Source organism: Psychroserpens mesophilus, assembly GCF_000826645.1.
Taxonomy (GTDB): domain Bacteria; phylum Bacteroidota; class Bacteroidia; order Flavobacteriales; family Flavobacteriaceae; genus Psychroserpens; species Psychroserpens mesophilus.
Map to the genome: position 1 here is coordinate 1 of NZ_JXJP01000001.1, position 57,671 is coordinate 57,671.

44 protein-coding genes (1 of these 44 running past the window's edge) are annotated in these 57,671 nt (G+C 34.3%); 15 read left to right on the forward strand and 29 right to left on the reverse strand.

Features of this window, described 5'->3' with window-relative positions; translation table 11 throughout:
- Positions 1 to 3,455: choice-of-anchor L domain-containing protein (locus TD18_RS16500; protein ID WP_152611274.1), on the forward strand; the 3,455-nt coding region annotated here is incomplete at its 5' end.
- 48 nt (positions 3,456 to 3,503) lie between these two features.
- Here TD18_RS16500 and TD18_RS00010 read toward each other — a convergent pair.
- From TD18_RS00010 to TD18_RS00020, 3 genes are all read right to left on the reverse strand, one after another.
- Positions 3,504 to 3,878, reverse strand: coding sequence for a hypothetical protein (locus tag TD18_RS00010; RefSeq protein ID WP_040246853.1), 375 nt, complete (start codon positions 3,876 to 3,878; stop codon positions 3,504 to 3,506).
- Positions 3,879 to 3,951: 73 nt separating this feature from the next.
- Complete coding sequence (locus tag TD18_RS00015) at positions 3,952 to 5,313, reverse strand: DUF5689 domain-containing protein (RefSeq protein ID WP_040246855.1); 1,362 nt, start codon at positions 5,311 to 5,313, stop codon at positions 3,952 to 3,954.
- 64 nt (positions 5,314 to 5,377) lie between these two features.
- Positions 5,378 to 8,230 (reverse strand): TonB-dependent receptor, encoded by a 2,853-nt coding sequence (locus TD18_RS00020; RefSeq protein ID WP_040246858.1) that lies wholly within the window; start codon positions 8,228 to 8,230, stop codon positions 5,378 to 5,380.
- A 126-nt stretch (positions 8,231 to 8,356) separates the two neighbouring features.
- Here TD18_RS00020 and TD18_RS00025 point away from each other — a divergent pair, with 126 nt between their 5' ends.
- Complete coding sequence (locus TD18_RS00025) at positions 8,357 to 9,436, forward strand: endonuclease/exonuclease/phosphatase family protein (RefSeq protein ID WP_040246860.1); 1,080 nt, start codon at positions 8,357 to 8,359, stop codon at positions 9,434 to 9,436.
- A 73-nt stretch (positions 9,437 to 9,509) separates the two neighbouring features.
- Here TD18_RS00025 and TD18_RS00030 read toward each other — a convergent pair whose 3' ends face one another.
- Entirely contained in the window at positions 9,510 to 9,944 is a 435-nt protein-coding gene (locus TD18_RS00030; RefSeq protein ID WP_040247859.1) for a hypothetical protein, read from the reverse strand.
- A 204-nt stretch (positions 9,945 to 10,148) separates the two neighbouring features.
- On the opposite strand from TD18_RS00030, the gene TD18_RS00035 reads away from it, so the two are divergent.
- A complete protein-coding gene (locus tag TD18_RS00035; RefSeq protein WP_040247860.1) occupies positions 10,149 to 12,734 on the forward strand; it encodes a phosphoenolpyruvate carboxylase in 2,586 nt (861 codons plus the stop codon).
- 23 nt (positions 12,735 to 12,757) lie between these two features.
- Here TD18_RS00035 and TD18_RS17335 read toward each other — a convergent pair whose 3' ends face one another.
- The 7 genes from TD18_RS17335 to metG all read right to left on the reverse strand — a co-directional run bounded on the left by TD18_RS17335 (position 12,758) and on the right by metG (position 20,135).
- The gene (locus tag TD18_RS17335) at positions 12,758 to 12,934 is read right to left on the reverse strand and encodes a hypothetical protein (protein WP_162835781.1); all 177 of its coding nucleotides are present in this window, start codon (positions 12,932 to 12,934) and stop codon (positions 12,758 to 12,760) included.
- A 65-nt stretch (positions 12,935 to 12,999) separates the two neighbouring features.
- Positions 13,000 to 13,518, reverse strand: coding sequence for a ferritin (locus tag TD18_RS00040; protein ID WP_040246862.1), 519 nt, complete (start codon positions 13,516 to 13,518; stop codon positions 13,000 to 13,002).
- A 74-nt stretch (positions 13,519 to 13,592) separates the two neighbouring features.
- Positions 13,593 to 14,495, reverse strand: a complete 903-nt coding sequence (locus TD18_RS00045; protein ID WP_040246864.1) for a histone deacetylase family protein — start codon at positions 14,493 to 14,495, stop codon at positions 13,593 to 13,595.
- 93 nt (positions 14,496 to 14,588) lie between these two features.
- Positions 14,589 to 15,296: an OmpA family protein gene (locus TD18_RS00050; RefSeq protein ID WP_040246867.1), complete on the reverse strand. Its 708-nt coding sequence runs from the start codon at positions 15,294 to 15,296 to the stop codon at positions 14,589 to 14,591.
- A 4-nt stretch (positions 15,297 to 15,300) separates the two neighbouring features.
- Complete coding sequence (locus tag TD18_RS00055; protein WP_040246870.1) at positions 15,301 to 15,771, reverse strand: lipocalin family protein; 471 nt, start codon at positions 15,769 to 15,771, stop codon at positions 15,301 to 15,303.
- 93 nt (positions 15,772 to 15,864) lie between these two features.
- Positions 15,865 to 17,985, reverse strand: coding sequence for a Tex family protein (locus TD18_RS00060; protein ID WP_040246871.1), 2,121 nt, complete (start codon positions 17,983 to 17,985; stop codon positions 15,865 to 15,867).
- 86 nt (positions 17,986 to 18,071) lie between these two features.
- Positions 18,072 to 20,135 carry a methionine--tRNA ligase gene (gene metG / locus TD18_RS00065; protein ID WP_040246873.1) on the reverse strand — a complete coding sequence of 688 codons (2,064 nt, stop codon included), beginning with the start codon at positions 20,133 to 20,135 and terminating at the stop codon, positions 18,072 to 18,074.
- 151 nt (positions 20,136 to 20,286) lie between these two features.
- Here metG and TD18_RS00070 point away from each other — a divergent pair, with 151 nt between their 5' ends.
- A complete protein-coding gene (locus TD18_RS00070) occupies positions 20,287 to 21,297 on the forward strand; it encodes a S66 peptidase family protein (RefSeq protein WP_084205819.1) in 1,011 nt (336 codons plus the stop codon).
- Positions 21,298 to 21,408: 111 nt separating this feature from the next.
- Positions 21,409 to 22,248, forward strand: a complete 840-nt coding sequence (locus TD18_RS00075) for a winged helix-turn-helix domain-containing protein (RefSeq protein WP_040246876.1) — start codon at positions 21,409 to 21,411, stop codon at positions 22,246 to 22,248.
- A gap of 4 nt (positions 22,249 to 22,252) precedes the next feature.
- Here TD18_RS00075 and TD18_RS16505 read toward each other — a convergent pair whose 3' ends face one another.
- Positions 22,253 to 23,236, reverse strand: a complete 984-nt coding sequence (locus tag TD18_RS16505) for a T9SS type A sorting domain-containing protein (protein ID WP_052460974.1) — start codon at positions 23,234 to 23,236, stop codon at positions 22,253 to 22,255.
- Between the two features lie 72 nt (positions 23,237 to 23,308).
- On the opposite strand from TD18_RS16505, the gene TD18_RS00085 reads away from it, so the two are divergent.
- The gene (locus tag TD18_RS00085; protein WP_040246879.1) at positions 23,309 to 23,668 is read left to right on the forward strand and encodes a YraN family protein; all 360 of its coding nucleotides are present in this window, start codon (positions 23,309 to 23,311) and stop codon (positions 23,666 to 23,668) included.
- Between the two features lie 2 nt (positions 23,669 to 23,670).
- On the opposite strand, the gene TD18_RS00090 is transcribed toward TD18_RS00085, so the two are convergent.
- The 4 genes from TD18_RS00090 to TD18_RS00105 are packed head-to-tail and all read right to left on the reverse strand — an operon-like array spanning position 23,671 to position 27,607.
- Positions 23,671 to 25,518, reverse strand: coding sequence for a PLP-dependent aminotransferase family protein (locus TD18_RS00090; protein ID WP_040246881.1), 1,848 nt, complete (start codon positions 25,516 to 25,518; stop codon positions 23,671 to 23,673).
- An 18-nt stretch (positions 25,519 to 25,536) separates the two neighbouring features.
- On the reverse strand, positions 25,537 to 26,115 hold the full coding sequence (gene nadD / locus TD18_RS00095) for a nicotinate (nicotinamide) nucleotide adenylyltransferase (protein WP_040246884.1): 579 nt from the start codon (positions 26,113 to 26,115) through the stop codon (positions 25,537 to 25,539).
- 3 nt (positions 26,116 to 26,118) lie between these two features.
- Positions 26,119 to 26,709: a guanylate kinase gene (gene gmk, locus TD18_RS00100; protein ID WP_052460975.1), complete on the reverse strand. Its 591-nt coding sequence runs from the start codon at positions 26,707 to 26,709 to the stop codon at positions 26,119 to 26,121.
- Positions 26,710 to 26,749: 40 nt separating this feature from the next.
- Positions 26,750 to 27,607 (reverse strand): YicC/YloC family endoribonuclease, encoded by an 858-nt coding sequence (locus TD18_RS00105; protein WP_040246887.1) that lies wholly within the window; start codon positions 27,605 to 27,607, stop codon positions 26,750 to 26,752.
- Positions 27,608 to 27,713: 106 nt separating this feature from the next.
- On the opposite strand from TD18_RS00105, the gene TD18_RS00110 reads away from it, so the two are divergent.
- Positions 27,714 to 28,190 (forward strand): acyl-CoA thioesterase, encoded by a 477-nt coding sequence (locus TD18_RS00110; protein WP_040246889.1) that lies wholly within the window; start codon positions 27,714 to 27,716, stop codon positions 28,188 to 28,190.
- Here TD18_RS00110 and TD18_RS00115 read toward each other — a convergent pair.
- A complete protein-coding gene (locus tag TD18_RS00115; RefSeq protein WP_040246891.1) occupies positions 28,182 to 29,075 on the reverse strand; it encodes a DMT family transporter in 894 nt (297 codons plus the stop codon). The two genes, TD18_RS00110 and TD18_RS00115, sit on opposite strands and share 9 nt — an antisense overlap.
- Positions 29,068 to 29,427, reverse strand: a complete 360-nt coding sequence (locus TD18_RS00120; protein WP_040246893.1) for an arsenate reductase family protein — start codon at positions 29,425 to 29,427, stop codon at positions 29,068 to 29,070. The genes TD18_RS00115 and TD18_RS00120 overlap by 8 nt, the downstream gene beginning before the upstream one ends.
- 94 nt (positions 29,428 to 29,521) lie before the next feature.
- Between TD18_RS00120 and TD18_RS00125 the strand changes: the two genes are divergently transcribed.
- The gene (locus TD18_RS00125) at positions 29,522 to 30,769 is read left to right on the forward strand and encodes a cation:proton antiporter (protein WP_040246895.1); all 1,248 of its coding nucleotides are present in this window, start codon (positions 29,522 to 29,524) and stop codon (positions 30,767 to 30,769) included.
- Here TD18_RS00125 and TD18_RS00130 read toward each other — a convergent pair.
- Entirely contained in the window at positions 30,766 to 31,425 is a 660-nt protein-coding gene (locus TD18_RS00130; protein ID WP_160289438.1) for a DUF3298 and DUF4163 domain-containing protein, read from the reverse strand. The genes TD18_RS00125 and TD18_RS00130 overlap by 4 nt on opposite strands.
- 195 nt (positions 31,426 to 31,620) lie before the next feature.
- On the opposite strand from TD18_RS00130, the gene TD18_RS00135 reads away from it, so the two are divergent.
- Together TD18_RS00135 and TD18_RS17145 are read left to right on the forward strand one after the other, a co-directional pair.
- Positions 31,621 to 32,760 (forward strand): cystathionine gamma-synthase, encoded by a 1,140-nt coding sequence (locus tag TD18_RS00135; protein ID WP_040246900.1) that lies wholly within the window; start codon positions 31,621 to 31,623, stop codon positions 32,758 to 32,760.
- Between the two features lie 36 nt (positions 32,761 to 32,796).
- Complete coding sequence (locus TD18_RS17145; protein ID WP_160289439.1) at positions 32,797 to 34,032, forward strand: GNAT family N-acetyltransferase; 1,236 nt, start codon at positions 32,797 to 32,799, stop codon at positions 34,030 to 34,032.
- A gap of 36 nt (positions 34,033 to 34,068) precedes the next feature.
- Here the strand turns inward: TD18_RS17145 and TD18_RS00145 are convergent, their stop codons facing one another.
- Positions 34,069 to 34,884 (reverse strand): THC0290_0291 family protein, encoded by an 816-nt coding sequence (locus tag TD18_RS00145; RefSeq protein ID WP_040246902.1) that lies wholly within the window; start codon positions 34,882 to 34,884, stop codon positions 34,069 to 34,071.
- A 213-nt stretch (positions 34,885 to 35,097) separates the two neighbouring features.
- On the opposite strand from TD18_RS00145, the gene gdhA reads away from it, so the two are divergent.
- The 4 genes from gdhA to TD18_RS00165 all read left to right on the forward strand — a co-directional run bounded on the left by gdhA (position 35,098) and on the right by TD18_RS00165 (position 42,120).
- Positions 35,098 to 36,441, forward strand: a complete 1,344-nt coding sequence (gene gdhA, locus TD18_RS00150; RefSeq protein ID WP_040246906.1) for an NADP-specific glutamate dehydrogenase — start codon at positions 35,098 to 35,100, stop codon at positions 36,439 to 36,441.
- Positions 36,442 to 36,558: 117 nt separating this feature from the next.
- Complete coding sequence (gene porZ, locus TD18_RS00155; RefSeq protein ID WP_040246910.1) at positions 36,559 to 38,949, forward strand: type IX secretion system anionic LPS delivery protein PorZ; 2,391 nt, start codon at positions 36,559 to 36,561, stop codon at positions 38,947 to 38,949.
- An 18-nt stretch (positions 38,950 to 38,967) separates the two neighbouring features.
- Positions 38,968 to 39,687, forward strand: coding sequence for a DNA repair protein RecO (gene recO, locus TD18_RS00160; protein WP_040246913.1), 720 nt, complete (start codon positions 38,968 to 38,970; stop codon positions 39,685 to 39,687).
- A gap of 18 nt (positions 39,688 to 39,705) precedes the next feature.
- A complete protein-coding gene (locus tag TD18_RS00165) occupies positions 39,706 to 42,120 on the forward strand; it encodes a TonB-dependent receptor (protein WP_040246916.1) in 2,415 nt (804 codons plus the stop codon).
- Between the two features lie 58 nt (positions 42,121 to 42,178).
- Here the strand turns inward: TD18_RS00165 and TD18_RS16510 are convergent, their stop codons facing one another.
- Positions 42,179 to 46,987: a lamin tail domain-containing protein gene (locus tag TD18_RS16510; RefSeq protein WP_160289440.1), complete on the reverse strand. Its 4,809-nt coding sequence runs from the start codon at positions 46,985 to 46,987 to the stop codon at positions 42,179 to 42,181.
- 95 nt (positions 46,988 to 47,082) lie between these two features.
- Here TD18_RS16510 and TD18_RS00175 point away from each other — a divergent pair, with 95 nt between their 5' ends.
- Positions 47,083 to 47,574 (forward strand): regulatory protein RecX, encoded by a 492-nt coding sequence (locus tag TD18_RS00175; protein WP_040246920.1) that lies wholly within the window; start codon positions 47,083 to 47,085, stop codon positions 47,572 to 47,574.
- A 50-nt stretch (positions 47,575 to 47,624) separates the two neighbouring features.
- Here the strand turns inward: TD18_RS00175 and TD18_RS00180 are convergent, their stop codons facing one another.
- The 8 genes from TD18_RS00180 to TD18_RS00215 all read right to left on the reverse strand — a co-directional run.
- Positions 47,625 to 48,116 carry a DUF6646 family protein gene (locus TD18_RS00180; protein ID WP_040246923.1) on the reverse strand — a complete coding sequence of 164 codons (492 nt, stop codon included), beginning with the start codon at positions 48,114 to 48,116 and terminating at the stop codon, positions 47,625 to 47,627.
- Positions 48,117 to 48,179: 63 nt separating this feature from the next.
- The gene (locus TD18_RS00185) at positions 48,180 to 49,043 is read right to left on the reverse strand and encodes a cupin-like domain-containing protein (protein ID WP_040246925.1); all 864 of its coding nucleotides are present in this window, start codon (positions 49,041 to 49,043) and stop codon (positions 48,180 to 48,182) included.
- Between the two features lie 102 nt (positions 49,044 to 49,145).
- Positions 49,146 to 49,463, reverse strand: coding sequence for a DUF3784 domain-containing protein (locus tag TD18_RS00190; protein ID WP_241480618.1), 318 nt, complete (start codon positions 49,461 to 49,463; stop codon positions 49,146 to 49,148).
- Between the two features lie 80 nt (positions 49,464 to 49,543).
- Positions 49,544 to 51,331 carry a TonB-dependent receptor plug domain-containing protein gene (locus TD18_RS00195; RefSeq protein ID WP_052461010.1) on the reverse strand — a complete coding sequence of 596 codons (1,788 nt, stop codon included), beginning with the start codon at positions 51,329 to 51,331 and terminating at the stop codon, positions 49,544 to 49,546.
- A gap of 241 nt (positions 51,332 to 51,572) precedes the next feature.
- Positions 51,573 to 51,848, reverse strand: a complete 276-nt coding sequence (locus TD18_RS00200) for a F0F1 ATP synthase subunit epsilon (RefSeq protein ID WP_040246930.1) — start codon at positions 51,846 to 51,848, stop codon at positions 51,573 to 51,575.
- 75 nt (positions 51,849 to 51,923) lie between these two features.
- Positions 51,924 to 53,432, reverse strand: a complete 1,509-nt coding sequence (atpD, locus tag TD18_RS00205) for a F0F1 ATP synthase subunit beta (protein ID WP_040246933.1) — start codon at positions 53,430 to 53,432, stop codon at positions 51,924 to 51,926.
- Positions 53,433 to 53,623: 191 nt separating this feature from the next.
- Positions 53,624 to 55,297: a hypothetical protein gene (locus TD18_RS00210; RefSeq protein WP_040246935.1), complete on the reverse strand. Its 1,674-nt coding sequence runs from the start codon at positions 55,295 to 55,297 to the stop codon at positions 53,624 to 53,626.
- A gap of 21 nt (positions 55,298 to 55,318) precedes the next feature.
- Positions 55,319 to 57,671, reverse strand: partial view of a TonB-dependent receptor gene (locus TD18_RS00215; RefSeq protein WP_040246938.1) — the 3' portion only. The gene runs 473 nt beyond the window's last position; 2,353 of the gene's 2,826 nt are visible here — the last part of the coding sequence; the start codon falls outside the window, past its right edge — the gene reads right to left on this strand; it ends in the stop codon at positions 55,319 to 55,321.

The window sequence follows — 57,671 nt, forward strand, 5'->3', positions numbered from 1 at the left end:
ATTCGATGTATTTTGAGATTGATGCAGATGGTTCAGTGAGTTGTGCGTCGGGAAGTGGCTGTTGTACAGCAGAATGGGATTTCACAGTAGCATGTGCGACTTGTGTGAATCCATCAGCGAGTTATAGTGTTGTCTCCAACTGTGTTGTAGGACCAGAGTTTTTTGTTGATGTAGATTTAACCGATTTAGGATCAGCAACGTCGATAACGATAAGTGATAATCAAGGAAGTGCAGATCAAACAGTAAGTGCAACAGGAGTTGTACAGTTTGGACCATATCCAAATTTAACACCAGTGGTAATCACTGTAGCTAACGACGATGATCCGAATTGTGAGATATCAAGTACAACGTTAACACAAGAACTTTGTTTAGATACCGTTGTTGATTGTACAGGAGGACCAATTGCAGGATTCTTATGTTATGATAATAATGATTCTGTAATTTTAACTTATACAAGTTCAGATGGTAACCCATTGAATTTGAATTTTCTTGATGGCGAGATAGAAGGCGCACCATTTGACTTTTTATTGGTCACAGATGGCAATGGAACAGTGTTATACAATGATGAGGGTAACGATGGGGATTTAGCAGGATTATCCTTTCAATCGATAACGGATACGATAACGATTCAAATTTTATCAGATGGCTCTGTAAGTTGTACTTCTGGCGCTTTTCCAGATGGTATAGATTTTACTGTAGCTTGTGCTACATGTATCAATCCAGCAGCGACCTATCAGGTTGTTGATGATTGTGCAAATGGAAATCAGTTTTTAGTTAATGTGAATGTATCTACTTTAGGTGATGCAGCATCTTTAACAATTTCAAATAATATTGATACAGATACAGTATCGGCAAGTGCTGCAGGGGTTTACCAAGTTGGGCCTTTCCCTTTTGGTGTAGATGTAGTTATCACCTTGAGTAACGATCAAGATCCTAACTGTGTTATAAATAGCTCAGCAATTCAATTATTAGCCTGTCCACCAGCAAATGATAATCCTTGTGGAGCTACAGTTGCTCAGGTTAATGCTGACGACAGCTGTACTTTAATAACTCCAGGAACTTTATTAGAGGCTACCGATTCAGGAGTTCCTAACGGAACTTGTACTGGAGATGCTGATGATGATGTATGGTTTGAATTTACAGCCTTAAGTGACATTCAAATTATTTCAATTTTAAATATCAACGGAGGAGGTTTCTTCCAAGATATAGATCATGCCGTTTATGAAGGAACTTGTGCTGCACCAGTAGAATTATATTGTTCAGATGCTGAAGCCAGTGTAACACCTGTGCTAACCGTGGGGAACACCTATTACGTTAGAGTGTTTTCAGCAAATAGCGATTCAGTAGATTACACGTTTGATCTTTGTATTAGACCTGGTTCTGGAAATGTATTAGTAGATCAAACAACATATTCTGTTGAGGAGTTAGTCATAGATGTTTTAATAGATAGCCCTTGTGCTCAAATTTCTAATGTTACTTTCTCTACAGGTACTAATTTTGGAGAAGACAATGGAATTGGTTATTTCTCTAATCCTGATGGAGGATTCCCTTTTGAAGACGGAATTTTATTAACCTCAGGTGATGCTTCTGAGGCTGCAGGACCAAATATAAATGCTATGGGAGCAGGATCTACCAATTGGCCTGGTGATCCGGATCTTACTGCGATTGTTACACAAGCAGGTGTAAATAATAACACAAATAATGCAACAATTATTCAATTTGATTTTGTGCCACTTAATGATGAATTAAGCTTTGATTTTATTATGGCTTCGGAAGAATATGATATGGGAACTTTTGAATGTACCTTTTCTGATGTCTTTGCGTTTTTATTAACAGATTCAAGTGGAAACACAACAAACTTAGCTGTGGTTCCTGGAACAACAGATCCGATATTAGTAACGAACATTCACCCAGATAATGGTGCATGTCCTGCTGTTAATGAACAATATTTTGGAGAATATATTCCAGATAACTTACCTCCAATCTCTTTTGATGGAAGAACTACTGTATTTACTGCGTTCTCACCTGTAAATATTGGAGAGACTTACACTATAAAATTAGCCATTGCAGATGCAGGAGATTCTAATTTTGATTCAGGAGTATTTTTAAAAGCAGGTAGTTTTGATATTGGTGAAGTAGACTTAGGAGGTGATATTACTATAGCAGGTGGTAATGCTGTTTGTGAAGATGAACCAATTATTTTAGATACTTCAGCTCCAAATGTTAACCACGTTTGGTATAAAGACGGCTTTGTCATTGATGGAGAAACAGCTTCTACACTTACAGTAACAGAAGCTGGTTTATATACAGTTCAAATTATTTTTTCACCATCCTGTATTATAGATGATGAAGTATTAATTGAATTTTTACCAAATCCAGTAGTGGCAAATACTCCAGATAACTTAACTGCATGTTCAACTACAGCACAAGCACAGTTTGATCTTACATTAAATGATACTGTCGTTTTAGGCACACAAAATCCAGCTGATTTTACAGTGACTTATCACGAATCTCAGCTAGATGCGGATTCAAGTAGTAATGCTTTAGGTTCACCTTATACGAATATGTCTAATCCTCAAACGATTTTTATTAGAATTGAGGATATTGCTACAGGTTGTTTTGAAACGACAACATTCACTTTATCTATATCGAGTCCAACACATACTGCTGAAAGTGTTGACATTATTGGTTGTGATAACGATGATGATGGAATTGCCAGTTTCGATTTAGATGCTCACGATGTCAATGTATTAAACGGACAAGATGCATCTCAGTTTATAGTAACCTATTACGACTCTCAAGTTAATGCTGATGCCGCAACGGGAGCTTTAGCAAGTCCATATGATAGTTCTGGGGAAACAATATTCGTTAGAGTTGAAACAATAGCTTTTGCAGATTGTTATGTCACTAATAGTTTTGATTTAGTAATAGGAACAGAACCAATGACTTCATTTACTACTAATTTTGATTATGAAGTATGTCCTGATGCAACAGTGCCAATTATAATTGAAGCGACGCCTGAAAACTACATTGAAGGAGATGTCACTATTAATTGGTATTTAGATAATGGTCTAATTTCTAATGAAAACGGATTAACGCTTCCTGTTCTCGATGCTGGTGATTACGAGATCGAAGTCATTTTTAATGATACAGGTTGTTCTAATAGCGCCTTCATTACAGTAATTGAGCTAGATACTTGTGTTATCCCTCAAGGGATTTCTCCAAACGGAGATGGAAGTAATGATGTTTTTGACTTAAGTAGTTATGGCGTAACAAAGCTTGAAATTTTTAATAGAAATGGAACCTTAGTATATTCTAAGACGAATTATACAAATGAATGGTTTGGTCAATCCAATGATGGTGAAGAGTTACCCGTTGGAACTTATTTCTATACTATGGAATATCAAGATGGCAAACAAAGAGCTGCTTGGGTATATATTCAAAGAGAGAACTAAAAACTAAGTTTTATAAATGAAAAAGCCTCTTTTAAAAGAGGCTTTTTTTTATGCGTTTAATAAAATAATAGCTAATGATATACATCCTAATAATAGTAACCAGAGCAATCTCATAGTATAGATTGGTTGTTTGTTTTTATTAGTTTTAGCATTTAATACTTTTCGTTTTCTACCACTATATACAATCCAGTTTCTAAAGTAAATAAAAACACTTGTCATGATAAAAAGTGCCCATCCTTTGGATGCTGAAAATGTATTAACATGCATTTGTTCTAAAAATACAGCAAAGAATGCACCTAATACTAAAATCAAGGCTATTTGTAAAAGCGAAAGATATACAATAGCTATAGTATTTGCTTTTTGTTTATGCGTTATTTTATAATGCTTAAAAACGCTAAAAAAGATAGTATCAAATGTTGTCATTGTATTTGAATTTTAGATAAAAAAACCACATCTTTTAAGATGTGGTTTTTTGGTAATTATAAATGAATGTTTATTACTGTACAATAACAAAAACATTATCAACGTGAATAGTAGTATTAAGGTTACTCGTATCACTTCCTGTATATACAAAAGCAATATATCCTGTACCCGAGTAAGATGATAAGTCAATCTCACCAGATTCTGTCCAAGTAAACCATTCTTCAAAATCATTTTCTAAACTTGAAGTAAAATCTAATTCATCCCAAGTTGCACTTCCAACACCAGCTTCAGTCCCATCAAAATCGGTTGAGATGTAAACTTTTAAAGCATCATGACCAGCATCAGGATAAGCATGTTCAGTTTGGAATGTTAACACTTCACCATCTTCAGCATCTAAATTCATAGCAGGAGAAATTAACCATCCGATATTACTTGAGTCATTAGTTTGGAAAGCCGTAAACTCAGCATAACCATTTCCTTGATAAACTTGTTCTGTCCAGAATTCTGAACCAGCTTGAGCAACGTTTAACCAACCATCAACATCAAAAATTGAATTGTCTGTAACATCATTGAAGTTAGCTGCAAGTAAAGGCTCAGGACAAGGATCAGGATTATTAAAGTTAATGTCCTCTGGTGTATTTAAATAAATTGTATAGAAATCGTCAAAGAAATCACGTGTTAAAATCCCATCAATTGACCCTCTGTTACCAGGTAATGTTAACGCTTTAAAATCTGAAAATGTACTTGTGCTTAATATCACGCTAGAACCTAAACAAGTTTCTATAATACGCTCACCATCAAAACTATCGCCACTTTCTGATGCAAATGTCATTCCGACTTGATCTTCATTGAATCTCACGTTTGTAAGTCTGATATACTGACTTTCTAAATCATTTGAAAATTCACCAATTGTAACTTCTTTAGGAACGATTGTTGCAATTTCTCCAGATCTAAATACATGATCAGGAACTAAAGAACTAGCTATTCTATTTAATTCATCACCATCCAAACGACCTAATTGAACAACGCCATTATCTTCTGCAACGGTAAGACCATTTAATTTGATGAAGACTTTACGTCCAAATTCAAATCTAGTAAATACTGGATTGATATCAATTTGAACAACGATTGCAGCTGTCGGATTTTCAGGAGCATCCTGTAATACTAATTGCTTGTAGAAGTTTCCACCTTCATCACTAGAAACAACATAACCTTCCATATATCTAGGCGAACTGTATTCTAAAGTTACAGGTTCATTTTCTTGGTAGTAGCTACCTAAAACAGCACCTATACTAACTTTTTGATCTTCAGGAAAATCAACTACTGTTGAATTTATCGTATCTGGCGTGTCAAAATCATCGTCTTGAACACAAGCATTAAACACTACTAAACTGAATGCAAGTAGTAGAAATTTGTTAAATTTAATTGTTTTCATTTTTTCTTTTTTTGTGAGTTTTTAAATCAAACTCGTAATTATAATTTTATGTTTAGCTTTTTTTTTAGAACCTAAGATACACATTTAAATAGTAAGTTGTACCATATCCGAAGAAATAACGAGAACCAAACACCTCTCCATTATCTCTAGATTTGTCTTCTAATACTCTATCATAAGTAGCAAGTCTTGATTGTTCAAAACCACCAGTTCTGTAATCTTCATTGAATACATTATTGATTGTAGCAAAGAAACCAATAAAGTAATCATTTACTTTCCATGATTTTCCACCAACGACATTTACTAGCATATAGCTGTCAAATTGCTCTTGTTTTAATAATTCTCTAGCTATATTATTGTCAAAGTCTGTAATAGGTTGACCATCAAAACTTGAAGTAAAATTAGACGATCGTCTTAATCCACTGGCATCAACATAAGCATTTGAAAAGAAGTTGGATGTTACACCAATATTCCAATAATCTGGATCACGATACTCAAAGCCGATTTGATATGCACGTTCTGGACCACCAGCAACATGTAAATCTTTTAAGTTGGTTGTACCATCACCAAAGGTTAGTTCACCATCGAAATCATCACTAGTTAAGTAAAGATTTGGATTGTTATTAAATGTATATTGTCCCACTGATGCAGCAGCTTTTAATTTAATAGTAGGAGTAACTTGAGCCTCGATACCAAATTCTGCCCCAATATGACGTCTTTCAATATTTGTCATAACCTCCTGAACAAAAGCATCACCAGTATCTAAGCCTAATCCAGCTAAATCTTCTGTAAAGTAGAATCCAATATCAGTTCCGTTTTCAAATCCAGAATAGAAACCAGTTAATCTCGCTTTTACAATAGGAGATCTAAAAATATAGCTCACATCAACCGACTGAATTTGCTCACTTTCAAGACCAGTAACAATATTATTATTTTGTCTAGCATTACTGAACGAGTTTCTGATAGTTGGTGCCTTTGTAAAATAACTTGCGTTAACATCTATTAAGTGACGTCCAGTAACTTTATAAGTAGCACCTGCTTTAACTCCATAATTAGAGAAATCTAATTTTTCACTTTTACCAAATGATTCTGCTCCAGGGAAATTCCCGTTTTCATATAAACCATTTCTTTGATAAGTGGTTTGAGAGATATTAGCTCCTACATAAAAATCAACTTTACTATACTTGAATTGCGCCTGAGCAAATCCAGTAATAACATCAGAATCTATTTCATAGTTATACTTGTAACGATCACCTTCTTGAACAATTCTATTAGGATTATTGATATCACTTTGAGCAATAGCTTCTAAACCTATTGTTGAATCTGGATCGGTTTCTTCAGCAAAGAAATCAACATCTAAGAAACCAGTACCACCTAAAAGGTCTTTAAGCTCAGCAAAGTTTTCACTGTTAAGCTTTCTGTAACTTAATGAAGCATTTAACCTAATACGTTCAGATAATTCAGCATCTAAAATGGTATTGATAGTTAGTTGTTTGTCATCATTTCTGTCTTCTTGAATTGCGTAAATTGAATTCCCACCCTGAGCTCTCACAACTGCATTACCTAAATACAGGGCATTCCAATCTAACTGACCATCATTTCTAAAGTTTTGTTCAGCTAAATAGGCTTGTTCGTAGTTATAAGCTGTTGGGTTGTCAAATCTAAGTTGATAGCTAGGTAAGTTCTGATAATAAGCTGGATCAGGATTTCTTGCACCACCAACATAAGCAGAACCACCATTTAAACTAACTAAACGTGTACCACCATTATCAATTCGAGTGTTTCCAATTTTACCAAATTGGTAAGCCACATTGGTATTTAATTTAACTTTAGACGTAATATCCCAGAAGTGATTTAACATTAAAATTGGTTCAACGATATCTCTTGTTCTAGAGTTTCTGATTTCACCATCTTGTTCTCCCCAAAAAGGATTATAGTCATTTCCTTTCAAATTATATACTTCTTCTGTAATTGCTGTAGAACGACCACGTCTATTTTGAGCATAGATAGAAGTGAAATTGATACTGTGATCTTCGCCTAATTGTTTTTCAATAGAAGCAACGAATGAATTTGAGTCATACAATGTACCTTGAACATAACCTTCATCACCATAACGTCTTGATGCAAGAACTGAAAATGCCCAACCACCTTCAAGTAATCCAGAATTATAACTTGCCATAATACGACCAGCATAACTTCTGTTTGCACTTGCATAAGAAACTCGACCACCTTCTCGGTACTTAGAACCTCTCATTATGATGTTGTTTGTACCTGCAAGATCACCAAATGTGTAATCGTTAGCAGACATACCCATAGTGAACTCTTGGTTTCGTTGTACGTCATTAATTCCACCCCAGTTTGCCCATTGAGGTCTACCGTTAAATTGTTTGTTCATTTCTACACCATTGATAAGCACTTTACCATTGGCATTATCCAAACCACGAGGTCTGAAAAATGTTGCACTGAAATCAAATGCCGCAGCATTTAAAAATACATCTCTAGATGACTGTAGTAAACCAGAAACATTATCTGTTAAACCATCATCTTCACTGTTTAAGTTATCATCTGAAATTGAGATGATAAACAAATCTTTTTTGTCACTTGAATCGTAATCTAATGTCATTCCACTTATGTCAACAGTTTGACCTTCGTTAACGACAATAGGATACCTTTTGGTAACGTAATCTACTTTTTCAACTTTGAGTACTTGCTCACCTAAGGGAACAATAGTCTCAAATTGAAACTCACCATTAGCATCAGTAGATGCTGTAATTGATGTTCCTTCAATTGTAATGGTTACATCTGGAATAGGTTCTCCTGTTGTGCCGTCAAGGACACTACCTTTTACGATAGTCTCTTGAGCGTAGCTTGTAAACACAGAAAAAATTCCGAATAAAAAAATCAATAAACTTTTTTTCATGCCTAATCTTTAGTTAATAATTGTTGCGCATTAAATAATAGTTATTTAAGGCTTGCAAATTTACATTATTTATAATAAATACATACTTTTGGCGCAAGTTTTGATTAGATATAACAATAACATAATATGAATACTATGAAATTACAACATTTCCCTCTAGTAATTATCTGTTTTTTAGCAACATTAAATGGATTTTCTCAGGAGGAAAAAAAAGAAAAAAGGTTTAAAATTCATACCGTTGCATTTTACAACTTAGAAAATTTATTCGATACCGTAAATGACACCACTAAAATTGATGAGGCTAGTCCAATTATGGAAATGAATGCTAACAGAGAAGAGGTGTATTTAAAGAAAGTACATAATATGGCTAGAGTCATTGCCGATATAGGTACAGATGTTACCGGAAATGCTCCAGCTGTTATTGGCGTTTGTGAAGTTGAAAACCGTCAAGTTTTAGTTGATGTGGTAAATGATCCGTTACTAATAGGTAGAGATTATGGCATTATACATTATGAATCTCCTGATGCAAGAGGTATTGACGTCGCATTATTATATCAAAAAAAATTATTTAGACCAATCTCTCACAGTTCACATGAAGTAAAAATTTATGATGATAGAACAAGAAAACGCAAACAAACTAGAGATCAGTTATTAGTGACTGGAGAATTAGATGGCGAGGTGATTCATGTTATTGTTAACCACTGGCCATCGAGAAGTGGAGGCGAGGCAAGAAGCAGACCTAAACGTGTCGCTGCAGCAAAAGTCAGTAAACGGGTCGTTGATTCATTGCAGTCTATTGATCCTTATGCGAAGATTTTTGTGATGGGAGATTTAAATGACGATCCAACAAACGATAGTGTAAAGAAAGTTTTAGAAGCTAAAAACGAAAAAGAGGATGTTGGTTTAAAAGGAATTTATAATCCTTACGAAAATATGTTCAAGAAAAGTGGTTTCGGAACAACAGCTTATAGAGATGCATGGAGTTTGTTTGATCAAATTATGTTTACAAAGCCACTTATTGAAAAAGATGATTACACATCATTTCGATTTTATAAAGCTGGAATTTATAACAAACAATATTTAACCAATCCAAGAGGACGATGGAAAGGATATCCTTTCAGAAGTTTTGCTGATGGAGGATTCACAAATGGTTTTAGTGATCATTTCCCAGTCTATGTCTATCTAATTAGAGAAGTGCAAGACTAATAAATTTCAATATGCAAATTGGAAAAAGGCGAAACTTTATGGTTTCGCCTTTTTTATAATTGTATAAATAAGATTAAAACCAATTAGACCAAGGAATTCTAGATAATACTAGAAGTAAACCAAGTGTATAAAAAATAGCAAGTACTTTAAATTTTGGTTTTGAGGTGAGTTTTTTTTTGTGTTTTGAATAGCCAATAGTAATAAAAGTAACAGCAAGTATTCCAACAAATGGATGCTCTACAGCTAATAATCTCGCTGCTGAACTCAACCCACTCATTCCATTGGCGCTGATGTTTTTGAAACCGTTAGGTGAAACAAAATAAAGTGCCAATCCAATGAGTAATTGAATATGGGTTACAATAAGTGTGAATAATGCGATTCTAAAATCTATGGCTTGAAATTCCTTGCCACTTAGGTATTTGGTAATTGCATTGAAACTGGCAATAACAATCATTGTTAATACCAAGTAGGCCCAATAAGAATGAATCATTTGAAGGATACTATACATCGTTTTAATTTGAAAAGTTAACATTGCAAATGTACTAATTATATAGAGACGCTTAATTACACTTTAGAAAATTCATACAAAAGCGCATATAATTATGTGGCATTGCTAGTAATACTTCTTTGTGTTAATTTTTATGTAAAAATGTTATCTCATTTTTTAAAATTAGTAACGCTTACATTACCTTTATACAAAGAAGCTAATATTATGTCCACACAACCAAAACTTATAAGGTTTAATCAAAACGTCGTATCAAAATACCAGATATACAATAGTATTTTTATGACGTTGCCTTTTGATTCCATTTCAAAAACAGTGGTACTGCTTCCTCTTTTTTATGAAACTTGTAAAAAAGGATTTGAGAATGGCGAAAACCCGACAACAATAGTCGAGACTTTTTTTAAGAAATACCAAGGCAGACGAAACCACCAGAGCCAAATCAATTTGTTATTTCGGTTCATTCAATACATCGAAAGACAAGTCGTGCTTTTTGATGCTGTCGAAGACGCTGCCTTTCCAATAGTTCACAATATGGAAGGTATAGGAACTTTAAGGAGTTTAAAAGAGAATGCCGAAGCGGATCATAAAAAACAGTTATTACAACAATATCTAGAAGCCTTTAAAGTTAGAATTGTACTCACTGCCCATCCTACACAATTTTATCCAGGTACAGTTTTAGGGATCATCACCGATTTGGCTGAGGCCATTAAACATGATAATCTTTCTGAGATTAATAGCCTTTTGGCGCAATTGGGAAAGACTCCATTTTTTAAAGATAAAAAACCTACTCCTTATGATGAGGCCGTGAATTTAACATGGTATCTTAAAAATGTCTTTTATCATTCCTTTGGCTCTATTTATGATTATGTTCAACAAAATATTTTTGACGATGCTGAGATAGATAATTCTATTATTAATATAGGATTTTGGCCTGGAGGAGATCGCGACGGAAATCCTTTTGTGACACCTCAAATCACATTGGATGTTGCTAAAAAATTAAAAGAGTCTATCATTAAAAACTACATCAAGGATGTAAAGTATCTGAGACGCCGTCTTACATTTAGAGGTATAAGAGAACGTATCATTACTTTAAACCATCAACTTCATAACACGTTGTTGAATAGGGATGAAGACAATCAAATTACGCTCTTAGAGTTTAGAAATGAGTTAAAAACCATTAGACAAATTTTAATTTCCCAGCACCAATCTTTATATGTTGATAAATTAACCATGTTAATCAACAGAACAACTCTTTTCGGATACCATTTTGCAAGTTTAGACATTCGCCAAGATAGTCGAGTTCACGATGAAATGTTTACTGCTCTAGTGAACGAACTGCAGGCGAATAAAAGTGATATATTCCCAGATAACTATTTTGATCTACCACTAAAAGAACAGTTAAAGTTGCTTTCTGGTATTAAAGGAACTGTTGACGGAATTGAATTTAAAGACGAATTAGCTATTAATATTACAGAAACGATTAAAGCAATGAAATCCATACAGGAACAAAATGGAGAAATTGCTTGTAATCGATATATCATAAGTAATAATCAAACCACATTAAATGTCCTTCAGTTATTCGCTATGCTGAAAATAGTAGCATTTGGCGATGATCTTACTGCCGACGTTGTTCCGCTTTTTGAGACGGTTACTGATTTACAGGCTTCTGCGAATGTTATGGAAGATTTATATACCGATAAAAATTATAGAGCACATCTTGAACAACGAGGCAATAAGCAAACAATCATGCTTGGCTTTAGTGATGGCACAAAAGATGGAGGCTATCTCATGGCAAACTGGGCTATCTTTAAGGCAAAAGAAGCTCTTACTCAATTATCTAGAAACTACGGAATAGATGTTATTTTCTTTGACGGTCGAGGAGGACCTCCAGCTAGAGGTGGTGGAAAAACGCATCAGTTTTATGCCTCTCTGGGACCAACTATTGAAGACAAAGAGATTCAGTTAACCATTCAAGGGCAAACTATTAGTTCAAATTTCGGAACCTTAGAATCATCACAGTATAACATGGAACAGCTTATTAGTTCTGGGATTTCTAATCGATTAAATGATAAAAACCAAGCCATGTCTTCTGATAATAAAAAGGTCATGGATCATTTAGCAGAATTGAGTTATAAAGCCTATGTAAATTTTAAAAATCATCCTAAATTTCTTCCATATCTTGAACGTATGAGTACGTTAAAGTATTACGCGAAAACAAATATTGGAAGCAGACCTTCAAAACGAGGAAAGTCCACTAAATTGATTTTTGAAGATTTAAGAGCGATTCCATTTGTGGGTAGTTGGAGTCAGTTAAAACAAAATGTACCAGGATTCTTTGGAGTAGGAACAGCCTTGAAATATTATGAAGATAAAAATGAATTTGAAAAGGTTAGATCCTTATATAATGACTCAAAATTCTTCAAAACTTTAGTTGAAAATAGTATGATGTCTTTGTCAAAATCATTTTTCGATTTAACCAAGTATATGGCAGATGATGAAGAGTTTGGTGAATTTTGGAAAATTATTTATGCTGAATATGAAACCTCGAAACGCTTGTTACTCAAACTTACAAATTCAGAAGAATTAATGGAAAACGAACCTGTTGGAAAGGCCTCTATAGACGTGAGAGAATCTATTGTATTGCCTCTATTAACCATACAACAGTATGCACTGAAGAAAATTCAAGAACTTGAAAAGGCTGAGGTTAGAAATGAAAAGGATATTGCTGTCTATGAAAAAATAGTAATGCGTTCTTTATTTGGTAATATAAACGCGAGTCGAAATTCAGCATAAGCTAAAGGTTGTTTGAACTTGACTTAAGCCACTTTTTTGATTAAGTCAAAGCAAGGACATTTATTACAGCGCTTGCGCTCTGCCTTTTTATACTTTTTGCAACATTCAGATTTTACCTTACCCAAACTATCAATTCCCAAGGTTTGAATGGTTTCGATACGGTTTTTTTTTAGCTTTTTGTCTTTCTTCTTTTTACCCATTGCAACTGTCAAAACAACATTGCAAAATTAATTATTTAAATTGAATCTAAATAAATTTTAACATTTTAGACGCCAGGTTCTTGAGCTGCTGAATGAACTGTTAATTGTTGAATGTCTCTGTCGAATAAATATAAACCACCTTTATCATCACCAATCATATTGACTTTATCTAATATAGTTCTAGCTGTAGCTTCTTCTTCAATTTGTTCAGAAACGTACCATTGTAAGAAATTGTGAGTGGCATAATCTCTGTTTTCTAATGTAATATGGACCAAATCATTAATGCTTTCAGATACATAGATTTCATGAGCTAATAGCTTCTCAAACATTTCTTTAAAAGACTTAAATGTAATATTTGGAGCTTTCAATTCTGAAACATGAGCATGTCCACCACGTTCATTAACAAATTTTACCAGTTTAAGCATGTGCTCGCGTTCTTCATCAGACTGGTCATACATGAAATTTGAAATGCCTTCTAGTCCTTTTACTTCAGCCCAAATTGCCATTGCTAGGTATACCTGAGACGATTCTGCTTCGATTCGAATTTGTTTGTTTAATGCCGCTTCTATAGTTTTTGATAACATAATGTCTTGTTTTAAGCAAAGATAAGTAGATAAACAGACAAATAAAATGGAAGTGTGTTATTTGATTAAATCATTTAAAAAAAGAGGTCTTGTGCCAATCTAAAGGTATTAGCATGTGCGTCAACAATGGTTTTGATATTTGGACTGTAGCCTCCTCCCATACTACACATCACAGGAAGATTATTTGTTTTGCAGGTTTCTAAAACGAAACGGTCACGAGCTTTACAACCTTCTATAGACATACCTAATTTACCTAGTTTATCACTTGCAATTACATCAACTCCACAGAGATAGTAAACAAAATCTGGCCGTTCTTGTTTTATCAACTTTGGAAGTGTTTCATAAAGTATCTTCAGGTATTCTTTATCTGAAGTGTTATTCTCTAAAGCGATATCTAAGTCACTCGTTTCCTTTTTAAAGGGATAATTAGCTTCGCCATGCATCGAGAACGTAAATACAGAAGCATCATATTTAAATATTTCGGCAGAACCATTACCTTGATGCACGTCGAGATCTACAATTAAAACTTTATCTGCTAATTTTTTATTCTGAAGATATCGTGCTCCAATAGCCTGATCATTTAATAAACAAAAAGCCTCACCACGATTCGTGTAGGCGTGATGTGTTCCACCAGCAATATTCATGGCAATGCCATGTTGTAAAGCGTATTCACTGGATTTCATAGTGCCATCGGCAATAATAACTTCACGTGTAACTAAACCATGACTTAAAGGAAAACCTATTTTCCGAGCGGCTCTTGCATCTAAAGTCAGTTGTTTTAAATCCTGAACATACTCTTCTGTATGCACTCTAAGAATATGTTCGTCTAAAGGGATTTCTGGTTCGAAGAAATTGTCTTTTGAACACGTTCCTTCGTAAATTAATTGTTCAGGTAATAACTCATATTTGAGCATTGGAAACCGATGACCTTCTGGCAATGGATGTTTATAAATAGGATGAAAGGCAATTTTAAGCATATTTGTAACAAAGTAAATGAAAGTTAAGTTTACCACATAAAAAAACAAGCACGAAAATGTGCTTGCTTAAGTAAACGCTATTGTAATGTGTGTTTAATTTTGTCCGGCTTGCTGTTTAGCCTCTTCAACCATTTGTTCATTAGGTAAAATAGCGACATTTACACGTCTGTTTTTAGCACGACCTTCTGTTGTAGTGTTGTCAAACATAGGTTGCGATTCTCCAAACCAGTTGGTTGTAAATCTACCGCTTTGCAATCCTTTACCAATAAGATAATTCGTAACTGCATAAGCTCTGTTTTTAGATAAGGTCATGTTGTAATCTTCCGTGCCTACATTATCTGTATGACCAACTACAAGAATATTAGTGTCTGGAAATTCTACAAATACATTTGCTAATTTATTTAATGTTTCTTGAGATGCCGTATTGATGTTGTATTTGTTTGTATCAAAATACACACCACTATTCTCATCAAAAGTTACAACAATACCATCGTCAACACGTTCTACGGTAGCTCCAGGTATTTCTTCCTCTATCTTCTGAGCTTGTTTGTCCATTTTATTACCAATAAGTACACCTGCAGTTCCACCGACAACGCCTCCAATAACAGCGCCAAGTTCGCCATTTCCTCCTTTACCAACATTGTTGCCAATAATGGCTCCTAAAACTGCTCCACCAGCTGCACCAATTACAGCACCTTTCTGCTTGTTATTTGCATTTCGTGTTGCTTTACAATTTACTAAACTGAAAGCCAGTACAAGTGTAAAGAGACTAATTCCTATTTTATTAAATAATGTTTTCATGTGTTTAAAGTTTTGTAAAATTCATATTAATTATAAAAGACGCACCATCAACTCGAACCGTTTGTTGCCATTGCATATTCGTTTCTGTTAGCAACTTTAATTTCATCCGAAAGCCTTGATTTGTTTCAGATTTTCCCTTCTCATTAGTCGGTTTGATTAAAAAATCATAAAGTCCAGTAGTCTCATCAACTTCATCTATTGTAAATACAAAGTATCTATCTCCAGAATTGCAGGATGGTTTTGAAATGTTGTAATTTCCTGTATTATTATTTGGAATAAATTGCCATGTACTACCTTCAAAACATTCGCGTGATGCATCGTTTAGAAGCGTAACATTGTAAGTACCAGTTTTGCTATAGTCAATAGAACTGAGAGTCCAGTTACCTTTTATAACTTTTTTTGAGTCTCTAACAGTTTTTGAAGCTCCACAGGAGAACAAGCAAATTCCGATAAGGACTAATAACATTTTTTTCATGATATTTTAGTTTTAAACTAAAGTAATCATGCGCTAAAAATCGGACTAGTGCATATGATTTAAATGTTGATGCAATTAATAAACTGCATGTTTTCAAAGTTTGTGTAATTTGAGTTGAATTCGTTTTCGAGCGATATCCACATCTAAAACTTTAACGACAATTTGTTGATGCAAGTGCACATGGTCGTTGACATCTTTCACAAAACTATCAGATAAATTAGACACATGTATCAAGCCGCTTTCTTTTATGCCAACGTCAACGAAACAACCAAATGCAGTAATATTATTGACAATTCCAGGTAGTAATTGACCTTCTCTTAAATCGTTTATGGTTTTTATATTCTGATTAAAAGTAAACACTTTAGCTTGCTCCCGAATATCTAAACCCGGCTTTTCAAGTTCTTTTATGATATCCTCAAGCGTTAGCAATCCGATAGTTTTGGTGCAATAGTGTTTTAAATTTATTTTTTGAAGAAGAGTTTTATTCCCAATTAATTCTGAAAGCGAAACGCCTTCATCTTTTGCCATTTGTTTAACGATAGCATAACTTTCTGGATGTACAGCAGAATCGTCTAATGGATTTTTACCATCTTTAATTCTTAAAAATCCTGCGCCTTGTTCGAAAGCTTTATCACCTAATCGCGGCACTTTTTTGATATCATTTCTAGATGTGAATGAACCGTTTTCACTTCGATAGTTCACTATATTTTCGGCTAATTTCGGACCAATTCCAGAGACATAACTCAACAAGCTATGACTTGCAGTATTGATATTAACGCCTACTGAATTCACACAATTTTCAACCACGACATCAAGTTCTTTCTTAAGTTTGTTTTGATCCACATCATGTTGGTATTGTCCGACACCTATAGATTTGGCATCAATTTTTACGAGTTCTGCTAAAGGATCCTGTAAACGTCTTCCGATGGACACCGAACCTCTAACGGTTACATCATAATTTGGAAACTCATCGCGAGCAATTTTTGATGCTGAATAGATACTGGCTCCAGCTTCACTAACTACAAAAACTTGAACATCATTTCTAAATCGAATTTTTCTAATTAAGGCTTCGGTTTCTCGTGATGCTGTTCCGTTTCCAATAGCTATGGCTTCAATCTGATGGGCTTCCGTTAAAAAACTGATTTTTTTCAAAGCTCCAGTTTGGTCGCTTTTAGGAGGATGAGGATAAATGGTTTCATTGTGTTTTAAGTCGCCTTTTTCATCTAAACACACTACTTTACAACCTGTTCTGAATCCTGGATCTATGGCTAAAACACGTTTTTCACCTAAAGGTGAACCAAGCAATAATTGTTTTAAATTTTTTGCGAAAATCGAAATGGCAGCATCATCGGCTTTCTCTTTTGCTTTTTGAAGTGCCTCATTGCTTAACGATGGAAACAATAATCGTTTATAAGCGTCTGAAATGGCGAGTTGAATTTGATCTGAACAAGCATTTTGACTTTTTATAATTCGATGTTCAATACGATTTAGAGCATGTTCAGTATCAATCTCAATTTTTACGCGAATGAACCCTTCGCTTTCTGCTCTTAAAATAGCTAATAATCTGTGTGATGGAATTCGGCTTAAAGCTTCTTCCCAATCGAAGTAATCTCTGAATTTTTGTGCATTGTCATCGTCTTTTTTTGACTTGACAACTTTTGTTGAAATCATCGCATGACGCTCCAATTGGTTACGAAGATTGTTTCTAATATCAGATCGTTCGTTAATCCATTCTGCAATGATGTGTCGTGCACCTTCTAAAGCATCTTCTGTTGAAGAAACAGATTCTTTTACAAAACGCTGTGCAGTTGATTCAAGATCATTTGCATTTTGGCTCATGATGATTTTTGCCAAGGGTTCCAATCCGTTTTTACGAGCTGTTTCAGCCTTGGTTTTTCTGCTTTTTTTATACGGAAGGTATAGATCTTCAAGCGTTGTGCTATCTGCACAAGCATTTACTTTTGCTTTAAGTTCTGAAGTTAGAACATCTTGTTCTTCTAATGCTTTTAAAATGGCTACTTTTCGTTTTTCTAAAGCCTCGAAAAGCCCTTTGTATTTTACAATATCACCAATTTGAACTTCGTCTAAATTTCCAGTGGCTTCTTTTCGATATCGCGAAATGAAAGGAATTGTACAGTCTTGATTTAGTAAATCAACAGTGTTTTTTACTGAAGATTCTGGTAGTTTGGTTTGGGAAATTATATAGGAAATCATAACACAAATTTGAAAGCCGAAAAGTAATAAAAAACCTCGCAGTAATCGACTACGAGGTTGAGAATATCTTATTTAGGACCTTGGAATTAACTAATCGGCAATCCGCTATTAACTTTTGTATCCGGATTGACGAAGACCAATTTGCCTTCAGGTGTTTCGGTCATTAAAATCATGCCTTCACTTTCAACACCACGTAAGGCTCTTGGTGCTAGGTTGACTAAAACTGTGACTTGCTTTCCCACAACTTCTTCAGGCGTAAAACTTTCAGCAATACCAGACACAATCGTTCGTGTATCAATTCCTGTATCGACTTTTAGAACCAATAGTTTTTTAGCTTTCGGCATTTTTTCGGCCTCAAGGATGGTTCCAACGCGTAAGTCAAGTTTGGTGAAATCGTCAAAAGAAATGATGTCCTTTTGAGGTTCGATTTCTTTATTTGCCGCTTCATTTGCTTTTTTGCTGGCTTCAAGTTTTTCCAATTGTGCTTCTATTGTTTTATCTTCAATTTTAGAGAATAACAATTCCCCTTTTCCAATTTGATGTCCAGAAGGAATGAGGATGTTCTTAGTTGAAATATCAGTCCAAGTAGATTCCGCATCAAGTGCGGAATGACAAAGAATACCTTTTAGTTTTTCTGAAGTAAACGGTAAAAAAGGTTCACTCAATGTTGCTAATGCACTTGCAATTTGAAGCGCTACGTACATAATTGTTTTTGTACGAACTTCATCAGTTTTTACCAGTTTCCATGGTTCTTCGTCTGCTAGATATTTGTTCCCTAAACGCGCCAAATTCATTAATTCCTGACTCGCTTCTCTAAATCGATAGCGTTCGATGGAGCTTTCAATCACAGAAGGATAGGCTTTTACTGCCGCTAAAGTTTCAGTATCTACTTCAGAAAACTCAGAAGCTTCAGGAACTATACCATTGTAATATTTGTTGGTCAAAACCACAACGCGATTGATAAAGTTTCCGAAGATCGCCACCAATTCGTTATTGTTTCTTGCCTGAAAATCTTTCCATGTAAAATCGTTATCCTTACTTTCTGGAGCATTAGCTGTTAATGCATAGCGCAACACATCCTGTTGATTTGGAAAATCTTCTAAATACTCTGGCAACCAAACAGCCCAGTTTTTAGACGTTGATAATTTTTTACCTTCAAGATTTAAAAACTCATTAGCAGGCACATTGTCTGGTAAAATGTAGGAGCCTTCAGCCTTGAGCATTGCTGGGAAAATGATACAATGAAATACAATGTTATCCTTCCCAATAAAGTGAACGAGTTTCGTGTCTTTGTCTTTCCAGTAAGGTTCCCAATCTTTACCCTCACGTGCTGCCCATTCTTTAGTTGAAGAAATATAACCAATAGGTGCATCAAACCATACATAAAGTACTTTGCCTTCGCCTCCAGGAACAGGAACCGAAATTCCCCAATCCAAATCACGAGTGACAGCTCTCGGACGTAAACCATCATCTATCCACGATTTTACTTGTCCGTAAACATTAGGCTTCCAGTCTTTTTTATGACCTTTTAAAATCCATTCTTTTAAAAAATCTTCGTGTTTATTTAAAGGTAAAAACCAGTGTTTGGTTTTTTTTAATGTTGGAACATTTCCAGTAATTGCAGATTTCGGATTGATAAGATCTGTAGCGTTCAAACTTGAACCACAACTTTCACACTGATCTCCATAAGCTTCTTCGTTTCCGCATTTCGGACAAGTTCCAGTTACGAATCGATCAGCTAAAAACTGATTGGCTTCCTCGTCATACAATTGTTCCGTGACTTCTTCAACAAACTCGTGTTTGTCATATAAAGTTTTAAAAAATTCTGAAGCAGTATCATGATGAATTTTAGCAGACGTACGCGAATAATTGTCGAATGTAATTCCGAAGTCTTCAAACGATTTTTTAATTATCGCATGATATTTATCTACGATATCCTGAGGAGACACACCTTCCTTTTTTGCTTTTATCGTAATAGGAACACCATGTTCATCACTTCCACAAATGAATGCCACATCATTTCCTGTTAAACGTTTATAGCGTGCGTAAATATCTGCCGGCACATAAACACCTGCTAAATGCCCAATGTGAATCGGACCATTAGTGTAAGGTAATGCAGCAGTAATTGTATATCGTTTTGGAGTATTCATTTTATGTAAACTAAATTGTCAGGCCGAGCGCAGTCGAGACCTAATTTAAACCTCTCGACTGCGCTCGAGGAGACAAACACCTTAATGTTTTTTGCAGCCACAAAAGTACACATTTTGAAAGCGATTTAGAAAAAAAATGTACATTTACAATATGTCTAAAATTCATTATTTTTTACTCTTGGCTTGTACGCTTTTTTTCTTCGGAAATAGCCAAGCTCAAGATGTATCTATTCAACAAAACCTAACTGCTTTGATACAACCACCTTATTTAAAAACTGGAGATACTGTTGCGATTGTTGCGCCTGCTGGAATATTAAAAAACAGAAATGATGAAGTAGAACGAGCTGTTGCTTTATTGAAAAGTTGGGGATTGAATGTTGTCGTTGGTAAACACGTGTTTAGTCAGGCAGATCATTTTGCAGGTACAGATGCAGAGCGTTGTGAAGATTTTCAAAATGCATTAGACGACCCAAAAATTAGTGCAATCTGGTGTGCCAGAGGTGGCTACGGAACGGTTCGGATTTTAGATAAATTAGACTATACGAAGTTTAAAGAACATCCAAAATGGATGATTGGTTACAGCGATATTACGGCATTGCACAATCAAATTCATAATGAAGGTTATCAATCTATTCATGCGTTGATGTGTGTGAGTTTGACTAAAGATTTAGACGATATTAAAGAAAGCCTAGAAACGTTTAAGTCCACCATATTTGGAAATCCTGTAAACTTTACTTTAGAAGGTTCAAGTTATAATAGAGTAGGCAATGCCACTGGACAATTGGTTGGAGGGAATTTAACCATGCTTCACACCATGTTGGGTTCAAAAACAAGCATTGATGTCTCTGGTAAAATCTTGTTTATTGAAGAAATAGGTGAATACAAATACCATATTGATCGCATGCTTCAAAGTTTGAAACGTGCAGGTTATTTTGATGATTGTAAAGGAGTAATTGTTGGTGATATGAGTAAACTTAGAAAAAACACTACACTTTGGGGAACGACTATCGAACAGCTAATTTTAGATGCATTAGCTGATTATGATTTTCCGATAGCATTTAATATGCCAGCAGGTCATGAAAACGATAATCGCGCTATGGTTTTTGGAAAAGTGATTCAGTTGAAGGTGGAGAAAGATGAATCAACACTAGTTTATAAATAATCTTTTGTTCAAGAAACGTCTTCAACGACTTAAAGTAAAGTGTCAAAAAAGTGTAAAATAAATGTGAATAGGTTAGATGTCACTCTTATTTATCATTTATTTGTAGTGCTTATGAAAAGATACCTTTATTTAGTTTTATTGCTTTTAGGAATTCTAAATTTATCGTCTTGTGCTAAAGACGATTCACATAGAGAACTTACAAAAATTGCACTTAGAGATGTTGGTCATCAATTGTTGCTATCCAATCAGGATTCTACATCTTTAATATTGCCAGTGCTTGAAACAGCATCTGATACATACCAGTTATCATTTCAAAATGAACTCGGTTTTAAACCCGACAGTCTTGTAATTTTCGTTAAAAACAGCCTTGAAAAAGCAGGTTTACCTGATCATTATCGCGTTGAGGTCTTTCAATGTGAAGATAATGAAGTGGCTTATAGTTATGAGATGAAAAATGAACAGGAACAAAGTCTTATTCCTTGTGCTGGACGCGCTTTGCCTCTTAATTGTTATACCATTCAAGTTCGTTTTGAAGGTAGAAAAGAGCAATTTTCATTGCTTTACTTGTGGCTCATTGTTCCTCTTATTTTAATTATTTGGTTGTTATTTAAACGGAAAATAACAACAACTCAATCAGTAACAGAGCATCCGTTTTATACCATTGGAAACTATAAATTTGATAAAGATCAAAGTAAATTAATTTATGTAAAAAAAGAGATTGGCTTATCTAAAAAGGAATGTGAGCTTTTAGAAATTTTATGCGACAATTTAAATGACGTGGTTAAAAGAGATGAATTATCCAAGCGCGTTTGGGAAGATCATGGTGTTTTCGTCGGTAGAAGCTTAGACACCTATATTTCTAAATTGAGAAAAAAATTAAAAGAAGATTCGTCCATAAAAATCACGAATGTTCATGGTGTTGGATATAAATTAGAAGTACTCAAGCCCTAGAAATTTAGTTTTTTACAAATTTTTCTATTCTTGATTGTTCTCCATTAATAATTTTGAAAAAGTAAATGCCACTGCTTAATTCTGAAACATCAATTTTTCTTTGATTCTTTTCTGAATTAAGAATGACCCTTCCGTTAATATCGATGATAGTGACAGTGTCATATATGATGTTGGTCTTTATATTTATATAACTTTTTACAGGATTAGGATAAAATATAATGTCTGAACTGAAGAAATTATATTCCTCAACAGATAGTGAACAAGGGTTTGTAGTTAAAGTAGAATTACAATTTGCTGCTAAATATTCAGTATTAGTTGCTAAACCGAAAATGGATGTGTCATGGGTAAAATTCAGTGGAGTTAATGTATCGTTTTCCAGATCTATTTCAAATAATTCAAAATCTCTACTTATAATTAGCGTATTATCTCCACACGAATTCACATGATTTGCAATCCCATAAGCGTTCCAAAAAGAAGAATCAGGAAGACAAAAAATAGCATCAATAGTATCATTGTAAATATTATAAGCACTAATTTGATCAGTGCCAGAACGTTTAAAAATAAGATTTCCCTTGTAAAAAACAAGGTCACCAGGAGTTTGAACACCTAAATTTGCTATAAGTTCAAGAGAATTATTTGTGATATCGTATTTAAATAAATTTTGAAGCTCGGTTAAAAAATACAAATCATTATTGTGGCCTGCTGTTAATGATGTATTAGAGCCAAATGAGTTTGATATTATAAATACCTCACTCAACTGGTCGTTACTAACATCATAATGGTATAATCTGGTACCTGAGGTTAAGTAAATTTCTCCTAAACTTGTCACAGCAATATCTGAGAAATAATTTTCAAATTGTTTAATTAATGTAGGCAGACCATTTTGGTCATAAGCAACAATTTTGAAAGACTCATCAATAACATACAGCGTTTGAGCGTAATTATGGCTGCAATAAATGAAGGTTAAGAATATGATGAGTTTTTTCACATCTATAAATTTAGTATATTGATTATAAGATACAACTAAGCTAATAAGGTTGCGTAATTATTATATCTATTTATGGCAAATCATAATGACTTAGGACAAAAAGGAGAAGAACTGGCAGTAGATTTTTTACTGAAACACGGTTATGAGATTCTATCTCGCAATTATATCTTTCAAAAGGCAGAAGTTGATATCATTGCTCAAAAGGAAGATGTTTTAGCCATTGTTGAAGTAAAAACACGATCAACTAATGTGTTTGGAAATCCACAAGACTTTTTAAAGCCAAAGCAAATTCAAAGAATTGTCAAAGCAGTCGATCATTTTGTGACCTCACATCAGCTTGATGTCGAAGTACGTTTTGATATCATTGCCATTGTTAAAAATGGAAATCAATTCGATATTGAACATTTGGAAAATGCCTATTATCATTTTTGACTTTAAGAAATAGCTCTTACAAAATCTAAAAAGACCTCTTTGTGACGCTCTAAATCCATATTTGGAGACAAGGCAACGCGCGCAATATAATCTTTGTCACCTTCTTTTGTTGTTCCTTGAGTTGATGTTGCAGGTATCGTCCAGTAACAGCCTTTTAGTTGTCCGTAGCTAACACAATATTTGCTTTCATCAGGAATTTCGGTAATCATCAAATGGATTAATTTATGATTCAAAGTTCTTTTGTACGCTTCTTTTTCTTCAGCAGTATTTCCTTTGGTTGGAAGATCAAGTGAAAACACAGAAGGCATAAAACCTTGATTTGCTAGGTCTTCGGAAACAAAATTGATTTTGGCAGCAGGTAAAACCACCTTAATGAAATTTACAAATTCTCGAGTGTTTTTATAAGCATCAACTATGCGCTGATTCATTGAAGGCAACTGATGTGCTAAAATTTCCATTTGATGAGAAGTCGCTTCATTGTCGCATAACATGAGATGCGTTTCAATGTATGCCATCAAAGCTTCAGCTTTAGTATTACCAACACAATAACCAGCAGTACATTGTCCGCCACTAGGAAATTTTGATCCACTGGCGTAAGAAATACTTCTAACTTCAGATAAGGTATGTCCTTCGCCTAAAAAGTGAACATTCGGACAAAAAGTTTGGTCTAAAATAAAAACAGGATCGATAGCATTATTGCCTGAAGCTGTTTTACGAACTTTACCTAAAGTTGCTTTTAATTGTTTCAGATTAGGCACTTCAACTCTAGGATTCGTTGGAATTTCAGCAATGATGTAAGGAATGGCATCTTCTTTAGCGATTTTCTCTAATATGACATCAATACTTTGAACCATGTCATTATCACCATCAACAGGTAAATCAACAATTTCTACATTATCAATGCAAGCCGCAACTCGTCTAGCCTGATCGTTTGTACCACCATAGCAATTTGGAGGAACAATAAATTTTATAGCTTTTTCTTTATGATGTTCTTGAGCATAATGAACCAGTCCCATCATAATTGCATACTGAATGGAAAGTCCGCTTGATCCAACTAAAGGTTTTTCAGTAGTACCAGTGATAGCAGTAATTGAATTTAAAACGCGTGCTTTAGTCGCACTGATGTTATTTTCAGTCTTTATACCAGAAGATGAATCAACGAGTAATTTTAGAGCTTCGAAACAATTAACAGGTGTCATTGCAATGGTTTCTCTTCTGCGAACATGTTGAATGTCTGAAATATACGCAGCGTTTAGTTCGCCATTAACTAGTAATACACTTCCTAAGGAATCGTGTATATTTATGAAAAAGTCAATATTAGGATGAAGATCGCTTTTAAAAATCTCTTTGTCTTGCGAAATGAAAATAGTGCTACCTTCAAATGCTGGAACATCTTCTGGTTGTTCAACCTTCATTACTTCAAATGTATAGCCATACACACGCTTTATAATGTCAACATCAAATTCGTCTGGTAACTCGTCTTTGAAAGTAATTAGAGTGTTTTTATGATTTAGTAAGTTCTTTCTCAGAACAGCCAAAACAGGAATCGTCTTTGATGAAAAGCTTATCACTTGTTCTGAATCTAAGTGATTTATATGCGCAATAGTCCATTCTAAAACGCTAGATAAAGGGTGACCTAAACGAATGTAATCGTAAGCTGTGGGTAAAATATGGAGTGCTGAAGTTTCAGAGTTGTTGGCATTAAAAAGAACTTCAAACTGGTCTAAGAATTGAGTTTTAGCCAGTTCTTCATTGTAAATATCAAGTCGATGCGTTGTTAAATTTAGCCAATCGGTTGGTAAATTTTCTAAAACAGCCTTAATATAGTTCAGTAATTTCGTGTCTTTCATAGATCCTTCTTCAGTTGTTTATTTATAAAAATTCATTTCATCCAGATACTCCCAAACATGTTCAGGAAGCATAGGTCTGACATTTTTACCTTCCTTAATTGAATTTCTGATAAATGTTGACGATAATTCCATAATAGGCGCATCAACTTTGTGAATTTTAGTATGATTATCAAATTGTGTCTCAATATGTCCTTCAGAAATTCTTGGATACACATAGATGTCGTGATTTTCTAAGATGAGTTCATAATTTTTCCACTTGTGGAAACTCTTCAGATTGTCTTCACCCATAATAAGTGCAAACGTATAATCTGGATATTTTTCTTTGAGATACGTCAACGTATTGATGGTATAATTGGGTTGCGGTAAATTAAATTCAATATCGCTGGGTTCTAGTTTAGAATAATCTTCGGTAGCACGATATACCATTTCGTAGCGTTGACGATTATCTAGCAACGAGCTTTTCTTTTTAAACGGGCTATGTGGTGTGACTACAAACCAGATTTTGTCTAAATCGCTGTATTCAGCTAAATGGTTGGCAATGGTAAGATGTCCAACGTGAATGGGATTAAACGTTCCAAAATACAAGCCGACTTTCATGACTTAGGAGTTTACAAAATTTGACACCAAGTTATAAGCATCGTCCAATGCTTTGTCTAAATCTTTATTAAGGACGATTTCATCAAATAGAGGAGCAGTTGCCAGTTCGGCAGGAGCTTTTGCTACACGCATACTAATCTTTTCAGGACTTTCTTCACCACGCTCTTTAAGTCTGATGATTAGTTCGTTTAAATCGGGTGGTTTTACAAAAATAGCTAAGGTCTCTTTTGGGAATTTCTTTTTAATACGTAATCCGCCAGATACGTCAATATCAAAAATAACGTTTTTACCTTTTCCCCAAATGCGTTCGATTTCAGTTTTTAAAGTTCCGTAGAAATTATCACGATACACTTCTTCCCATTCTAAAAACTCATCGTTTTTAATCCTGTTCTTAAAATCTTTAACATCTAGAAAATAATAATCTTTTCCATGAATTTCATTGCCTCGTTTTTCTCTTGATGTTGCTGAAATAGAAAACTCTAAATTGAGTTCTTTCTGCTGGAGTAAATGCCTTACAATAGTAGTTTTTCCAGAACCAGAAGGTGCTGAAAACACGATTAATTTCCCTCTGTTTTTATTTTTTATTTCTGACACTGATTAAATCGATTCTATAATTTTACAAACAATTAATTAGTTAAAGCACATTCAATAACTGTTCCTTAATTTTTTCAAGCTCATCTTTCATTTGAACGACCAGCTTTTGCATTGGCGCATAATTAGATTTTGAACCAATGGTATTAATTTCTCGTCCCATTTCCTGAGAAATAAAACCCAATTTTTTACCATTGGAATCATCAGATTTTAAAGCCTTCTGGAAGTAGTCTAAATGGTTTTTTAAACGCACTTTTTCTTCGGTAATGTCAAATTTTTCAATGTAATACACAAGTTCTTGCTCAAAACGGTTTTCATCAACTTTTTCTTTAATTTCAGCAATCCCTTTATTTAATCGTTCGCGAACACCATCAATACGATCAGGATCCATTTCAATGACCTGATCTAATAACTCTGAAATATTTTCAGCACGAGTAATAAATTCATCCTCGAGACTCTTGCCTTCATCAATTCTATATTGTTGGATCTTTTCAAGGCTACTGTCAATTTCTTTTGAAATTTGTGACCATTCATCTTCATCGATTTCATCACGTTCGGTAGTCACAGCATCTGGAAGTCGAATGGCCATTTTTAATAATTCGGTTTCATCTCCATCAACGACTTCTTTAAGTTGTTTGATGTACTGTTTTACAACTGTTTTATTAATTTGCGTTGAGGTTTCTTCGCCAGTTATTTCCATATATAATGAAAAATCGATTTTACCTCTTACCAGCTTAGAAGCGATAAGTTTTCTAATGCTTAGTTCTTTTTCACGATACAATGAAGGCATTCTTGTATTCAGATCTAAGTTTTTGCTGTTTAGCGATTTTACTTCTATCGATATCTTTTTGGTTGGAAGTTGAATTACAGATTTCCCGTAACCAGTCATTGATTGTATCATAAATATTATAAAAAAGTTGCACAAAGGTAAGGAAAATCAAAACGTTTTAAAGCGGATAGTTTAGGTTTATAAAAAACGATAACTTTGCACACTTAAAATTTAGAAGATGTACAAAAAAGATTTTGAAATTAGATGGAGTGATGTTGACGCTAATGGCCATTTGGCAAATTCGGCTTATGTAAATTTTATGAGTCATACGCGTGTAGGATTCTTAAACGAGCACGGATTTTCTATGAAAAAGCTTATTGACTATGGTATTGGTCCTGTAGTGTTTTCTGAATACATTCACTATTTCAAGGAATCTTTTTTGGGTCAAACGCTAACCGTTACGCTTTCAGTATCTGGATTAAGTGATGATGGTATGTTTTTTAAATTTGAGCATAATTTTTACAATCAAACAGGAAAACATGTTGCAACATGTGATATTCTTGGCGCCTGGATTAGCTTAAAAACCAGAAGCTTAATTGAGCTTCCTCATAATTTGAAAGAATTAATAGCAACGTTTCCTAAGTCTACAAATTTTAAGGTACTTACAAAAGAAGACACACGCCAATCTGGTAAAAAGCCTCAAGATTTAAACTAATGTTTTTGGTTTTTTAGTCACGAGATAAACGCCTGAAAATATAAGAACCATAGCGCCTATTTTAATTGGGCTCACAACATCTACACCCATGATAATCGCAAAAACACCTGCAATTACGGGTTGCAAATAAATAAATGTTCCAACAGTAGATGCTTTTAGAGAATTCAAAGCTAGTGGATTTAAAAGATAAGTTCCAAATGTGGCTCCTATAATCACAAAGAGTACAGAAAACCAAATGTAAGGAGTAAATGTATGCCATTGAATCTCTAAGGCTTCTTGATACCCAAAGGGTAACGTAAGAATAACTCCAAATAAAAACAGCCATTTTATAAAGGTAAACGGATGGTATTTTGCAGTTAAACGTTTTATAATAATTACATAAATACTATATGAAATTGCATTTATAAAAATGCACAAGTTCCCTAAAGCTACATTATCTCCAACTCTTGTAGATTTTCCTAAAGCTGTAAGCAACACACCACCAGCAAAAGCCAGAATGATACCGAATACTTTCAGTTTGGTTAGCTTTTCATCAAGGAAGAAAATAGACAAAACCAATATTATAACAGGTGTGATAGTCATAATTACAGAAGCATGAATTGGAGAGGTCAATTCTAAGCCTTTCAAAAATAGAAGCATATTAATACACACCCCAAAAAGTGCAGCAAAGAATATGGTAACGAAATCTCTTTTTTCAATTTTCTCTTTTTTGTAAAAGAAACTAAAAGCCCAGAATAGAATAGTTGCACCAACAACCCTTAATAGCACAAATGCAAATGATTGTACAAAGCCCTCATTAATAACGTTTTTAGCATAGGTGTAATTTAGACCATACAAAAGCTGAACTAAAAACACGGCTAAAAGTGCAAATTTCCTACTATTCATTAGCGTGGATAAAAGCTTTTGCAGCTTCTATAGTTTTAGCGCTGTTTCCAATAAAAATGGTATCATTTACAACAATTACAGGTCGTTTTAAAAACGTGTAATGCTCCAGAATGTAATGTTTATAATCAGCTTCACTCAAGTTTTGTTCTTTTAAACCCATTTCCTTGTAAAGCTTAGCGCGTTTACTGAATAACGCCTCGTAACTACCCGCTAAGTCTTTAAGTTGATCCAGTTGTTTTACTGTAATATCTTCAGATTTTATATCTTGAAAACTGAAATCATTAGATAGATTTAACGATTTTATAATTCTGTCACAAGTATTGCAAGTTTTAAGATGATATACTTTTTTCATGGTATGTTCTGCTCTGTAGATGAGGTTTTAATCCGTGCAAAGTAAACAGATTTAAAAAGAAAATTAGTTACTTTTAAAAAAAAATTAAAGTTTCATGGATTATTATGCTATTGCTTCGGTGTTGATTGTACTTTCAGCACTTTTTGGTTATATCAATGTCAGGTTTTTAAAGTTACCAATAACCATCGGTTTGATGCTTATTACTATTGTCTTTACAATTATTATTGTTGCTATTGGACAGTTTGATGACACTTTGTTGTTACGAGAAAAGGAATTGATTTCTCAAATTGATTTCAAAACAGTATTGCTAGATATTATGTTAAGTTTTCTACTTTTTGCAGGAGCTTTACATACCAATTTTAATCAGCTTAAAATTCAGAGATGGCCAGTGTTTGTATTTGCTACTCTTGGTGTTTTAGTGTCTACATTCTTAGTAGGAAGTTTAACCTTCTTTTTACTTAAAATCTTAGGGCTTGAAGTTGCTTTTATCTATTGTTTATTATTTGGAGCATTAATATCGCCAACGGATCCTATAGCCGTTTTAGGCATCTTAAAAAAGGCAGGAGCACCTAAAAAATTAGAAACAAAAATAGTTGGAGAATCCCTATTTAATGATGGTGTCGGTGTTGTTGTGTTTTTGACCATATTTGCAATAGCAGCAAAACCTGATGCAGCCATTGAGTTTGGGGAAATCGCCAAATTGTTTGGGCAAGAAGTCCTTGGAGGAATTGGTTTAGGACTCATTTTAGGCTATATAACCTATAAATTATTGAAGTCTATTGATGATTATGAAGTTGAGGTCATTATCACCATTGCAACAGTGATGGGTGGAAGTTTGCTGGCACACCAATGGCATTTATCGGCACCTTTGGCTATGGTTACTGCTGGACTTATCGTTGGAAATGATACCGTTAGAAAAAGTTCTATGTCTGAAATTACGGAAATGTATGTTGACAAATTTTGGGAACTTATTGATGTGCTACTCAACACAGTGTTATTTGTCATGATAGGTATGGAAATGCTTGTGCTTACCTTTAGTTTCGATTATATTTTAGCAGGTCTTATTGCTGTACCACTTGTGTTGTTGAGTAGGTTTGTGTCTTTATGGTTACCGATAAAATTTTTCGATAAAAAACTTGAATTTGTAAAACACACCAATCTCATAATGACTTGGGGAGGTTTGCGAGGAGGTATTTCAATTGCATTGGCTTTAAGTCTTACTCAAGACATGCACAGAGAATTGTTTTTAGTAATTACATATATCATTGTGGTCTTCTCAATTATAGGGCAAGGGCTTACTGTAGAACCAATAATCAAGCGATTATCTAAAGGCGCTGATTAGTAAATGTTTAAATATGAGCTAATTTCAGAATATGGAATTATGAATTCTATAATACCTTGTGAATACGAGGCGATTTCATATGGATTGTATAAAATAATCAATCCTTCATCACTATAACCAATAGTTTCAGGGAGTTGAAAGTCTTTTCCGAAGAAAAAATCTTCTATTGGTTCATCTGATTTCGATTTAGCTTTCTCTTGTAGTTTCCTTTCAATAATTTTTGAAATATCACTAACATTATTAATAAGCTCACTTTTGGAATATAATTCACCTGTTTGCGGATTAAAATTGAAAAACCTCACATTCGTATTTCCATGTGCTCCACCAGTATCTAAATAAGAATTTATAGCCATGCATATGACTTCAGGAGAGCGATACGTCACTTCACCATCAATAAAGGCTTCCCACTTTTGAGGACTGTCTGGAAAATCACTTTTAAAAGTGGTGTATTCCGTATTAAAACGTTCCACAGCATTTTTTATAGTAATATTAGTTAATGAATCTTCACTAAAATTAATTTGACTAACAATATAATTTTCAATCGTAGTATTTATACGTTCTGAAACATCTTTATTGCCTTCAGCTTTAGGATAATTTATCGCAATATCAGCATCCTTTGATGTTTCAATATGTGCTTCTGAAAATTCAATGCTCACGTCTTTTTTACACGAAAAAACGAAGCTTAAAACAATTATTAAAAAGAGGTGTTTTTTCAAAATAGGATTCAATTTGTTAAACATTCAATAAAGGTATTACTTACATTTGAATACAACGAATTAAAGTTTTATTTTGTTGTATTCTCAAAGCATTAAAATGAATCGTGTTTATTAAAGATCTAAGGCAAAAAACTAATGAAATTTAACACCAAAACTATTCACGGAGGGCAGAAGCACGATCCAGCTTATGGAAGCGTGATGCCACCAATATATCAAACGTCAACTTACGCGCAATCTACACCTGGAGGTCACAAAGGGTATGAATATTCAAGAACTCATAATCCAACCAGAACTGCCCTGGAAAATGCGTTCGCCAGCATTGAAAATGGGAATTACGGATTAGCATTTGGTTCTGGTTTAGCAGCTATAGATGCCATAATCAAATTATTGGAACCAGGAGATGAAGTCATATCTACTAACGATTTGTATGGTGGTTCTTACAGATTATTTACTAGTATTTTTAAAAAATTTGGGATTAAGTTTCATTTCGTAGGTATGAATAATGCCACAAATATTAAAACCTATATCAACGAAAATACCAAATTAATTTGGGTTGAAACACCTACAAACCCAATGATGAATATTATAGATATTAGAGCGGCTTCTGCTATTGCAAAAAAGCATAATATTTTGTTAGCAGTCGATAATACGTTTGCAACGCCTTATTTACAAAGACCTTTAGATTTAGGCGCAGATATTGTGATGCACTCTGCTACCAAGTATTTAGGTGGTCATAGTGATTTAATTATGGGCGCATTGGTTGTTAAAGATAAAGATCTGGCAGATCGTTTGTATTTTATTCAAAATGCCAGTGGAGCTGTATGCGGACCACAAGATAGTTTTTTAGCCTTAAGAGGTATTAAAACGCTTCATATTAGAATGCAACGTCACTGTGAAAATGGTAGAGCTGTGGCAGAATTTTTAGCAAATCATCCAAAAATAGAAAAGGTATACTGGCCAGGTTTTGAAAACCATCCGAATCATGATATCGCTAAATCACAAATGAGTGATTTTGGAGGTATGGTGTCATTTACAACAAAAGGTAACAATTATAAAGAAGCCATAAGTATTGTTGAGAATTTAAAGATTTTTACTCTGGCAGAGTCTTTGGGTGGTGTAGAATCTCTAGCAGGCCATCCAGCAAGTATGACACATGCAAGTATTCCAAAGGAAGAACGAGAAAAAACAGGAGTTGTCGATTCTTTAATCAGGTTAAGTGTTGGTATTGAAGATGAAGCTGATTTAATTGCAGATTTAAAACAAGCTATAGGTTAACGTTGTATAGGTATTGGCGAATTAAACCCATTTAAAATGAGAATCTGTATCGCACAAACGCAATCCTTCAAGGGAGAAATTTACAGGAATATTCAAAATCACTTGCGTCTTATTAAGCGTGCAATTCATTTAAATTCTGATGTAATCATATTTCCTGAATTATCAATTACTGGATATGAACCGAGCTTAGCCAAGGAATTTGCAACTCGTATTGATGATGATATCTTTAAGCCCTTCCAAGCCTTATCTGATAAAAATGACATCACTATCGGAATTGGTTTTCCTATTAATTCTGTTGAAGGCATCTGCATTAGTATGTTGATTTTTCAGCCAAATAAAAGCAGTAGTGTCTATTCTAAACAATTGTTGCATGATGATGAACTACCTTATTTTATTTCTGGGAATGATCAGCTAATTTTAAACATTGAAGGGGTTAAAATTGCAATAGGAATTTGCTATGAAACCTTACAGCGAGAACATTTTTTAAATGCCAATCACAAAGGTGCTGATATTTACATTGCAAGTGTTGCTAAATCTAAAAACGGTATTGAAAAGGCTAATTTATTTTTTCCAAATATAGCTCGCGAATTTAGTACACCAATTTTAATGTCAAATTGCGTGGGTTATTGTGATGATTTTTTAAGTGTTGGACAAAGTGCTGTTTGGAATAAAAAAGGATTTCTAATCAATCAACTTGATAGTATCAACCAAGGAGTTTTAATCTATGACACTACATTTGAAACAGTAAAAATTCATCAATCCACTATAGAGAAAGGAAATTTAACTGATTTGGAAGCGCTCTTTCAAATCTATATAAATGGCAAGATAGAATTAGAGCGCAATGGTATATATCAATGGACAAATACGTATCCGACGATTTCAATCATTGAAAGTGATTTGCAAAAAGAGGTTCTTTACATATTAAAAAATGATAACGAAATAATTGGTGCAATTGCTTTAAGCGAAGAGCAGGAAGATGAATACAAGTTGATTAATTGGAAATTTGATGATGGGAAAATATTAGTAGTTCATCGTCTTGTAGTCAATCCGAAACACCAAAAACAAGGATATGCTCAACAATTAATGGATTTTGCAGAAAATTACGCAGTGACGAACAACTATGCTTCAATTAGATTAGATGCCTATAGCCAGAATAAAAGAGTGATTAATTTTTACAAGAAACGAAACTATAAGATTAGCGGAAATGTCAATTTTCCAGAAAGAGACTATCCATTTTATTGTATGGAAAAGGACATAAAAAAGACCAAGTGAAAACCTGGTCTATTTAATTATATATTATAAAAATTGTTAATCCAAATAGTAAATGTACCCAAAGTTCAACCAAACCAACCAGTCATTGGCTTTGTTTGAAGGTAAATTATGATCTAAACCATCAACCTTGTCATTAAAAAAATACTGCCATCTTAAGTCTATCATTAAATCAGACAAGACGGTTAATTTGTAGCGCGTACCAACACTTCCAACAACAGACCATGCTGTGCCACTGCCATCAAATAAAAATGGATCTTCGTTAACATTAGGGTTAGCTGCGTTTACCCAGCCTGGGAAAAAGTTATTCATGTTATTGATATTACCGTCAATAGCAGAAGTTTCCACACTTGGATTGTAAGACGTAAAATGAACTCCTAAACTCACAAAAGGCGCAAACGAATAACCAAAAGCTTGAAATGATCTAATACTTTTTGGAAAGAATTCGATTTGTGTACCAATATCAAAATTATTTGCTACACCAGTATGTAGTCGTAATTGCTCATAATTATTATTTATTGCAGCACGATCTACCCACTCTCCAAAATGATTTAAGGTAGTTCTGTTCCAAGAAATTTCATTTCTAAGTTTAAAATGGTCGTTAAAGAATGTGTCAGTAGAGTAGCAGTTACAATCAGCTCGGTAAGCAAAGTTTATGTAATGTACAATACCAATACCAATACCAGTGTTGCCTGAATTCGTTTCGAAATCATTACGCACACCAAAATCAGATTGAAAAGCTACAGGACCCGCAATGACACCTATTTCGTGTGAAAAGCCGAGTTGAGCAAACACTTCATTTATACCCATTATAAAAACGAATACAAATGTTAATTGTTTAAAATTAAACGTCATAGGGTTCAAAATTACCAAGGGCATATTTGTTAACAAATATATAAAAACTGCTCTAACTACCAAACAAAAGTAGTTTCTCTTGCTATTTTTAATTTTAATTATAATTAATTTGCTATTCCGATACTGAGAATATCAAAAAATATATACTTAAATTTTAAAGATAATGTATCTTTGTATAACAAAAATGAACATTGATTATTAATAATTTAATAGATGAAAGATAAAATTGAAACTTTTTTAAATCTTGTTAAGGAAAAAAACGGTCATGAAACCGAATTCTTACAAGCAGTGCACGAAGTTGCCGAAACAGTAATTCCTTTTATTGAAGACAATCCTAAATATCAAGGAAAAATGTTATTAGAGCGTATGGTGGAACCTGAGCGCACAATCATTTTTAGAGTGCCTTGGATTGATGATCAAGGGAATACTCAGGTAAATAGAGGTTTTAGAGTAGAGTTTAACTCTGCTATCGGACCTTATAAAGGTGGATTGCGTTTTCATCCTTCTGTGAATTTAAGTATTCTTAAATTTTTAGGATTTGAACAAGTTTTTAAAAATTCTTTAACTACGCTTCCAATGGGAGGAGGAAAAGGAGGTTCAGACTTTAACCCTAAAGGTAAAAGTGATAATGAAGTGATGCGTTTTTGTCAATCATTTATGACAGAATTGTTTCGACATATTGGAGCAAATACAGACGTTCCTGCTGGAGATATTGGCGTTGGCGGACGAGAAATCGGTTATATGTTTGGGCAATACAAAAGATTACAAAATGAATTTACCGGAGTTTTAACAGGAAAAGGAATGTCTTATGGAGGTTCTCTAATTCGACCTGAAGCTACTGGATATGGTTGTGTGTATTTTGCACAGAACATGCTTAAAACTAAAAATGACACTATTGAAGGTAAGACTGTTGTAATTTCTGGATCGGGAAATGTAGCACAATATGCTTGTGAAAAAGCAACTCAACTTGGAGGAAAAGTTGTGACCATGTCTGATTCAGGTGGATATATTCATGATGCTGATGGTATTGATGCCGACAAATTAGCGTTTATAATGAATCTCAAAAATGTTAAACGTGGAAGAATAAGTGAATATGTTAACCAATATGGATCTGCTACCTATCACGAAGGAAAAAGGCCTTGGTCTGTAAATTGTGACATTGCTTTACCATGTGCTACTCAAAATGAATTAAATGGTGAAGAAGCTAAAGCATTAATTAACAATAATGTTATTGTGGTAGCTGAAGGCGCAAATATGCCAACAACGCCAGAAGCCATTGAAGCATTTCAGAATGCAAAAGTATTATTTTCGCCAGGAAAAGCATCTAATGCTGGTGGTGTTGCAACTTCAGGTTTAGAAATGAGTCAGAATTCATTACGTATGAATTGGACCAGAGAAGAAGTTGATGAAAAGTTGCATAAAATCATGGATGACATTCACCAGTCTTGTGTGACTTATGGTACAAGACAAGACGGTTATGTTGACTACGTAAAAGGAGCCAATGTTGCAGGATTCGTAAAAGTTGCTGATGCTATGTTAGCTCAAGGTGTTGTTTAAACTTTTGAACAAAAACTTTAAAGCTCTCAATTAATTCTTGAGAGCTTTTTTTTTTGATATAATGTATGATTATCTAAAATAACTCGTTACTTATAAATATATTTGATTTTTATTTTTATGAAACGCATACTATTAGTTCTGTTGTCTTTGTCTTATGCATTATTTGCTAATGCTCAAGATTTTTCTAGTCTATGGGAAGGGCATTTTTCATATCTCAATATTTCAGACTTTTCTGCTAGTGAAGATGTTTTGTATGCAGCATCTGAGAATGCTGTTTTTACATTTGATTATAACACAAACGAAATTAATACAATAAGCACTGTTGATGGTTTATCAGGTGATAACATTTCAAGTATATATTACAGTGAAGCTAATGATATATTAGTTATTGGCTATGATACAGGATTAATTGACATTGTTTTGAATGATAATGAAGTACTGGTAGTTATTGATATTTTAAATAAGGTTACAATACCACCAGACAAGAAAAATATCAATCATTTTTATGAACACGAAGGGTTATTATACATCTCCACAGATTATGGTATTTCTGTTTATGATTTAGAGCGGCTAGAGTTTGGAGATACTTATTTTATCGGTTCAGGAGGATCACAAATTAGAGTTACTCAAACTACAGTTGTCGATGGATTTGTTTATGCAGCCTGCAGAGATAATACTGGAATTAAAAGAGGTGATATTTCAAATCCAAATCTTATCGATTTCAATCAGTGGGAAACAATAAGAGCTGGAAATTTTGTCGCTATTGAAAGTATTGGAGATAAAGTTTATGCGATATCAATTAACAAAGCTGTTTTTGAAATTCTTGAAAATCCATTTACACAATTATTTCAATATCCATTACTACCTGTTGATATGAGAAGTAATGATTCTAGACTTATCATAACTACTGAAGATGTCGTTTACATCTATGATGTGTTTTTTAATTTGATTTCTACGGTTACTAATAATTCTGATTTAGGTGTTCTATTTACTGTCGCATCATTAAATAATCAAGATGAAATATTTGTTGGAACTTCAGGTATAATAAATGATGGCAAATCGGGACGAGGAGTTATTAAAACAACATTTAGCAGTCCAGATGTTTTTGAAGAAATTCATCCTGACGGACCTTTAAGTAATAATGTTTTTGCTATAGAAAATAGTCCTAATAATTTATGGGCTGTTTTTGGTGGATATTCACGTACATTTAATCCAAGTGGTGGTATTAGAAGAAGTGGAGTAAGTAGATTTGTTAATGAAGAATGGAGAAATATTGAATATGATACTATTGAAAGTCTTATAGAAGATCCCTTCTTTTTATCAGATATAGCAATTAATCCGTTCAATACAGAACAGATTTTTATTACATCACACTGGTCTGGTGTTATTGAATTTAATAATGAAACGCCTATTATACTTTATAATGAGGATAACAGTACCTTAGATCCTTTTACTTCTAACGTACAATTTGTTACTGTTAATATCTTCGATAAAAACGGAGCGTTATGGGTAATGAATTGTAGAACGCCAAGGCCATTGAATAAATTTGAAAATGGCCAGTGGACATCTTATGATTTTACTTCAATAATACCTGTGCCACCTACAAACAGTAATATTGGATTTTCGTCACTAGTTATAGATGATTTAAATAATAAATTTACAGGTGCATTTTCTTTTGGCCTTGTTGGATTTAATGAGAATGGAGGAAATGAACAATTAAGTTTTGCAAATGGTGAAGCAGAAAATTTCCCTTCTTCATTCGTTAAAACTTTAGCTTTAGATAATAATGGTCAACTTTGGATTGGAACCGAGAAGGGATTAAGAGTATTATTTAGTCCAGCCAATTTTTTTACGAATTCAGTTGTAAATAACATAGTCATTTTAGAAGAAGGAATTCCTAAAGAATTACTTTCAAATCAATTAATTACATCAATTGCTGTTGATGGTTCAAATAATAAATGGATAGGAACTGCAGATTCTGGGCTGTTTTATTTTTCTCCAGACGGACAACAAACAATTTTTCATTTTACAAAAGATAACTCACCATTACCTACCAATAATATTAATGAAGTATCGATAGATCCTTCTAGTGGTATCGTTTATATAGCAACACCAAATGGATTACTTTCCTTTTCTTCAGGAGGAACAAAACCAGAAGAAACATTAGATCAAGCTTTTGTTTATCCAAACCCTGTTCGACCAGAGTATAATATTTTAGGATCAAACAATCTAAATGATATTAATAACGGTGTTAAAATATCTAACCTAACAGAAAATGTAAATATCAAGATAACAGATATTGAAGGCAATCTTGTTGCTGAAGCTCAGTCTAGAGTCAATCAAAGAACTTCCAGCGCCAATTACAATTTTGCTATCGATGGTGGAACAGCTATTTGGAATGGGAAGAATCTCGCAAACAATGTTGTAGCAACTGGAGTTTATCTTATTTTTATTTCTGATTTAGATTCTTTTGAAACTAAAATATTAAAACTACTTATTGTAAGGTAATTGTAGTGCCTAAACACGATGCTCAATAAAAATAAAGCCATTGTTATTTCAAAAGTTAAATATCGGGATAACGATCTTATTGTAAAGTGTTTTACAAAGCAAAAAGGTCTTGTTTCTTATTTAATTCGTGGTGCCTTAAAAAGCAGTAAAGGAACTTCCAAAGCCGTTTACTTTCAATTATTATCTCAGCTTCAAATTGAAGAAAATTTTAGAGCTAATCAATCACTTCAATACATTAAAGAAGTCAAATCAGATTACATTTACAGAAGCATGCATACCAATGTTTATAAAAGTGCAATAGCGATGTTTCTAGCTGAAATTTTGTCAAACGTTTTAAAGGAGGAGGAACAAAACATCGAACTGTACGAATATCTTGAAGTCACCTTGAAATGGCTGGATTATCAGGATCAGTTTTCAAATTTTCATTTACTCTTTTTACTCAATCTAACACAATATCTAGGCTTTTATCCTGAAAGTTCACATAGCGACGCTCCATATTTCAATTTGTTTAATGGATTATTTGAATCTCAAAAATCAAATATCTATTCGGTTTCTGGTGAAAATTTAATACTTCTAAAACAACTATTAGGCATAAATTTTGATGATTTGAATACAATTAAAATGAGTTCAAAACAAAGACAATCGTTTTTAACCATGCTGTTGTTATATTTTGAATTACATTTGGGCAGCTTTAAAAAACCTAGAACTCTACAAGTATTTAATCAGGTATTCAATTAAAAAAAGTGAATTATTTTTATGAAGTTAATTAAAACACTAACTATTTGTTTATGTGCCATACTGGGTGCAAATGCTCAAGAAATTAAAGTGCTTGACCAAGAAACAAAAATACCAGTAGTTGGAGTTACTATTTACAATTCTAATAAAGATAAATCTGTTATTACAGATATAGATGGTAAAGCGTCTTTAGATCAGTTTGATGATGATGAGCTAATTTATTTTCAAAGCATTCTCTACATACAATATTCGACTAAAAAGGCTTCAATATTAAAAATTAATAATACGGTTTTTTTAGTGCCTAAAGTTGAAGGCTTGGATCAAGTTGTAATTTCAGCATCAAAATTTGAACAAAGTAAACGCGATATTCCTCAAACAATAGTGAATATTAACTCTGCAGACATTCAATTTGAAAATCCGCAAACTAGTGCAGATTTATTAGAAGCCACTGGCAATGTGTATATTCAAAAAAGTCAACTAGGAGGAGGAAGTCCTATCATAAGAGGATTTTCTACAAACAGACTGCTAATTACTGTAGATGGTGTTCGAATGAACAATGCTATATTTAGGAGTGGAAATCTTCAAAATGTCATTTCTATCGATCCATTTATCATACAAAACACTGAAATTACTTTAGGAGCAGGTTCAGTGGTTTATGGCAGTGATGCTATTGGTGGTGTCATGAGCTTTTATTCGCAAAAACCTCAATTATCTTATAAGGATTCATTGTATTTTAATGCCAATGCTGTTGCGAGGTATGCTAGTGCTAATAAAGAAAAAACAGGGCATTTAGATTTCAATTTCGGACTCAAAAAATGGGCGTTTTTAACTAGTGTGAGTTATACCGATTTTGAGGATTTAAGAATGGGTAGGCATGGTCCTGACGAATATTTAAGACCAGAATATGTAGAGACAGTTAATGGTCAGGATGTGATTGTTCAGAATGAAAATCCAAGAGTACAAGTGCCTACTGGATATGATCAAATTAATTTTTTACAAAAAGCACGATACGAACCTAAAGAAGATTTAAGCTTTGATTTGGGCTTGTATTATACAACTACATCATCGTATTCCAGATACGATAGATTAATTAGATACAGAGGAGACGAATTACGTTCAGCTGAATGGAATTACGGACCACAACGTTGGTTTATGGGTAATTTTCAAATCACAAAACTAAGCAGCAGTTCTAATTTGTACGACAAAATTCAGGCAACTGTTGCCTATCAAAACTTTCAGGAGAGCAGGTTTGATCGTGATTTCCAGTCGGAGTTAAGAAATATTAGAGAGGAAGCAGTGGATGCCTATTCTTTAAATGTTGATTTTGAAAAACAATTAAGTAAAAGAAGTGAGCTTTTTTATGGTTTCGAGTATGTGTATAATAGGGTAAAGTCTGAAGGATTTACTGAAAACATTTCAACAAATGAATCTGTTGCAACTGTATCCAGATATCCTAATGGATCAGATTGGCAATCATTGGCTGCTTATACCAGTTATAAATACAAACCTAATCCGAAATTTGTATTTCAGTCGGGTTTACGATATAATTACGTCGTCGCCAATGCCGATTTTACTGAAAATAACACCTTTTTAAATTTGCCTTTTGAAAATGCCAAAGTCGATACAGGAGCCTTAACCGGAACTGCTGGAATAAGTTGGATGCCTAGTGAAATCATTCAGTGGAAATTAAACGCTTCAACGGCATTTAGAGCACCAAATATTGATGATATTGGAAAGGTTTTTGACTCTGAACCTGGTTCTGTGGTAGTACCTAATCCTAATTTGAAAGCCGAATATGCTTATGGTGCTGAATTAGGTTTAAAACTTAATTTCGACAATGTATGCATCATTGATATGGCAACCTACTATACGTTTTTAGACAATGCTTTAGTACGAAGTGATTTCGCTTTAAATGGAAATTCTCAAATACTTTACGATGGCGAATTGAGCAATGTACAGGCTATACAAAATGCTTCGCAAGAACGTATATATGGTTTTGAAGCTGGTATTAGATTAAATATTTCTAATAATTTGAAACTGGTATCTCAATATAATATCATTGGTGGAACTCAAGAAGATAACGGTTTAGAGTTTCCGGTTAGGCATGTTGCTCCAAACTTTGGGAATACTCATTTTGTATGGAAAAAAGATAAACTTCAAATTGATGCGTTTGCTGAATATAATAACGAATTATCGTTTGATCAATTAGCAACTTCCGAATATGATAAAGATTATATTTATGCTTTAGATACTAATGGCAACCCATATTCACCTTCATGGTACACGCTTAATTTAAGAACACAATACCAATTATCTCAATCCACTAGTATTACTGCAGCCTTAGAAAACATTACAGACCAAAGATATCTTACGTATTCTTCTGGGATAACTGCTCCTGGCCGAAATTTAATCATGTCGTTAAAGTATAGCTTGTAAAACAAAAAGGCTTCAATTATTTTGAAGCCTTTTGCATTTGTTTTTTTTATAATCTCAACTACTTACGTTTTATCGCTCGCTTGATAAGTGTTTGTCCGTTAGACAAGGTTACTTTAGCGATGTAAGCTGACTGACTTAAATTATGTAGTTCAAATATTTCGGAAGAATTTTGACCTTTAAGATTGTAAAGTGTTCGTCCTAAGAGGTCTAAGATTTCAATCGTTTGGATTGTTGACCTATTTCCAACTGAAAATTTCACACTTCCATTTTGTAATTCCAGAATAGTTAGTTGATTGGTACCGATTTCATTCTCACCAATAGATAAAGCATCCGATTGGAACACGATTTCAAAACGCGAATTAAATTCTCCTGTTTCAGACGTAAAATTGTAATCACTTTCTGAGAGATTATGAATGGTATTCAATAATTTATCATTTAAATAGATGGTATTGCTAGTCATGAACTCTCCTTCAAGTTCGGCAATAGAGATCTTATAAATTGTTGGCTCATCAATTGTAGTAAAGAATCCTAAAGAAATCTTTTCATCTAGCGTTAAGGCTTCTGGAGCTTTACCTTGAATAGCGAATTTCTTTGGGCTACTGGTATTTAATAATGAGTACAATAGGGAATTGGCATTTGCCGATAAATTTTTATGGGCATCGTAATACATCCCATCATCGTCATTCGTTGCACCATTAACATAACCTATAAGAATCTGATTAAAGATACCATTATCAGAAGTTAAATTGAGTTTTATTTTGTTGGGTAATGCAGAATTTGATGTTCTAAAGAATTGTGCATTATTTCCTGTAACTCTCATGCTGTTATTAAACAAAACATTAGTAGTTCTTACAGTTCCCGAAACTACAGTTGAAGGAGCTGCATCAGACATTGAGACAAAGAATCCCTGACCTGAAGGGATAAAACGATCAGGAGTTATCATATCACCACCAGCAGTTTCTCCGGTTCCATTTATAATGGCATAATCACTTTGCGCATAATTTAAAACTTCATTACCATTGGTATTTGCTGTGGCACCTGTATTATGTGACCAAAAGAAAATAGCACCATTTGTAGCGCCAACCGTTTGATCAATACTTGCATTTACGGCTAAAAATAAGTCGGCATTTATAGCTGAAGGATAAGGATTCCCTATAAAGTTCCAGTTATTATCGTTAGTTTCAGCGTCATTTCTGTAAATAGGAATGTTATAAACGCCATTATTAAAAGGACCTTGAAAGTTGTAGATGTATTGATTACCAGCTCCAATATAGCCTGCAGCAGAATGTGTTGCAGCATAGCCTACTCCAGGAAGCATTATAGATGCGCTATTAGCAAATTGCCAATCGTTGGCATCATCATCAATATCATCTTGACCAGCAACAGTACCATTATCATTATTTGTTTCTCGTGTTGAATCTCTAAAATTCTGAGCATTATACCAAAAACGTCTTGGTGTTGCAGACTCGTTAAGTCCATCACCAACGGTTTCATTTAAAACAGGAGAGCTCCAGTAGGTGTACTCTTGAGGAGAGTTTAAAACAGCAGTCTCCTTTTCAACGGTAATTCTTGTTTTGTCGCTCGTAACCGCACCATCAACGATGGCAACATCACTGTTTTGAACAAAAGCACCATCTGTTTGCACTAATATATTTCCGTTAACCGTTACATTGTTTTCTACTTCAACAAACGTATTATTTGAAATGGTTAGGAGATTTGTCGCATTTACGATTAATCGACAAGCGCTAAAACTTCCAAAAGTCGCCGTATCGTAGGCGTCATCTATGACAGTAATGGTATTGATGTCGGGAATGCCATTATCCCAGTTGCCAGGAGTGATCCAAGTTGTACTGCGACTGGTGATGCGCACGGCATGACTGGCAACATAACACGTAGCAGTATTTTCTCTCACTTGACAGTAGTATTGGTAATTATCAAGACCAATTGTATTTGAGATGTTAAGTGTATTAGTAGTTACACCACTATACGTTGCATTATTAGTTAATGCAGACCATCCATCAACTCCAGGTACAGAAACAAACCATTGGTATGCCAAAGGTAGTCCTCCAGCGAAGCCTTGGTTGGCAGTTAGTGTGAATGAAGCCGTTAAATCACAAGAAGAAAGTACAGTATCAGGCTCATCGGTAATTATTGGTGGTGTTCCAGTTGAAAAATCAAAAAGACCAATATCTGTATAGTCAACAGGAGCAAAAGCATCCCAATCATTTTGCATGTTATCTGGAGCATTCCAAGAAGCTACTCGAGGTACTGTAATACCAGTATTTTTACGTCTGTAAGTGTAGCCTTTAGGCACTGTAGTAAAATTTGCTCCTGTATAATCACCCCAAACATCAATCCATGTTTCAGTAATGCCGTCGTCAAAATAAAGACGAATGTTATCGTTGTTATCTACTGCAGGTATGCCAGAAGTCTCATTAGCCGTGTAACCACCTTCAGGATCAGTAGCATTTGTACCTCCAATAGCAATTACATATACAGAATTATTAGGCATGGTATAAGCTGCAGACAAGTCAACAATAGCACCACCAGCATTAGGAGAGCCGTTGTTATGGACTCTAATTTCATAATCGGCTAAATTCACAGGAGCTCCTGTGCCGTTAAAAATTTCGATATAGGTATGTGAACCTGAAGGTGCATCGGTAATTTCTGAAATAAACAAATCGGTAGGCGACAATCCGGAAGTCCCTTCACAAGAACTAATCGCATTATTTATAACCGTAAAGGCGTCAGAGGTTTGACAACCAATATTATTAGTTACAACGATGTTTCCTGAAATAGCGCCATCTGGAATTGTAATTTCAATTTCTGTAGGAGAAATTACAGTGTGCGCAATTGGTGATCCAGCAAATGTTACAGATGTTGTACCATCTAAATCACTGCCACTTATAGTCACTACAGTATTATCTGGACCACTTAAAGGTGTTACTACATTTACTGCAGATGTACAGAACCCTTCGCCTTGAATGGCAAACTCAAACACTTCTTCGCCTTCACCATCAGCAAAGTCGTTATTTGTTATTCTTACTGTAGCAGTTCGTGTACCTACTGCACTTGGATCAAAGGTGACATCAAAAACCACCAGATTATTAGGATTGGTGCTGATGTCAGTAACCGTAATAGGTAATCCTGAAGGTAGTGTTAGTGAAAAGTCACCTGCATGTGCTCCAACGATTTGGATGTTACTAACAATTAAATCGGCTGATCCAATGTTTTGAATTCTGAAAGATTTGGTTTCTGAAGCACCACTAATATCTAAACTGGAAAATCGGGTGTTATCAAAAAAACTAGGAGTAACATCATTGTTAGAAATATTTGGAAAGGTATTGATATCACCTTCAACATTGATTTCAGGTTCTAAGGTAGAACATTGTGAAATCAAGGTATTAAATCCTGGACTTCCTCCAGTGATGACTTCTTGCCAGTTGGTTCCCGTGTCTGAATTATCCAGTGAATCGTCAATAACATGAAGCGATACCGTATTTCCTCCGTCAGCACTATTATAAGTAACTTCATCTACTAGTGTCGTTGTATCGTCGGCTATAATAGATATTGTTGCTGTATTATTGGGCAAAGTTCCTGGACCATTTCCATTAGAATAGGTTGGAGTAAAAGGACAATAGGTCGTTGGTCCTAAATTCCCTTCATTAAATTCTGCATCACCTTCGCTACCTAAAGCCACAGTAATACAAACACCAGGCGCAATGGTAGCTCCAGTTGAAGGAAATGTAAATTGGGTAGTGCCATTGACTTCAATCGTATAATTGTTAAGCACTTGGGTTAATCCAGTCGTGTTACAGATTTCAATCCATTCATCATCAACACCAGCAGTATTGTACATGATTTCAGTAATCACCACATCGGCTATGACTGGTAATTCGTCATCTAGTATGGTTAAGATATGTTCTGAACTTCCAGATACACCAGCAGAAATACCACCAGTAGGATTACTAAGATTTAAAACCACAGCTTCATCACCTTCATAAATAAGATCATCTGCAATAAAAATAGTTAAACATTGATCTGCACTATTTCCCGCTGGAAACGTTAAGGTCTGCGGAAACGTAATTGCTGAAGCTGCACCATCATCGTAATCTGTTCCGTTAATGGCACTACTTGATCCGTTAAGTGTAATATCTACGGTTGTGTCTGCAACTGCTGAAGGATTTAGGATGCTTACACACACAGCGATAGACACACCATTCTCAACAACAGATGAGGTAGCATTTACAAAACCTAAATAGGTGTCTGTACACACAGAAGTATGCGTGCCAATATTACTCCAGTCATCGTTTGCATTTACAACCCATTCACTATTAGCAGCTGAAGTTCCAGCAGAGGCCGTCCAGTTGGTATTAGGTGAACAGGTATTTGTTTTTCGTACTAAAGTGTGATTTACAGTACCATTTGCTGTGCCAGCCACATCCCAGCCTGTACCAGGATCAACTCCACCAACACCAACCGCATCAATCAAGGTAAATGTGCCAGCAATGTCCTTGGCAAGACCTACTGCGTCATCACCATTCCAAGAAGCTACACCAGTGGTTAAATCTGCTGCAGCTAAAATAGTTGCACTAGCTGAACTATTTGCAACTACAAAGGTATTCCCATTAGCTAAAATTCCAGATAGTGAAATTGTAGCTCCAGGCCAAGGGGCTCCATTTGAAGCTCTCCAAACTTCATAATTTGCTAAATTGACAGCTGCACCTGTACCGTTATAAATTTCAATATATTTATTGTTACTAGATCCTTCACCATATTCAGATATAATCAGGTCAGATACTTGTCCGTAAGAAGACAAAATCGCACACAAGCATTTTATTACGAAAAGCGCGTAATTTTTTTTCATTGGGAAAATCATTTAATTACCATAAAGGTAAGCTGATAAATTTATGCAAAAATAGTTAAAAATGAGCAGTTTAAGGGCTTACTTTTATTAACAAAATGTTATATTTTTGCACAGTGCATCCACTAAAAACATATACCGTCGATGAAGCGCAAAAACGTTTAGAACATTATTGTGCTTATCAAGAACGTTGCCATAAAGAGGTGTCTCAAAAATTATATGAGATGCGAATGATTCCCGAGGCCAGAGATCAAATCATTGTACATTTATTGCAGCATAATTTTTTAAATGAAGAACGTTTTGCCAAAGCCTTTGTTCGTGGAAAATTCAGAATAAAAAAATGGGGAAAACAGCGGTTGCACTTAGAATTGAAACGGAAAGATATTAACAACACGATTATTACCATCGCTCTTAAGGAAATTGAAACTGAAGACTATTTTAATACGTTTGATGCTTTAGCCGAAAAAAAACTGGAAAGCATCAAAGAGTCTAATATTCAAAAGCGACGAAAAAAACTTTCCGATTATTTATTGTACAGAGGTTGGGAAAGCCAAATGGTGTATGATAAAATTCGAGAATTAATACCATAAAAAAAAAGCATCTTTTTAAAAGATGCTTTTTAGTTTAATAGGTCTATACATTATAAACTGAAGCTCGCTCCAATATTTATAGTAAATTGATTGTGAATGTAATAGCTTATTTGTGATTCGTCGTTGCTATACTTTGCTAAAGGGAAATTAGCTTCAGTAAAGACTCCAAATCCGTCAGAAAAGAAATAACGAGCTCCAACATGACCACCAAAGTTTTTTAAACTGAGGTTTAATCCTGGATACACATCAAAATTATCATCGACATTAATAACGTTGCTTAAGTTGGCATTGAATCGTGCTTCTAAATCAAAACGATCACCAAAATCGGCATCTAATCGGCTATCAATTCCTAAAGCATAGGTTGATGATACACCAACCGAAAAGTTTTCACCTAAACCGTAATCATAACTTACGTTGAGACCAGAAGCCTCATCTTGAAGGTTAGCAGCAACTTGAAATTTTTGATCTCCTTTTCCTTTAAATGCCTGTGCATTAACAAATGAAACAGAGATTAAAGCGATACCTAAAAATAATTTTTTCATAGTTTTTATCTAAAAATTTGAGAGTGCAAATATATGTAAGTTTTCAATAGAAAAGTAACGGTATTAAAAACTCTTGTTTGTACGCAAAATAGCTTGTTGATTTTTCCAGTCAATCCACTTTTGACCTTTCATTTTTCTCATAAAGTTATCAAAATGACGCATTATTAATACATTGTATAATGCTTTTCCTAAGTTTTTTGGTCGCCTCGGAATCGCACGTAAACTCATTGAAAATCCTGGTGTTAAGTACTTCATATAATGCCAGTAACCTTCAGGCATGTAAAGAACTTCGCCATGACTTAGTTGACATTGCCAGCCTGTTGCATGTTGAAGTGCTGGCCATTTATTAAAATCGGGATTAGAAAAATCGATATCTTCTCTTGTAATTAATGAATGCGGAATTTTATAGAGGTAGTCATTTTGGTTTTGATCAAATAAAATACAAAGCTTTTTACCTTCAAAATGAAAATGAAAAATGTTGGCTAAGTCAATATCATAATGCATAAACGTATGAGAATCTTTGCCACCAAAAAACAACATCGGTAAACTCTTTAAGAGTTTTAGCCCAAAATCGGGATAGCTAAAATCGTTTTGTAATTGTGGGATTTCCTTTAAAATATTCCAAAGGAAAATACGATACTTTGTTGGTTCTCTTTTCAGCAAATCTACATATTCGCTCATTTTCATTTTCGCATGTGGCTCATTAAAACCTTCTTTATAATCTACTGGTCTGTCATCGTATAACGGCACAATTTTTTCGCCAGAAATGGTTTTCATATAGTCTAAACTCCATTTGTTGTAAGCTGGCCAATCTTCAATGAAGTGCTCAATAACCACAGGTTTTTGTGGCTTATAAAAGCTTTTGATAAATTCCTCTTTAGAGATGTTTTTCACACGAGGAATGTCTTGAAGATTCAGTGTTGACATCAGAAAATAATAAGATTCAAAGTTAAGAAAACGTTATGAAACGAAATACATTGTTTGTTAAAAATTAGTCGTTAAACGCGTCGAAATAAAAATTGAGCGAGCTTACTTATCTTTCTTTATTTTGTATTTCCCAGAATTGGAAACAATTAAAAGGTAAGGTAAGCCAATCATTATTGCTCCAAAAAGCACAAAAACTTCAATTTTTGGGTTTTCGAGCCATTTGGAGATAAGATAGCCAATAATCATAATAAGAGCCATTCCAAACATCGCATTTCTAAATACAGTTGCTATACCTTCAATATCATATTTTTTCTGCTCTTTTTCAGACATGGTATTGTAACCAGCGATTAAAAAATACATTTTGCCATACTTAATAGCAGTTCCTAAGGCAATAAAAAGAATAGCAACGAGAATCAGCATTATTACAAGTTTATACGGTTATAATTTTGATATATAATACGTGTGTTGTTGTTGCGAATTGTTACAACAACCTATTAAATTTAATTAAAATTATAACGTAATCCGAATAAAATATTACTAGGAGGCATAGGTACAAAACCAGATTCTATATAATCGGCATCAAAAATATTACTAGCTGTTACACTCAATTCGGCAGCTTTAATTTTAACAAACACTGAAGCGTCCCAAACATTGTAGGTTTGTCCTGTGGAGCGCTCGGCATATTTGTAGACAATGTTTTGTCGTATATTTTTAAACCATTGAGAACTAAATCTTGTTGCGTATTGATGTTTAAGAGTGTTTAAAGCGTATCTGGATAAGTCTTCATTTTGATCAAGAATATTATCATTTAAGTTGGCATAACTAAAAGCTAAAGTTTGTGTAAAGTTGTTTAGTTTAAAATTATAAGACGTATCAAATTCTAGACCTTTGGTATTTACTTCGGTAATATTTGTGGCCGTAAAAATGCCATTAGATACATTAGGTCTGATGTAATCAATCAGGTTTTCGGCATCTCTGTTAAAGAGTGCTATTGAAGCTGAAAATTTAGAAGTAACATATTTAAATCCGAGTTCTTGAGCAAACGCTTCTTCAGGTTCAAGGTCTGGATTTCCTTGAGTTGCAGGATCACTGTAAAACAAATCGGTATAAGTTGGAATACGATACGTGTAGCCTACATTACCATAAACTCTTAAATTGTCAGTGATTTCATATCCAACATCTATTCCAGGAAAAGCATGAAATTTAAAATCTGAGAAGTACGATAATGCTACTCCAGGAGTAATGTCAAGTTTATTATTGGCAAGCTTAAAACGATGTTCTAAAAAGACATTTGCCATAAATCGATTTCGTTTTCCCAGGTTATTACTATTAATAAAGGTTTTAGAAAGGTCGACACCAAATCCTGTGATTCCTGCTTTAGAAGTGTAGGAAGCATTAGTTTCTATACCAACCTTATGCGTGATGTGGAAATTTCTAAAAAAACTTGGTTCCTCACGTCTTAGTAAAAACATGTCTTGATTACGTTTCCAATACAGACGAGGTTGTACCTTTAGTTTAGAAGATTTAAATTGCGTAGTAAATGCCAATAAACTGTTTTGGGTTTCTTCATATTCAAAAAACGTAGCGTTAGTGGTATAAAAATTTTGAGCACCAAATTTCCTGTCAAAAAAAGTAGTAAGCATTTCAATAGCTTGATGATTTTTATTGAACACACTTTTAACAAAGTAATTGGAATTGTCATAATCTGAATTTATGCGATACCCTTGAGAGGTCATTTTTCCAGCATGAACTATATGAGATGAATTTTCGAGCTCACCACCTATGGTAACCGAACCATTAAATTGGCCGAACGAACCAGTCTCTAAATTTGTAGAAACGACATTATTAAGTGTGCTTTTGGTAACAATATTTATAGCACCAGTAAAGGCATTCTGGCCAAAAATTCTTGCAGCAGGACCTTTTATGATTTCTATACGCTCGATGACTTCAAGGGGTAGTGCAGCATTCATAGTATGATGTCCTGTTTGGGCATCATCCATTTTAATGCCGTCAATAAGAAGTAAGGTTTGATCAAAACCACCACCTCTAATGTATAAATCGGATTGGCTACCACCAGTGCCACGTCGTCTAATATCGACACCAGCAAATTGTTGTAAGAGGTCTGCAATAGTTAATGAAGCACTATTTTTAATGTCATCGGCTGTGATGACAGTAATTGTTCTCGAGTTTTCTTTAAAAGGAATATCAATACGTGTGGACGTAATGGTTACCGAATCTAAATCTTGTGTTGGAACATTTTGTGCGATTCCTTTAAAGCAAGAAATCATAGTAGAAAAACAAATAAAAAAACCAATGTAAAATCTCATACCTATTGAAAATTTGGGCAAAGGTATAATTACTTTTTAGTCTAAAAAAGCAATTTGAATTTAATACAAGTAAAAGTTAGACGTTATGTTGTTTGTGCTTTCAAACCCTGTTTTGAATGCATTGATATGCAATTATTTACAATCATAAAAAAACGCCAAACATTATGTTTGGCGTTTTTTAATATTTAAAAATAAAGTGTACTTAATCAGCAAGTACAATAACTTTATTATCTTTCATTTCAATAGTACCAGAACTAATTGGTAACCAAAACCCTTTATCGGTTTTATTAAATTTAGCTTCGACCTCTTCATCTAAAGTAATGTTGCCGTTAATTTTAACATGACCTTCTTTTAAAAGCGATACAATAGGTGCGTGATTATTGAGCATTTCAAACTCACCCATCACACCAGGAACAGCAACACTGGTTACTTCTCCGCTAAATAGGGTAGCTTCTGGTGATACAATTTCTAAATACATATTCTTTTAGTTTACAGTCTGCAGTTTGCAGTTTGCAGTCACTGACGACTGACGACTGATTACTGCTAACTAATTTTAAGCTTCAGCTAACATTTTATCTCCAGCTTCAATAGCTTCTTCAATAGTACCTTTAAGGTTAAACGCTGCTTCTGGTAAGTGATCTAATTCACCATCCATAATCATGTTAAATCCTTTAATAGTTTCTTTAATATCAACTAATACTCCAGGAATACCAGTAAATTGCTCAGCTACGTGGAATGGTTGCGATAAGAAACGTTGTACACGTCTAGCTCTACCTACAGCCATTTTATCTTCTTCAGATAATTCTTCCATACCTAAGATGGCAATAATATCCTGTAATTCTTTATAACGTTGTAATAACTCCTTCACACGTTGTGCACAATCATAATGCTCTTTTCCTAAAATATCAGCAGTTAGAATTCTTGATGTAGAATCTAACGGATCCACAGCAGGATAAATACCTAACTCAGCAATTTTACGTGATAATACAGTTGTTGCATCTAAGTGAGCAAAAGTTGTTGCAGGAGCCGGATCGGTTAAATCATCTGCAGGTACGTAAACCGCTTGTACAGATGTAATAGATCCTCTCTTTGTTGAAGTAATACGCTCTTGCATTGCACCCATTTCGGTTGCTAATGTTGGTTGGTAACCTACCGCAGAAGGCATACGTCCTAATAATGCAGATACCTCAGATCCAGCTTGTGTAAAACGGAAGATGTTATCTACGAAGAAAAGTACATCTTTACCTTGACCTTCACCAGCGCCATCACGGAAATATTCTGCTATAGTTAATCCTGAAAGTGCTACACGAGCACGAGCTCCAGGAGGTTCATTCATTTGTCCGAATACGAATGTAGCTTTAGATTCTTTCATCACTGATTTATCAACTTTAGATAAATCCCATCCACCTTCTTCCATAGAATGCATAAAGTCATCACCATATTTGATAATACCTGATTCTAACATTTCACGAAGTAAATCATTTCCTTCACGAGTACGTTCACCTACACCAGCAAATACTGAAAGTCCACCATGGCCTTTAGCAATGTTGTTAATCAATTCTTGAATTAATACTGTTTTACCTACACCAGCACCACCAAATAAACCAATTTTACCACCTTTAGCATAAGGCTCAATTAAATCGATGACTTTAATACCAGTGAATAGAACTTCAGTTGATGTTGATAAATCTTCAAACTTAGGTGCTTGTCTGTGAATAGGTAAGCCTGCATTACCTGCTTTAGGTAAATTTCCAATACCATCAATAGCATCTCCAATAACATTGAAAAGACGTCCGTAAACATCTTCACCAATTGGCATTTGAATAGGAGCACCAGTAGCTGTAACTTCTGTTCCTCTACTCAAACCATCAGATGAGTCCATCGCAATAGTACGAACACTATCTTCACCAATGTGAGATTGAACTTCTAAAACTAGAAGTGTACCATCAGGTCTTTTAATTTCTAACGAATCATAAATTTTTGGAAGTTCAGCACCAGCTCCGAATTGAACATCGATAACTGGACCTACTATTTGTGCAACTTTACCTGTAACTTTTGACATTACTTATGTGTTTAATGTTTAGATATTTGAATACTGAAAAATAGTCTTGTTATATTATTATAAAGCACTACTTTTTCGCGCTGCAAAGATATATTTTTTAATTTAAAAATAAAGGCATTTTTTTTGCTTTTTTCTATATAAAAAAACACCTTCATTTTGAAGGTGTTTTTTCAATGGTATTTTAGGTTGTTTTATTGTAAATCTTTTGAATAATTTGTTGGTAAATCATCAGCAACAGGAGTAGATCCAGAAGCTATAAAATTTGAACCAAATGTTTCATCAATTGCTGCTAAGAACTCTGAAGCCATTAAACCATACCCTCTTGATGTTAGATGAATACCATCAAGACTAACTAATCCACCAAATACTAAATCGGTTGTCATAGTATAGTCATCATAAGGGTAACCAGAAACAGAGGCTTGTTCTAATACTGATCTTAAATCCGCAACTGCCACATTAGGATTTGCATCTGCAACTGAAAAAATGGTTGCGTTATAAGCTGAAGTTGCCATTGCAATAGCGTTTTGTTCTTGTGGAGTTAATACCCATTTATCTTCTAGAGGTAATGTTATACCTTCAACTGCAAATTGACCTGCTAAATCTTGAGGTAATAATAGAGCTAAACCTGTTGCAACATCTTCATTTACAGTGCCAATGACTGAGCTGCTTGGTAGAACAAACAAATCACTTGCTGTTGCTTGTCTTGCCTGTCCGTAAGTAGCTCCTAAAAATCCTGCAACTTGAGGGGCTGCGGCTGGTGGTAATCCAAATTGACCAATAAACGCAGCGAAATTTGGATCTGGTCCTAGAGCACCTGCAATTGTAGCGGATAAATCAGCCAAATCTTCATCTTTAATTACGACAGCACTTGCTTCTGTTGTAGAAAATGTAATGATTCGAGATGGATCTGCTACAGCAAAGACTTGATTTAATGCACCGTAAATAGTATTCAATAATGGAATTTGAGGTCCGAAATCTTCATCTGTAGGATCTAACGGATTGTATGGTACTCTCGTAAAGTGTGGTAAACTAGTAATGTCTGGTACAGTAGTAACAACACCTTTAGCTCCATTTTGAGTTAAGGCTGTAATCATACCAGAAAATGCCTGAGCAAATACGGCAGGATCAGTGATGTCGTTATTTCCATAAGTTGCTGGATTTATGTTTCCAGTTTGATCCATACCTGATCCACCAGAAGTAGCGTAACTGAGTACATCATTTCCTCCAACCTCACTTAAAGTAAAGAATGTTGGGTTTTGCGCTAGCGCATCACCTAACATTGACGCTGTTGGTGATGATGCCATACGTCCAAAATAAGGATTCAAAGCACCATAACCTTCAAGAGGAATATGAAAACTCTTTGCTCCAGGAACACCTACATTATTAAAAATTCCTCCTAAGTTGTAAGTTGCTTCCGTTGAAGGAAGAGCAGGTGTAAAATCGTTTGGTGGATTTACGCCAAGAGGATAAGGTCCAGAATCAAAATCATCACTTGGATCTGTGTCATTAAAAAAGTAAAGTCTAGGTCCGAAACTACCGTCAGGCAAGGGGTTTCCTCCAAATAAGAAGCCTCCAATATTATCATTCATCAAAGGTTGTGAGAAATCTCCACCTCCTGCTTTTGCAAATTGTTTAGATAGCAAATTAGGAAATGAGTTTTCTTGAGTAGCAATAAAAAGTGCATTGTCTGAAAACCCTGCAGTAAAAGAAGCGCCTATAGCAACATAGTTTGATAAGTCTAGAGACCCAGTAGTTAAAGCTGGTAAAGGTTCTACAATTACCTTGTTAATGAATTCATCATCATCACTACATGATGCAAATGCTATCAATGCGGCAGAGACTAGTAAATATTTTATATGTTTCATTTTGTTTTTTTTAAGTTCTTCTTATAAGTTATTAATTATCCAAGATACATAATATTGAGATCCAATAAGGCCAGTTCCAACAGCCGTGAAGTATTCATCTCCTAGAAGGTTGGCTGCACCAATTTTAAATGTAGATTTTAAAGAAGGAACTCTATAATTGACTTGTGCATCAAAAACATGAAAAGAAGGTACTTGGCCTTGAGCAAAAGATGCTTCCCAGTAATATGTATCACTCCACCTCCAAGCTAGATTAAATCCTAAGTTTTCTAAAAGGTCAGTTTTACCAAAAGAAGCTTTAACTTTATGTTCAGGAGTATTAAAATTAGTTTGGAAATCTGGATTGGCTTCAGCATCAAAGTCTAATTTTGCGTAAGTATAATTAAGACCAATATCAAAGCCATTAAAGACTTTAGAAGTGATTCCAATGGCTGCTCCATAAGAACTTACATCAGCATCAGTGTTTGTGTAAGCTCTGTAGGCTTGTCTGTCTTCGTTTCCTAAAGCTGCAATAGCTAATGGTATGTTTGTGCCTGGAAGTGTTTGTTGGAGTTGTACATCACCATAAAACGGAGTAACAACATCTATAGTTGTAATAAAATCCTTGTATTGATTGTAATAAGCGCTAAAATCAACAATAATTTTGTTTTTAATTTTTCCTCTATAACCAACTTCAAAAGATGATACTTGTTCTGGTTTTACTTTAGATGGATTGGCAATTTCTAAATCTGCAGGATTAAGTGATTCTCCAAAAGCAGTTACAGAACTCGCTGTGAATGAATTGGTGTATCCATTTTCTGCGCTAAATAGTACTGTTGGGCCGCCTAAAACAGCCTGACCAGTTAAACTTAAATCGTAAGGTCTTATTTCTCTTTCTGGGTTATCTGGAGCACTACCAACTAAGATAATTCTACCTGCATCTAATCCAATATAAAGCGATTGTGTATCTGGATTTCTAAATCCTGTTTGAAAAGATGCTCTAATATTATGGTTTTCATCGTCACCAATGTTATATCCTAAAGAGATTCTAGGAGATACAAATCCGTCAAAAAATTCTGACTTATCATAACGCATAGACGCTGTTACTTTTAATCGATCTTCTTCTAAGAATTTTTTCTGAATTTGTGTATAAATACCAAATTCTGAATAATCAATAGGACCATCTCTATCTGTGTAAATAGATCCAAATGAGTTTAATTGGTATTGTCTGTAAGAACCACCAACTTGAATTTCTGCCCAATCGAGAAGATGACCAAAATTATAATTGGCATCACCATGGTAAAATTTAGATTCATCTTTAAACTGGCTACCAGTTAAAACACTAGGATCGTTTGTCACTTTTTCAAAGGCTCTTTTAAAGTCATCAGATCCTGGAAGGTAACGACCCTCATCAGCTACCAGTCTGGCAGCAGCATGTGCCTGATTTGCATTTAAGCCTCCTAATGTTCCTTGAGCAAAAGCATTAACATATTCTCCAAACCAAACTTCATCAGGTTTCCATTGTCTGTTAATATTTACACCCGTAAATACCATATCATATGAATCACCTGCATTATCTGCATTAACATAACCTCTTACAAAGAAGTTATCGTTTTTAATTTCAATTTTGTGTTGTTGTAAAAAGAAATTTCTAATGGTGTATCTGTTTGATCCTTGATATATTGTAGAACCAGTGCCAACTTTTCCTACATACTGAATTTCAAAATCATCAGCCCATGGTCTGAAATATAATCCCCAATCTGCTTTAACACTTTCAGCATTGTAATCGGTTAGGTCTTCTTCTCTGTATCCAGTTCTACTTACATTTACAGAAGGGATTAAAGCACTGATGCCTGAAGGAGCTATTCCAAGTGCTTCCAGTTCTTGTGCTACAGCATTAATGTTTGTAGACACAATTTCTCCATAAGTGTTTACACCGTCATAGTTAGGGTCATTTTCTCTAGTACTAGAACCATCAATAAAATTTTTGTTGTCTTTTCCTCTGTAATCGGTTGCATACCAATCTGTACCTTTTAAATAGGCAAAATTAACTTTAGCAGCAAACTTGTCACTAAATTTGTGAGCAGCTCTTATTCCAAAATCAGTATAATTATTATCTCCTGCGGCTTCTTGAGAAGTAATTCCTCTTTTAATATAACCACTTAAGCCTTGATGATCGAAAGGGTTTTTGCTTCGCATGAATAAAATACCGTTAAAGGCGTTTGCACCATACAATGCTGATGATGCTCCTGGAAGTAACTCTACACTTAAGACATCAGTTTCTGTCATACCCAATAAATTTCCTAATGGGAAATTTAAAGCAGGAGCAGAGTTGTCCATTCCATCTACAAGTTGCACAAATCTGGTATTAGCAAAAGTCGCAAACCCTCTTGTGTTT

Coding starts and splice junctions, on each gene's coding strand:
- TD18_RS00055 (WP_040246870.1), bottom strand. CDS start 15,771: ATGAAAAAAATGTTATTAGTCCTTATCGGAATTTGCTTGTTCTCCTGT.
- gdhA (WP_040246906.1), top strand. CDS start 35,098: ATGAAAGATAAAATTGAAACTTTTTTAAATCTTGTTAAGGAAAAAAAC.
- TD18_RS00035 (WP_040247860.1), top strand. CDS start 10,149: ATGTCCACACAACCAAAACTTATAAGGTTTAATCAAAACGTCGTATCA.
- TD18_RS00090 (WP_040246881.1), bottom strand. CDS start 25,518: ATGAAAGACACGAAATTACTGAACTATATTAAGGCTGTTTTAGAAAAT.
- atpD (WP_040246933.1), bottom strand. CDS start 53,432: ATGTCAAAAGTTACAGGTAAAGTTGCACAAATAGTAGGTCCAGTTATC.
- metG (WP_040246873.1), bottom strand. CDS start 20,135: ATGAATACTCCAAAACGATATACAATTACTGCTGCATTACCTTACACT.
- TD18_RS00145 (WP_040246902.1), bottom strand. CDS start 34,884: ATGACGTTTAATTTTAAACAATTAACATTTGTATTCGTTTTTATAATG.
- TD18_RS17335 (WP_162835781.1), bottom strand. CDS start 12,934: ATGGGTAAAAAGAAGAAAGACAAAAAGCTAAAAAAAAACCGTATCGAA.
- TD18_RS00165 (WP_040246916.1), top strand. CDS start 39,706: ATGAAGTTAATTAAAACACTAACTATTTGTTTATGTGCCATACTGGGT.
- TD18_RS00045 (WP_040246864.1), bottom strand. CDS start 14,495: ATGCTTAAAATTGCCTTTCATCCTATTTATAAACATCCATTGCCAGAA.
- TD18_RS16510 (WP_160289440.1), bottom strand. CDS start 46,987: ATGAAAAAAAATTACGCGCTTTTCGTAATAAAATGCTTGTGTGCGATT.
- TD18_RS00120 (WP_040246893.1), bottom strand. CDS start 29,427: ATGAAAAAAGTATATCATCTTAAAACTTGCAATACTTGTGACAGAATT.
- TD18_RS00025 (WP_040246860.1), top strand. CDS start 8,357: ATGAATACTATGAAATTACAACATTTCCCTCTAGTAATTATCTGTTTT.
- TD18_RS00125 (WP_040246895.1), top strand. CDS start 29,522: ATGGATTATTATGCTATTGCTTCGGTGTTGATTGTACTTTCAGCACTT.
- TD18_RS00190 (WP_241480618.1), bottom strand. CDS start 49,463: ATGCTGATTCTCGTTGCTATTCTTTTTATTGCCTTAGGAACTGCTATT.
- TD18_RS00175 (WP_040246920.1), top strand. CDS start 47,083: ATGTTATATTTTTGCACAGTGCATCCACTAAAAACATATACCGTCGAT.
- TD18_RS00115 (WP_040246891.1), bottom strand. CDS start 29,075: ATGAATAGTAGGAAATTTGCACTTTTAGCCGTGTTTTTAGTTCAGCTT.
- nadD (WP_040246884.1), bottom strand. CDS start 26,115: ATGAAAGTCGGCTTGTATTTTGGAACGTTTAATCCCATTCACGTTGGA.
- porZ (WP_040246910.1), top strand. CDS start 36,559: ATGAAACGCATACTATTAGTTCTGTTGTCTTTGTCTTATGCATTATTT.
- TD18_RS00200 (WP_040246930.1), bottom strand. CDS start 51,848: ATGTATTTAGAAATTGTATCACCAGAAGCTACCCTATTTAGCGGAGAA.
- TD18_RS00060 (WP_040246871.1), bottom strand. CDS start 17,985: ATGATTTCCTATATAATTTCCCAAACCAAACTACCAGAATCTTCAGTA.
- TD18_RS00105 (WP_040246887.1), bottom strand. CDS start 27,607: ATGATACAATCAATGACTGGTTACGGGAAATCTGTAATTCAACTTCCA.
- TD18_RS00040 (WP_040246862.1), bottom strand. CDS start 13,518: ATGTTATCAAAAACTATAGAAGCGGCATTAAACAAACAAATTCGAATC.
- TD18_RS00185 (WP_040246925.1), bottom strand. CDS start 49,043: ATGTCAACACTGAATCTTCAAGACATTCCTCGTGTGAAAAACATCTCT.
- TD18_RS00010 (WP_040246853.1), bottom strand. CDS start 3,878: ATGACAACATTTGATACTATCTTTTTTAGCGTTTTTAAGCATTATAAA.
- recO (WP_040246913.1), top strand. CDS start 38,968: ATGCTCAATAAAAATAAAGCCATTGTTATTTCAAAAGTTAAATATCGG.
- TD18_RS00110 (WP_040246889.1), top strand. CDS start 27,714: ATGTACAAAAAAGATTTTGAAATTAGATGGAGTGATGTTGACGCTAAT.
- TD18_RS00020 (WP_040246858.1), bottom strand. CDS start 8,230: ATGAAAAAAAGTTTATTGATTTTTTTATTCGGAATTTTTTCTGTGTTT.
- TD18_RS00030 (WP_040247859.1), bottom strand. CDS start 9,944: ATGTATAGTATCCTTCAAATGATTCATTCTTATTGGGCCTACTTGGTA.
- TD18_RS00085 (WP_040246879.1), top strand. CDS start 23,309: ATGGCAAATCATAATGACTTAGGACAAAAAGGAGAAGAACTGGCAGTA.
- TD18_RS00195 (WP_052461010.1), bottom strand. CDS start 51,331: ATGATTTCTTGCTTTAAAGGAATCGCACAAAATGTTCCAACACAAGAT.
- TD18_RS00075 (WP_040246876.1), top strand. CDS start 21,409: ATGAAAAGATACCTTTATTTAGTTTTATTGCTTTTAGGAATTCTAAAT.
- TD18_RS00015 (WP_040246855.1), bottom strand. CDS start 5,313: ATGAAAACAATTAAATTTAACAAATTTCTACTACTTGCATTCAGTTTA.
- TD18_RS00180 (WP_040246923.1), bottom strand. CDS start 48,116: ATGAAAAAATTATTTTTAGGTATCGCTTTAATCTCTGTTTCATTTGTT.
- TD18_RS00050 (WP_040246867.1), bottom strand. CDS start 15,296: ATGAAAACATTATTTAATAAAATAGGAATTAGTCTCTTTACACTTGTA.
- TD18_RS17145 (WP_160289439.1), top strand. CDS start 32,797: ATGAGAATCTGTATCGCACAAACGCAATCCTTCAAGGGAGAAATTTAC.
- TD18_RS00135 (WP_040246900.1), top strand. CDS start 31,621: ATGAAATTTAACACCAAAACTATTCACGGAGGGCAGAAGCACGATCCA.
- TD18_RS00070 (WP_084205819.1), top strand. CDS start 20,287: ATGTCTAAAATTCATTATTTTTTACTCTTGGCTTGTACGCTTTTTTTC.
- TD18_RS00210 (WP_040246935.1), bottom strand. CDS start 55,297: ATGAAACATATAAAATATTTACTAGTCTCTGCCGCATTGATAGCATTT.